Origin of the sequence: Leptolyngbya sp. Cla-17 (assembly GCF_016807185.1) — a bacterium.
In the GTDB taxonomy this organism is placed as follows: Bacteria; Cyanobacteriota; Cyanobacteriia; order Leptolyngbyales; family Leptolyngbyaceae; genus ULC077BIN1.
Genome location: NZ_JAEVYN010000002.1, coordinates 2,349,431 through 2,407,101, shown reverse-complemented (window position 1 = coordinate 2,407,101; position 57,671 = coordinate 2,349,431). Strand labels below are relative to the sequence as shown.

Here is a 57,671-nt window from a genome sequence, read left to right as displayed (position 1 = left end):
TACAAGTGCCGCAGGGATGTGGAAAAACTGTTGTAGAGACTGCAAAAGCCTGTGACTCAAGCGATTCAAGCTCATCTGTAAGCCCAAGGTTTTAAGGCGATGCCCCTGGTCAACATGATTGTGCTAGAAACCCCTCCTGAACCATGACATTCAATTAGCGTGATGAAACCCTTGGATCGATCCGAAAAGCAAGCAATAGAATACGAGCAACAGCAAATCTTGCAGCAGCTAGAAGATTGGCTGGAATTGCCAATGCTCGTGTTGAGTTTTGCTTGGCTCGGTCTATTTGTGGTGGAACTGACTTGGGGACTGACTCCTCTTTTAGATGCCCTTAGCCTCGTCATTTGGGGCGTGTTTGTTCTGGAATTTATGCTTAGACTAGCGCTTGCGCCCCGAAAGGCTGCTTATCTTAAAACAAACTGGATTACAGCCATTTCACTGCTTTTACCCGCCTTGCGCATGTTGCGGTTTGCGCGTGTGTTGCGGGTTTTACGAACTACGCGAGCCGTTCGCGGCTTACGGCTGTTGCGGGTGATGACGCGCACCAATCGCAGTATGCGATCGCTCGCAGGAAACTTTGCGCGGCGTGGCTTTGGCTATGTGGTGATGACAACAGCAATCATCACACTGGTGGGGGCGGCGGGGATGTATGCGTTTGAGCAAGATGCTCCAGGTTCGCCCGGATTTGATAGCTACAGCACTGCGCTTTGGTGGACAGCAATGCTGATGACCACAATGGGATCAGACTACTTTCCTAAAACGGCAGAAGGTCGCATTCTTTGCTTTCTGCTGGCGCTGTATGCGTTTGCTGTATTTGGCTATGTAACAGCGACGTTAGCCACATTTTTTATCGGACAAGATGCTGACGATGACGAAGCAGAAATTGTTGGCGCAAAATCGATCGATGCCCTGCGAACCGAGATTGCAGCCCTGCGAACCGAGATTCAGAGCCTAAGACAGGAGCATTAACAACCTTAGAGAGAAGTTAGTGTGCCTAATTTCCATTAGTGTACAAATGTTTTCTATGACGGTCAGGTAATGAGTGAAGAACTATCAACTCTCTTAAACAAGATGCAGGCAATGCTGAATGGCGTCATCTTTTTGTTGCCCAATATGGTGTTGGCATTGATTGTTTTTGCGATCTTTTTCTTCGTTGCTAGAGCAATTAAAAAAGTAGTGAGAAATTTAACGCGCGATCGCCGTCAAGCTCGCAACTTGGGACTGGTGCTGGGGCGGTTGGCACAAGGAATAACTATATTAGTAGGCTTGTTTATTGCGCTGTCAATCGTGATTCCATCGCTTAAAGCCAGTGATCTTGTGCAGCTACTTGGAATCAGTAGTGTAGCGATCGGCTTTGCGTTTCGAGATATTTTACAAAACTTTCTAGCGGGTATTTTAATTCTGTTAACTGAACCCTTTCAAATCGATGATCAAATCGTGTTTAAAGATTTTGAAGGGACTGTAGAAAATATTCAAACCCGGGCAACGACGATTAAAACCTATGATGGGCGGCGGATTGTCATCCCAAATTCTGAGCTGTTTACCAATTCTGTTACGGTCAATACTGCGTTTGACAAGCGCCGTCTAGAGTACGACATTGGCATTGGTTACGGTGATGACATCAACGAAGCAAGACAGTTTATTCTAGAGGCAATCCATGAAACAGATGGGATTTTGGAAACGCCTGCTCCGGATGCGATCGTGGTTGAATTAGCAGGCAGCACTGTGAATATTCGCGCTCGCTGGTGGGTGCAGCCCCCTCGTCGTGCCGATGTGCTAGACATGCAAGACCGGGTGTTGACTAACATTAAAAACAAGCTGACGGCAAATGGCATCGATTTACCCTTCCCGACACAGCAAATTCTCTTTCATGATCAGACTGAAGCAACGGATGGCGATCGCACTCGTCAACGCGAAGGTTGGCCCGCCGGAAAAAGCGAAGTTCCAAAGCCGCACAACATCAGCCATGCCCTTAGACAGCTCGCTGAGATTCAATCTCAACGCGATGGAGTGAGTAATGGATCTTCAACAAATCACAATTCAGCTCAGAATGATCGATGAAATACGCAAAGTTGAGCAAACTATGGGACTCCCTACATTCCAGTTTCTGGTTTGTGCCAACCCTCATGGTCATACTGGCGATCGGGCTGTCGTTTATCACCATTGCGATCGACCAGAGGCAAGAAACCGATATCATTGGAGACTTGGGCTGGGCTTATTCTCTCGGTCCTAACGGCTCACGCGCCATTCTTTCTGCAATTGCCGGTTCCATGGTGAGCGTTGCCACCACTGCTTTTTCCATCACAATTGTTGCCCTTCAGCTTGCGTCTTCGCAATTTGGTCCGCGGCTGCTGCGTAACTTTATGCAAGATACCGGCAACCAAATTGTACTCGGAACCTTCATCTCCACCTTTGTTTACAGCCTGATGGTGCTGCGAACTATCAATGGTGTTGACGAGAATGAGTTTGTGCCGCATATTGCAGTCACCTGCGGAATTGGGATGGCGATCGCCAGTATTGGCGTTTTAATCTACTTTATTCACCATTCTGCTACCTCCATTCAAGTTGATCATGTCATTTCTAAGGTGGGATGTGAGCTAGATGAAGTGATTGATCGGCTCTTTCCTAAACAGATGGGACGCGGCGCATCGGCGCATCGAGCAGAACCGCTCCCCTCAGATATTCCAGCCAATTTCGATCGCGAGGCAACTGCCATACAAGCGACTAGCAGTAACTATGTGCAAGCAATTGATACAGACCAGTTAATGCAAATTGCCACAGAGACTAATATCCTGCTTCAGCTTCAGCGTCGTCCTGGAGACTTTGTGATTCAAGGAAGTCCACTAGTACTTGCTTACCCCGCAGAATCGGGTAGCAAAAAGTTGGTTAAACAAATCAACGATGCCTTTGTCTTGGGTTCGCAGCGTACCGAGCAGCAAGATGTTGAGTTTTCGATTAACCAACTGGTTGAGATTGCAGTCCGTGCCCTCTCACCCGGCATTAACGACCCATTCACAGCCATTCGCTGTATTGATCAACTCAGCGCGGCGCTTTGTCACCTGGCACAAAAAGAGATTCCCTCTGCCTATCGTTACGATGACCAAGATCAGCTGCGTGTCATTGCAGCACCCGTGACGTTTGCAGATGTGACGGATGCTGCTTTTAATCAGATTCGGCAGTATGGGCAAACAAGCGTAGCAGTGACGATGCGGTTGCTAGAATCGGTCGCCGTCATTGCCCCTTTCACCCATACCAAAGCAGACCGAGCCGCACTGTTGCGTCATGCCAACATGATTGAGCACGGCAGCCAGGAAGGAATCCCCGAAGAGTTAGATCGCCAGGATGTCAAAGAGCGCCATCTAGCCGCCGTAAAAGCGATCGGGCAAGCTTGATACAAGGAGGAAAGATGCTGTCTATCAACTGGAAAGGGTACCGCTTTGCTGCCTGGATGGGGCAAACGCTACTTGGAATTGCTGTTCTTGCCACTGCTATTCAGGGCAAATGGCACGATGCGATCGCCCTGGCGCTTTTTCTAATCGTCTCTTTTGTGTTTGTGGTGAAAGATGACAAACTCCCAACCCTGTTTGATTTTTTGTTTGTCCTCGCCGCTTTACTCAATGCCGGAGGGTGGGTGTGGGGATGGTTTTACGCCCCTGGACCTTACGACGAGCTGGTTCATGGATTCACCATGTTTGCAATTACACTAGCTCTGAGCTTTTTTGTGTATGGACCCATGCTGCCGATTTTTCGTCAACACACACTCCTATATCTAGTGACGATCACCAGCTTTGGTATTGCGATCGGAGCGTTGTGGGAAATCGCTGAATGGTTAGCAGGTAAAATTTTGGCAACCGATGTGATTGGCAGCGTTGATGATACAGTCACTGACATGATTATGGACACATTAGGATCGGGATTGGCAGCCATTATCAGCCTTTGGGTATTGCGAAAGTGGATAGATTCTAAGCGTAAGGAATGAGTCAGTCAGAAATCATCTGAGCCATCATAAATAATGAGTTAATGGTCAGTCTGTGATTGATGTTGATCCTGTTTGGAGCAAGCAATGCAACACATATTTTCTATCTATTTGACCGCTGTGTTAGTCAACATATGAGTAGGTAGCTTGTTCAGACGTGGTTGTGATTTCGCAGGCTGTGCTGTAAGGAAATGAGCGATCGCTTCAATGTAAGGCACAGGTTTGACAAGGGCTGCATCATTTCAACCCATGATCGCTTATGAGTCTGCCAATTATTTTGTGCTCGGTGTTTGTAAGCAGCGAAACCTGAGTGAAAACAAGACAATTTACCTCTCAAGGTAGATGTCGGTGAACCCTGTTTTTGAGACTGTGAAAGTGAAATTTAGATGTAATTAGTTATACTAATGCCGCATGTTTTGCTGGTCGATAATGAAGCTCCACTCTGTGAAAGTCTTGCTTACTCACTGCGAAAAGAAGGCTACGAGGTCACTACAGCAACAGATGGACACAGCGCGATCAAGCAATTTCACAAGCAAGTACCAGATGTCATTCTGCTTGATCTAATGATGCCAGAAGTTGATGGCATGGAAGTTTGTTGGCGTATTCGAGCTTTTTCTAATGTCCCTATTCTGATGCTAACGGCTAAAGACGAAGACGCAGATAAAGTGCGGGGCTTAGAGGCAGGGGCAGATGATTATGTGACCAAACCCTTCAATACACGTGAATTGCTCGCACGGATAAAAGCTCTGCTGCGCCGCAATCCTGGGGAATCTGTTTGAAGCGATTAAGACATCATGCAAAGATCTGATGGCTCGGTTGGCTCAAGCCATGAAAACTGTTGCGCCAGGTTAGGATCACTTGCAACAGACGCGCCATTAACCCAGCCCTATTTGAACCGATGAAACTGTTTTCCCAAGATTCCTTCACGAGCAGATGGTTAGCGTCGCTTCGGTGGAATTCCATCTACATGAAGCTCTTGTCTACTTACCTCCTCCTGATCGTCTTAGGAACCTCGCTCATGTCGGGTTACATCCTATGGACGTTTTATGCCTTTTTCATGCAGTCTCGTCAGACAGATTTAGAAAACTGGTCAACGGCACTGAGCGAGAGCGTTACAGATGTCCTCGAAGCAAAAGATACGCAACGGGTGCAGATTATTGTGCGGCGCTATGGGGCACCCGCCAACATCACACTCCGCGTCTTTGATGCCCAAGGTTCGTTGCTAGCCACCTCTGACCCTCAAACAGATCGACAAATCACCAATTGGCTACCGATACCTGGTGTTTCAGAAGCACTAAACGGTCGTGCGACGCAAGGCGTTGCCAAAGGGGTTTTATCAACGAGCGATCGCATCTATATTGCCAAACCGATGACTCGCAATGGTCAGTTGTTGGGAATATTGCGTATCTCGATTACGTTAGAACAGTTTCAAAAACAGTTTTCCAGGGTGATCTGGACAATTTTAGCCGCTCTTGTTCTGACCATTGTTCTCTGTACCTTGGTCAGCGATCGCTTAGCCCGGAGTCTCTCCAAACCCATTGAGGTGATGCGAAACTTTGCGATTCGCGTGGGTGGTGGCCAGTTTGATGACAGACTTACGATTCGTCAAAGCAATGAACTGGACCAACTCGCGACGGAACTGAATCGCATGAGTGCACGGTTGAAATCACTCGATGAGGAACGCAGAGCTTTTCTCGCTAATGTTTCCCATGAACTGCGGACCCCTGTAAGTAATGTTCAGGTCACCATCGAGGCGCTGGAGCGGGGTGCTGTGGATGAGCTGGAGCTGCGCGATCGCTTTTTTCAAACCATCAACGAAGAGACGAAACGGCTTTCGGGTTTGATTCATGATTTGCTGGACTTGGGACGCTTAGAAGCGGGCGTCACACTATTAGAAATCCAAGCCATTGCCTTACACAGTGTCATTAGCCGTGCGATCAGAGCCATGGAAGTTCGCATGCAGGCTAAAAATGTGACTGTGCAAGTTGATGTTGATGATCTTCGAGTGATGGGCGATTCGGAACGCTTATTACAGGCGTTTCTAAATCTCTTAGACAATGCGATTAAGTACTCTACCCCCAATTCTTGTATCTTCATTGCTGCCTCTCGCCACAAGCAACAGGCTCTGATTTCAATTCGAGACCAGGGGAGTGGCATTCCTGAAACCGATTTACCTCGCATTTTTGAACAGTTTTTTACCACAAGCCACTCTAGTAAGCACAGTGGGGTTGGTCTGGGGCTGGCGATCGCCAGACGCATTATTGAAGCGCATGGAGGCAGCATTACAGCCAGTAGTAAAGCTGGTCAAGGGGCTGTTTTCACCCTTTCGCTACCTTTAGAATCATAATTGGCATGATTCCACGCGGTGAAGTGGGTGAGTGTTTGCAGGGATTGGTTCTGCTAGTGGCGCACTCAGTAAGTCCTTGTAAGCCGCTATTATGATCAGGGTGATCTTAAAACTTTTCTGGCACCGCCGTTTCTACGTCTTACATTTGTCAAGTCGGCACCGCAACAGCCCGTAGAATCGTCGATTAATTGAGTAAGTTTCGGATCACCTTTTTAGATACTTCTATCCCCAACTCAACTATGTTTGAAAAAATTTTAATCTGCACAGATTTCACAGATGGGTTGCATCGCCTCACCCATTTTGTCGATAGCCTAGCGGCTGGAGGGATGAAGCAGATTGTTTTTCTTCACGTTATCCCCTTACCAGAAGCAAGAACAGTTCCCAAGATTGATCCTAAGCAAATAGAGCAAGCTCAGGCCCGACTGTCAGCAGCATTGGTTACCAGCCCTGCTGAGGTAGACGTGAAAGTAGAGGTGAAATCGGGACGACCCGTTGAGACAATTCTCAAGGTGGCTCAGAGCTACCAATCCGAGTTGATAATCCTGGGTTCTCGGGCACACAGCTTCCTGACTGAAAAGCTAAGCGGCAGTGTGATGGCTGATCTGTCTCGCCAAACAAGTGTTCCGCTCCTCATCCTTCGTCCTCAGTTAATTGCTGCCTTTACTTCTGAGGAATTAACCCTTCGCTGTCAGCATCTATTGCGCTATTTGCTAATTCCTTACGATAACCGTGAAGCCGCTCATTTTCTGGTGCAACAGGTCAAGCAGTTAGCTCAAAAACAGTCCGGTCGTTTTCTAGAACGCTGTAGGCTTTACTGGGTGATAGAGAGTCTGCCCACTCAGCAAGAGCGCGAAACTCTATCTCAAGTCAAAGCCGATTTAGAAGCTACAAATTTACAGGTTGAAGCAGAGTTTCATCGAGGAACGGCGCTGACTGAGCTTTTAGAGTTGGCTCAAATGGATGAGATTAGCGCGATCGCGATCGCGTCCGGAACCCTCGGTAAATTTCAGGAGTGGTTTGTTTCTAGTGTTGCGGCAGATTTGCTGCGTCAAAGCTGGTGTCCAGTACTCTTTTTCCCAAGCCCCCGTTGAAGTCAAGGAAATGGCTTCCTGTCCGAAAACAGAAAGCCGATTCCTGTTCGCTAGCAGTTCAAGTGTTATCACTCTCCGCATCGCTTATTTATCTTCACCTTCTGCTGGTTGTTGCAAAAAAGGTGAAAGTTCCTGGTTAAGCTGCCCTGCCCGCACAAACTCAGCGTAGGTTTCTGCTTCAACTGCTTGAAGTTCAGATCGCACTTGGCTCATAACAAAGTTTTGCAGATTGGGATGTTCATCTAGAAGTTGATCCAGTTCTGTTTGGAGGGAGGTCAACTCCCCTTGTACTAACACTGTTTGATACCGATAAAACTCTGGGTCAATGCCGGGACGAGTTTCGATCTTTTCTAGATATTGCATCACTCGTTGGAGGGCAGTCTGACGAGCAAGTGCTTCTGAATAGCGTTGGCGTAGCGACTGGTCGCCCAACAGATTCAATATCTTCAAGAGCGGCTGAATGGTTAAGCCCTGCACCAATAGCGTGAACAAAACTACGCCAAACACAGTGGCAATGATTTCTTCTCGCTCTGGTAAAACCACGGGCATACTCAACGCCAGCGCGATCGAAACCGAACCCCGCAAGCCACCCCACCATAAGATTGTTTGGTCTGGCGTGGAAATGTCTGATTGAGCAACCCGATTGCTGACAAAGCTCAACCCATAGATGGCGATCGCCCGTGTCATAATCATTGCGCCAACTGTGATGGCGATCGTGCCCAAATTCTCACCCAAAATGGCAAACCTGATTTGATCACCAATCAGTAAGAACACGATCGAGTTAACAAAAAACGACAGAAACTCCCAAAATTCGCTGACAATGATCCGAGTCCGGGGATTCATGCCGATGCGAGACCCAAAGTTACCGAGAATGAGTCCTGTTGTGACGACCCCAATCACGCCCGATCCACCCAGATCTTCAGTAATCAGGTAGGTTCCGTAAGCCGAAACCAGCGTCAAAGACTGTTCAACCAGAGGTAAATCAAAGCGTTGAGTCAGGTAAGAAATGCCAAACCCGATCAAACAACCAACGCCAACGCCAATGCCGACTACCTGCAAAAACTGAAGCAAAATCGGCTGAACCGCCAGTTCACCCGTGCCCAGTGAAAACGCGACCAGAAAACCAAAGGCAACAACGGCTACACCATCGTTAAATAAACTTTCTCCCTCCATCAAAACAGATAGGCGCTTCCCCACTCCTAGTTCTCGAAACAAAGCCGTCACAGAAACAGGATCGGTGGCAGACAGGCTTGCCCCCACTAGAAGCGCTGTTGTGAGCGATAACCCTGCTAGTTGGTGTAGCCCAAACGTTACTCCAGCAATAGAGATCAGTACGCCTACGATCGCAAACAGGCAAATCGGCAGCAGATCGCGTTTTAATTTTGACCACTGCAAATTCCAGGCCGCTTCAAACAGCAGCGGCGGTAGAAAAATAGACAAAATCAACCCCGGTGAAAGGTTGACCAGGCGCACGTCTACCAACGCTAATCCTAGTCCGACAATCACCAGCAGCAGCGTATAAGGAATGTGGCGAAACCAGCTAAAAATTTGAGGCAAGGTTGCCACACTTAACGAAACCGAGAGCACCAGCAGAAACTGCTTGAGATTGGCTTCGATCGCGACTTCGCCCAATGAGGATTCAACTACCATAGGTTCAAAGATGAATTATAGCGGTTCTCTGTTGGATGAAGTACAGGAAGAATAATAGAAAGCAAGGGTTTGAGCCTTTAGTTTGTACCTCACAGGAGCCGAAAACGCTATATTTCATGAGAAATTGCGTTCACCCTTAGTCTATTTCTACATGACCCTAGTTCTAGATGACCCTTAGAATCGCAAGTAGGATGTTGAGGACAAATGAGAACTTAAAGCTGAGAAGGAAAAGAGTTTGCTAAACAACCTGCGTAAACGCTTCCAGCACTTTCGGCGTAAAGAGGCAGAACTAGTCCAGTTACAGCAGCTTCAGGCAGACTTGCTGACAGAAGCCACACTGGACTCGTCCTACCTAGCTTTAATCGTCGGTTCCTGTGCGATCGCGACCTTTGGCTTACTGGCAAACAGTGCTGCTGTGATTATTGGAGCCATGATTATTGCCCCGCTGATGCTGCCGATTCGAGGACTTGCCTTCGGTGCGTTGCAGGGAGATATCCCTCTGTTTCGCAAAGGCATGATTGCCATTACCGTTGGCACTTTATTAGCAGTTGCGATCGCGTTTAGCCTCGGAAAACTGGTTGGTATTCCCAGCTATGACAGCGAAGTGCTTGCCCGCTCAGCACCGACCCTGCTGGATTTGGGTATTGCCATTGTGGCAGGCGGCATCAGCGGCTATGCCAAAGTGCAGCCCAAGATTTCGGGGAGTTTGGCAGGAACCGCGATCGCGGTCGCCCTCATGCCGCCCATTTGTGTCATTGGCTTAGGGCTGTCGCAGGGGAACTGGTCGCTGAGTTGGGGGGCAACGCTGCTCTACCTGACGAACCTGTTGGGCATCACGCTGGCTTGCATGATCGCGTTTTTGTTCACTGGCTATGCCTCGCTACGACGCGCTCATCGGGCATTGCTCTGGACATTAGCATTAACCGCCATACTGGTTGTCCCGCTGGGCATTGGTTTTTTTCGTCTCGTGCGGCAGGCGCAGCTTGAAACGAGCTTGAAACAAGCACTGCTCAACCGCACCGTGACCTTTCAGCGCTTGGGGCTATTAAAGATTCAAACCAATTGGTCAATGAATCCACCGGAAGTGTACCTCAATGTGCGCGCTCAAGACCCGATTACACCCAGGCAAGTGTCTTTGCTGCAAGCCTTTGTCGAGCGCGAGATGCAGCAACCATTTACACTGGTTTTCGTCGTGGGTCAGGTGCAAGAAATCCGGGCAAATGATGCCTCACCTGTAAGGGAAAACAAGGAAAATTAGTCAGGCAAGCCAAACAAATGTTTACCCTAAAAAATCAATCATCCAGCTCAGGACAGAAGTATTCGGGAGCTAAGGTTGTGAACAAATCCTCGCCGACTGGCTCTGCTGTAGTTGGCTGGGGTTGCCCCGTTCTCAGCGCTGTACAAACCGCTTGGGCACGCTGCAAAACGGCTTGAGGGTTCTGTTGCGCCTGCAAGAGAGCTGCTTGCACGGCTGGTAATTTGGCAGATCGCTTACCTAAAAACGATCGGTACTCATCAAGAAATCTCTGATCGGTCGTTGAGAAATCGCTGACGGTCTCGCTTTTACCACTGCACAGATTCGTGAGATTCAGCACACGCCCATCATTCATTTTCATGTAACAAATAAAATCTTCGGGTTTAAGTGCCGTTAGAAAGTTAGTTTGAGAAAAAGCGGGCTGCGGATGATTTAGAGAACCGATCGCGGCAGATGCTAGTAGCAAGGTGAAGAGACCGGGTGATCGTCCAACGTGCCTAAGCTGCTTCCCAGCGAATGCAAACAGTTTCAACATTTCAAAGAACAGTAAAAGAACAGTAATCTAAATGACAGGCTTGCCGATAGTCTCTACATCGCTGAAACGTAGAAACATCGCCTTAGAAAAGGGCTACTCCAATCAGTTATTGGAGTAACCCTCAGAGCTTTAAAGATGCCTAGGGCAAAAACACCCAAGCATTCAAGCAATCTTAAGCACGTTTCCGAGACCAGGGTCCCCAAATTGCCAGGGTAATCCCAGGAGTCTGGATATTCACAAACATGGTCTTGCCATCAGGCGAGAAGCAGGAACCAGCAAACTCGCTGTCGTTAAGCACATTAGTTGCAAAGCGATACAGTTCACCTTGCTTGTTAACACCGACAACATATTCAGTTCCGCTACCGTCTTCGCAAAGGAAGAGATCGCCGAAGGGTGCCACGCAAATGTTGTCAGGAGCCGCGAGAACGCCATTGGCAAGCGCTTCTACCACCAAGGTTAAGGTTCCAGTGGTCGGGTCATTGGGGTTCGATTTGTATGCAAAAACCTGTCCGACTCTCGCATCGCCACCATTGCTACAGACAAAGTAGGCTAAGCCATTCCCATACCAAGCTCCCTCTCCACGAGAGAAGCGGGCTGCGCCTTTCGATCGCGCTTCTATCCGCACGGTATCTGCAACCGGATCAACGTCATCGATCTTCACCCAGGTGACAGACAATGGTACGTTTTTAAGACCCAGATAGCCGGTGCTGGTATTGGCGCTACCTGTAGCAGCTTCAACATTGGCAGCTCTGCTGTCCGTGATTTTGAGCGCTTCAAGCACACCGCCGCTCTGTAGATTGCCCTTCTGGTTAGGAGTGAAGCGATAGAAACAGCTATCACCTCGGTCTTCGGTTTGATAAACCCAGCCGGTATCTGGCTCAACTGCCACTGCTTCATGGTTAAAGCGACCCATTGCTTTTAGAGGCACGGGATTGGCAACTTGGATTGCAGCGCTGGCAGGAACTTCAAAGTTGTAACCATGACGAAGACCTGTCGGACCTACACTAAAGTTCTCTTCACAAGTCACCCAGGAACCCCAGGGAGTAGGACCACCAGCACAGTTGCGAATCGTACCGCCAAGCGAAGCGTATTGCGATCTCACTCTGCGATCGGGACCAATCACTAGTGTTGTTGTGCCACCTCCCAACTGGTCATACCTAACAGGCGTAACCGCTGGGTTAGATCCCAGAGCACCGACCTCATGGTTCCGTACCAGAATGGTCGTGTTATTAGCTCCTGGGAAGGCAGCCATACCATCGTGAAGGGCGGGGACTCTACCACCATCATTCATAGGCTGACCTGTGATTGAAATGGCAGTGTAGTTGAAACCAGGAGGTAGGTCTAACAGGGGCGTTGTCCCAAAGTCAATCCCTTGGTAGACGAACCCTTGCAGCTCAGCCGCATTTTCAGGAAGTTTGGGTGACAGTGGACCATAACCAATACCATTAGCAACCTGACCATTAGCAACTCTTGCATAGAAGGCTTCTAAAGGAGAAACCATCGTCACGCCAGCGGCAGATACACCAGCTAACGTCAAAAACTTACGTCGAGAAACACTCATGAAACTGTTTACGCATACGAAATAGCGCTTTCAGTATATTTGACTACAATCAAGAACACGCTAATACTAGTTTAAGCTTTGGTTATATGAGGGTTAGCAGAAGCGTTGAAAGATAGCTCAATATACAAAATATTGAGAGCGAAATATGAACATCTGTTTGCGCTGCAACACTCGGTCAACCCTACGACATCTATACCGAGAAGCTGAGCGCCTGTGATGCTGATATAAAATTTTTCTAAAATCCCTTCACAGTAATTTTCCAAACGTTGCATGGCACTAAAATGCAGCTTTGCACCTTTATGCCGAATAGTGAGTCACTCTATGGAAACACTGGATGCCCTACAGTCTGGACAATTGCAGGGGACCAAAAGACTGGATTTGGCGGCTGGACTGTCGCAATTTCCCTTAGAAATTTTAGAACTCGCCGATTCGTTGGAAATCTTGGACCTCACCAATAATCACCTCAAGTCCTTGCCGGATGAGTTTGGTTGCTTACAGAAACTTAGAATTGCGTTCTTCAGCAACAACCAGTTTGAAGAATTGCCAGCCGTCTTATCCCAATGCCCTAATCTTGCCATAGTTGGCTTTAAGGCAAACCAGATTACAACGTTCGCAGACCATTCGTTGCCATCCTCGATTCGCTGGCTCATCCTTACCGATAATCGAATTGAGCAAGTGCCTGCATCCCTGGGGCGTTTGAGTCAATTGCAAAAGCTGATGCTCGCTGGAAATCAGTTGCGATCGCTGCCAGAGGAAATGGCGGCGTGCCAGAACTTAGAGTTGATCCGTCTGTCGGCAAACCGACTGACAACGTTACCACTCTGGCTGTTCACGCTGCCGCGCCTGTCTTGGTTGGCATACGCTGGAAACCCTTTTTGCGACACCACTGCATCCTCGCCCTCATCACTAGTAGAGATTGATTGGACTACCCTGACGATCGAGAATGTACTAGGAGAAGGAGCTTCTGGCGTTATCTTCAAAGGGATTTGGGCTGCCGGACCGACCCAAATAGTAGATGTTGCAATCAAAGTGTTTAAAGGGACTGTCACCAGTGATGGACTGCCGATGGATGAGATGCGATCGTGCATGGCGGCTGGAACTCATCCGAATCTAGTTCAAATGCTGGGCAAAGTGAGTCATCATCCAGAACAGAAAGCCGGATTAGTGTTTGCCTTCGTTCCACCCACTTACAAAACCCTCGGTAACCCTCCCAGTTTGGATACCTGCACCAGAGACACTTACCTCCCCGGTACCACTTTTCCACTGCCAGTCATCGTTCAGATTACCAAAGGAATTGCTGCCGCCGCCGCTCACCTTCATGCCAAAGGCATCTTGCACGGTGACCTATATGCCCACAACGTTTTGATCAACTCCACGGGAGAAAGCTTGCTGGGAGATTTTGGAGCCGCCTCTTTCTACCCGTCAAGCGTTCCGTCCATTTCTCGATCGCTGGAATGGTTAGAAGTGAGAGCGTTTGGATGTTTTTTGGAGGATTTGTTAGACCGCTGTGCCCTGGACAACCTCAGTGCTCAAACAGAACTTCTAGATTGCTTGCGCTGTTTACAGCAAGAGTGTATGAATCCTAATCCATCAATGCGTCCCCCGTTTACCAAAATCTGCGATGTCCTAGCAACCATTTCCTGAGCGATTTGCTTAACCAGGTTTTCAACTGATTAATTTGGCAACCATTGATTTAACTCAGCAACGCCTTTAATTGCATTCCAGCACATATCGAGCGATCGCCTGATCTAAGGTTGGTAGCAAGATGCCGCGTTCACTCCCCAAAACGCTGTAAGCAGGGCGAGTCGCTTCCAATCCGAGAGCTGTAGTAGAACAGGATTGAATGAATGAGGCATCTAACCCAGCACGCTGAGCTGTTGAACGGGCTAACTCTGCCCAAGAGGTTGCGCCAGGATTGGTCAAATGCCACAAGCCACATTCGCCATCAATCAGCAAATCAAGACTGGTATTGACCAGATCTGGAACATAAGTAGGCGACACGATCACATCTTCGGCGGCCATAAAAGGCTGTCCTGCCGTGAGAGTGCGGAGAGCGATCGTCAGGAAGTTGTATTCATCCCAGGGACCAAAAAAGGCGCTGGTGCGAATGACTAAGGAACGGGGATGATACTGTAAAACCCATCGCTCCGCCTGCACTTTGCTATGACCATAGACGTTTAAGGGTGCAACCGAATCGCCTTCGAGGTAAGGCTGACGGCCATCGCCATTGAACACCAGATCGGAGGAAAAGGTGATCAGTCCAATGTGCCGTTGAGCGCAAGCATCAGCCAGAATTGCGGCTCCCTCTGCATTAATGCGATGGCAGAGGTGAGGTTCTCGTTCCGCGTCATCTACCCGCACATAGCCTGCTGCATTCACCACTGCCCAGGGTTTTAGCTCGTCCAACACCTCCCCCACCGCGACAGAATTGGTAATGTCCATATCCTGGCGGGAGAGAGCGTAATACGGAATCCCGCGCACTTCACAGATCCGAGCAAAGGCTTGCCCCAACGTGCCAGTGACTCCAGCGATCAGCAGGGGCGGAGTAGAAGACCCATTTGTGACAGCAACCTGTTTCATCTCTGGCGTAGAAACAAACGTCGTATCTGCCCATTTTCCCAGTTCCTTGATAAAGCTCACGGGGGGATAGTGGAGTCGTTGCGATCGCTGCCACCACCCTGGCAGATTCAAAAGCGGATGGTGATAGTCTCGCCCTTCGGCAATGGCTTGTATCATGGTGGCGATCGCGGTCGATCGCGGCAAGGGAGACCGGACATCAAACACCCCTGGCTCATAAAACCCGTCGGCGCGAGTGACTAGACTGTTCCAGTCATAGGTTCCCAAAAGCGACCAAACCGTCACCGCTCGAATGTCTATATCTTCCTGCCGTAGAGCTTGTGCGGTCTGCCAGATTTCCTTCAGCCAGCGCAACTGTTCCTCACGAGTACAACCCAAATGGGCTTCAGTGATGGCGATGGGTTTCTGGTAACGCTCCCAAACCTCCTTGAGCAGCGTGAAGTGATCGTAAATTCCTTCAGCACAGACCACTACTGCTTCTACATCGGCATACTGGTGTTTGCCATTGCTGCCATGGGTGTGGAGGGGATAGCGATCGAGCCGTTCATCCAGGAAGCGATCGCTACAGGCATAGCGATTAATTCCAATGATATCGGGTATGCAGGGATGGTCTTGAAACCACAGTAATTCGTCTGCTTGAATGCCCGTGTACAGCAGATAATGCCACAGAGGATGAGACGCATTGACGCGACCGCAGAGCAAATCTAAAGAAAGCCAGGCGCGATTGTTTTCAAACTCTGCTTGATAGGACAACAACGGGGTACTGAAGATTTTACCGGAGTCTTCCGTTTGCACCAGTTGAGCGTGAGGATTGATCTGCCGAATTGCCTGCATCGCCAGCACTGTCGCCCGACACTGGTTTATCAACGCCCGCATAAACATCAAGTCATCGCACGCATGGGGATACCAATGACCGTACAACCCGCTAAATCGGGCTGTGGTCAACGGTTCATTCACAGGGGTATATTGGTTAATCCAGGGATACCGTTGAGCAACTGCATGGGCATAGGTCGCTAACTTTTCTGGAAAGGCAGCATCAACTAAGCTCGTATCGCGCGGTCCACTGCCGTGATGCACTAAACCCACAATTGGGCGAACGCCAAGTTGATTCAAATAAGCTAATCGCTCATCTGCCCATGACCAATCTGCCTGTTCCAGCCCATCTGGAGCAACCCGTTCCCATAAAATCGGATATCGAATCGCTTGTATCCCTAATGCCGCAAACCGATCAAGGTCTTCAATGCGAGTTGCATGACCATTGAGTTCTAGCTGATCGAGATAGCGATCGCCAACTCGATTCACAGTACATTCGATTCCACCCCACACTTCTAAATGAGATGAAACCTGGCCTGAATTTCTCACGCTCCCACCTTGCTGAATTAAAAATTTTCAGGATATTGGCTGCAACTGGCAGTGTTTCAGGTTGATGAAAACTTACCATTTTTGCTCTCTGATTTCCCCGCAGAGGCTGAAACCGGGAGGTTTGAGGATTTGCTAGCAGAGGCAGTGAAAGCAGGATTAACCATAGAATCAGCGGCGATCGCTTTTTTCATTGGTAAACTCTCTTTTTCAGGATGCCAGCTTGAACGTTCGCCCAGTTGAGCATAGAGCGTTAATGCCTGCGCTACTACCTGATCCATGTTGTAGTACTTATAAGTGGCAAGCCGTCCCACAAAGTGAACACCGGGTGTAGCATCTGCTAGCGCCTTGTATTGCTTGTACAGTTCAGCATTTTCAGGGCGTGGCACGGGGTAGTAAGGATCGCCTTCCGCTTTCGGATACTCATAGACCAAGCTAGTCTTTGTATGGTCTTGCCCAGTTAAGTATTTAAATTCTGTAACGCGCGTATAGAGGTGCTCATTTGGATAATTGACCACGGCCTGCGGCTGATGCACTCGTTCGTTTAGGGTTTCGTGCTTGAACTCAAGTGATCGATAGGGCAATTTGCCATAGCGGTAGTCAAAGAAGCCATCAACCGGACCGGTGTAAATCATCTCCTTATAAGGAATGATGTCTTGAATCTCGCGGTAATCGGTGTTGAGCATGACTTTAATGTTGGGATGAGCCAACAACTTCTCAAACATGCGCGTGTAACCGTGGAGCGGCATTGCTTGATAAGTGTCTGTAAAATAGCGATCGTCTCGATTAGTGCGAGTTGGAACGCGAGCCGTCACAGATTTATCTAAGTCTGAAGGATCAATGCCCCACTGTTTGATAGTGTAGTTACGAAAGAACTTTTCATAGAGTTCGCGCCCGACTTTGCTGACTACGACATCTTCAGAGGTGCGGATCTGATCTTTGGGTTCAGCAACCGATGCAAAGAATTCAGTCAGTTCAAAGGCAGTTAGATTTAAACCATATAGCTTGTTAATCGTATCCAAATTGATCGGCATTGGCACCAATTGCCCATCCACACTGGCAAGCACACGATGCTCATAACGCCGCCACTCGGTAAAGCGAGACAAGTATTCAAACACATCCCGCGAGTTGGTGTGAAAGATATGCGGTCCATATTTATGCACCAAAATCCCTGCTTCGTTGTAGTGATCGTAGGCATTGCCACCAATGTGATTACGAGTATCTACAATTAAGATTTTTTTGTTGCTTTGGCTTGCCAAACGCTCTGCCAGAATGCTGCCAGCAAAACCAGCACCAACAATTAAATAGTCGAACATGAGCTACTCCAGGGGTAAATGATTTAACGTGCCGATTTCTCAACGTTGGCAGTAATGGGAACAGGTTGCTTAGCCAACGTTAAACGATTACCTACAGCAGCTTTCGGCTGAATGCTGTCCTGCGTCTTTTGCGGTTTGTTGGCGATCGCAGTTTCAATCAAATCGTTCATCGTTTGCCACGTCAGATCCCAAGAGATTTGCGATAGAAACGCATCCACCCGACTCAACCACTCTGAATTTGTTTGGTTTGGATCCAATGCTTGGGCGATCGCCGCTACAAATTCGGGGACGGTATCCGCAATGTGTACCAACTTCTCTTCCCCATAAGGACGCACCACATCTCGAATCGAGGTAGAAACAACAGGTTTGCCTGCTGCTAGATATTCGGGTGTTTTCGTAGGGCTAATAAAACGAGTTGATTCATTGCGGGCAAAGGGTAACAATGCCACATCCCAGCCCGCCAAATAGGTTGGCAATTCCTGATAGGATTTGCCGCCTAAATAATGAACATTAGGATGGCTTGGCAATGTTGCCGGATCAATTTTCACGACGGGTCCGATAATCACCAAATGCCAATCGGGTCTTGCTTGAGCAATGCCGTCCAGCAAGGCGAGATCCATACGTTCGTCAACCACGCCATAGAATCCTAAACGGGGATGGGGGATTTCCGCTTGATCAGCGGGTTCCTCGACCAAACTTCTTGCGTAGGCAAAGTGAGCAGCATCAATACTGCTGGGAAACGCATAAATACTGGAATGTTGATGCTGTTTGGCTTCATAAAGGCTGCGTCCGCCTGTAAATACTAAATCAGCCAATTTGAATAAATAGGCTTCTCGCGCCTGCAATTCCGGATGTGCGCCTTTGAAGGCAGACAGTTCATCCATACAATCATAGATAACGGCTGCCGCTTTTATATGATGCGTGAAGGGCACCGCCATGGGAGTGTAATACCAGAGAATAGGAGACTGAATCTGAGCCTCAACTAATAGCTGGTTAAGCAGCAGTTTTTGCAGCGCGATCGCCTGTTCTTCATCTAGGCTATTGGGAAGATGAGGCACCACAACCCAAACTCCACACTCACGTTGGTCGATGTCTAACCAGCAAGTTTCGTCCGGGCTGGCGATCGGTTCTTCAACAAAGAAAACTCTCCGAGTTTGAGCGCAGCGACTGAGCAAATGTTGCGGACGTTGATACACAAAATCCCAACGCAAATGAGAGAAACAAACGAGATCGGCTAATTCAGAAGTGACCCGTTCCAACGTAGTTTTAGACCAGCGCAAATCTAGCGCAGCACTGGCTTGTTCGAGTTGGGAGGAATCATTTAGCAACTTTGGATTACCCGTACTTCTTTCACTAGAAGAATTATCTGAAGCATGATTCATAAACATGTCATAACTCCATATGTGATTGATTTAACCAAATAATTAAATTTATCTAATAGCAGAAACTGATAGCGCGTTAACAAGCGCTATCAACAGAGAATAGCAGTCTAATTAAAATCGTCTATCTACCCGAAGAGCAGTTTTTATTCCATCGAAAGATGATTCTCATATTAATAGTTGAAGTAATGAATTAAACAATGAGTTGTATTCTTCTTTCTGCGTGAATGAATACTTAAATAATCTGTGGTGTCCATGTTGGACCCTGACAGCGAGGACCTTCCACCGTCCAAATGAGTAAGTCAATGCACATCCGTCGGGCTTGCATCTGGTTATCCCAAGCATGATAAACCACATAGTCTGCTTGACCGTTTGGACTGGTGGCGATCGAGTTGTGCCCCGGACCTAAAACATTGCCCAGCACCGATCGCAGCACCCGTGGACCTGCTTCGTTGCCGTCATCAGAGTAGGGTCCTAATACCCGATCAGCAACGCCATAATCAACGCCATAACTTTCGGTTTCCCAACGTCCACCGCTGTAGAAGCAGTAGTAGCGATTATCATGCTTGCGGACACAGGGACCTTCCAGCGTATGCCAGTCATAGACGCCACCATACATGGAGCGATCGGACAAAAAACGCTGCCAATCGTGTCGCGCTCGTAAAACCACTTTGGGTTCCCTGGCTAGGGTCGTCATCGTCAGCAGGCGATCGACGACTAGCGCTGTTCCGGCTCGAACCCCTTCTTCGGTATCCAGAAAATCTTGAGCATAGAAGAGATACCATTGCCCGTCATCATCTTGAAACGGACTAGGATCGATCGCAAATGAGCAGGTTTTTGGATCAACGAGAGGCTCACCCACATCCTGATACGGTCCTAACGGATCAGAACTGCTGGCAACTCGTAACTGATGGTTTTTATCTCCCTGCCCAACCGAGTAATAGAGATAAAAAATCCCCTCATAGTAGGCAACTTCTGGTGCCCAAAAATTATCTCCCAGGGCAGAATCAGGACGCTGCAAAGCGTTTCCAGCAGGCTGCCAATTAATTAAATTATCAGACTGAAGCAGGGGGAAAACGCGCTGTTGCTCACCCCCATTCACTTGCCCTGCGGCTTCTGCGGGTCCAGTACCAATCGCATAGTAAACACCTTGATGCTGCCAAACAAACGGATCGGCAAAGTACTCTGGATAAACCGGATTGGTATAGGTTAACGCTGTCATCAATACTTAAAATTCACGTAGGTTTCCGTTGCGTGCTTAGGCAATTGGTCTACAGTTTGACACCGGAGTAACTGCTGAAGGTGTGGCGGCAAATCATTGTAATAAGCTTGCGGCAGGGTTAAATCTACCTTATGGGTATAGAGCCAGTGCATGATGTAACCCAGGACGACCATGGGTCGGGGTTGGGGCGTGTGGTTAGGTGTGCCTCGATGTAATGCTAGGGGCGATCGAATCATGACATCACCGGGCTGCATGTAAAATTGTTCCATCGAAATCTCACCTGCCTGAATTTTGGCTAACCCCTCGTCTCGCGACATCACATGGGTTCCTCGTGCCATCTCGAACGGACCGTTTTCTGCGGTCACTTCCACCAATGGAAAGTTAACGGCTAACGCATACAGTGGGGTCACGATTTGATCGGAGAACAGGGGTCGAAAATCGCGATGAATCTCCTGATACTCAGATCCCTGCATGGGAATATCTGCGGCTAACTGAACTAGCTTGTATTCCTGGTAGAAGACGCGATCGAGCACGCCCAAAATCGTTGGGTTCGCAAACACTGCGGGATCGGCAAAGGGAGCAACCCAGGGCAATGTGACATAGCCGCGAGCAGTGCCTCTAGGAGCCACTCCGCCGGGTCGCTGTTGTCGCTCTTGAAATAAGGCATCAAAGGCAACGGCCCAGGCTTCTATCACCGTGCGATCGAACAAACCACGAATCACACAAATGCCGTCCCGGTTCAGATCTGCTGCCAACTGATCTAAATCGGTGGGACTAAAGCTTACAGTCTTGATACTTTGAATCATGGTGCTGCCCATTATTGCTCTGGAAGGTTGGGCTCATTCTGCCTCTCCAAAGAGCAAAATGTAGCCTTCTATACGACTTCTATTGTCCCCAGAGGTAGAGGTAGAATTGCGCTAGTTCCAGCAATTCTTCAAAAAACTCAATTTCTCTCGATCTCAAATTTATCGATTAGGTCGCGGAGGACTGGACTCCTCAAACTGACGAACTGAGGGAGAAATTTGTCGGTCAAGCTGCTAGAGGAGAGCGATCGTACTGTGCTAATAGGTCAGCCGGATCGTCGTAGATGGCGATCGCGCCCGACAATTGCTCGTCGCTGAAGCCGCCTGTGCGGAAGGCAATCACGCTAACCCCTGCTTTAGCTGCTGCCTCAACATCGTAGGGCGTATCTCCCAGCATCACCGTGCGATCAGCAGCGAGATCAGCTTTGTTGAGTGCCGCTTCCACAATATCGGGTTCCGGTTTCGATTCTTTGGCATCGTTGGATGTGGTGATCTGATGCAACAGATCATCAACCCGTGCTGCCTTGAGCAAAACGTCCATTTCCTGCTCGGTGGCAGAACTGGCAATAATCAAATTTAATCCTTCAGTTTGCATTTTTTGTACTAAGTCTCTCGCTCCTTTAGGAGGGGAAAGGTGTGAACCAAACTTAGTCAAAATCAACTCTTTGCGATGATCCGAGACTTGCTTGCCCGTGCCATCTTTGCCATTTAATTCCGGCACCAATCGCGGGATCACTTGATCGCCGCCCATCCCAATCAAAGGACGGATCTGCTCAAACTTGATGTCGTAATCGTAGGCGGTAAAGGCTTCCACCCAAGCCTGAGCATGGGCATCATTGCTCAATACCAACGTGCCGTCTACATCCAAAATTACTCCTGATAGCGCCATGTTGATTTCTCCACTATTGATGATTAACTAACCAAAATCTGTCCGTCATATCCAACGCGGTTGTACTGTTCGAGAGCAGTTTGGGCGATCGCGTTCTCCTCTCCCGCAGTCACTAACGCCACACACGCCCCCCCAAAACCAGCGCCGGTTAAGCGTGCGCCAAATACATCGGGGGTGTTTTGCAAAATATCGACTAGCGCATCTAAAGCGGGTACAGACACTTCGTAGTCATCCCGCAGGCTGGCGTGAGACGCATTCATCAACTCACCAAATTCTTGGGCTGAAATGCCTACTGCTGCTTGTAATACGCGGTTATTCTCAGTAATGACATGACGGGCGCGTCTACGAATTGGATCAGGTAATTGTTCTGCAAGTTGCGGATCACTCACATCGCGCAGTGCCTTTATGCCCAACTGCCGCGCTGCCGCTTCGCACTCTGCCCGTCGCTGATTGTAGCCGCTGCTAGCAAGCGATCGCGCCACGCCACTATCAATCACAACTATCCCTGCCCCGGCGGGAAACGGTAGAATTTGGCGATCGAGGGTGCGAGTATCCAGAAACAGCATATGTTCCGTATCGGCAAGGCTACACGCCATTTGATCGAGAATGCCACAGTTTACGCCAGCGTATTGAATCTCTGCCTGCTGTCCGAATTGAGCGATCTTTACATCCGTTAAATCGAGGTTAAGCAGCGATCGCAGTCCTCGCAAAGTCGCTACTTCGAGTGCCGCGCTACTGGATAGTCCAGAACCGATCGATACGGAAGAGGTGACAAATATATTAATGGGTGGAACGGTATATCCTGCTGCTTCCAAGACTCGAATACAACCATCGATATAGCTGGCAAAGCCCTGTGCAGTTGGTTCGGTTGGATTAACGTCAAGCAATTCTTCTAATTCAGCAGAATAAAAATGATGATGATCATTAGGACTGTACCCAATGGAAACGATCGTGTGTTGCGGAATAGCAGTGGGCAACACAAAGCCATCGTTGTAGTCGGTGTGTTCGCCCAACAAATTGACTCGTCCAGGCGCACTGGCTTCGACTTCAGGGGCAGCATTGAAAATCTGTTGAAAATCCATCATCGCTCCAAGGGAATCGGTCGCTGCCGTCCTGCAATTTCAATATGAGGAAACTGGGGATCAAAACTCAAATTTTCCAGGCTGTTATCCGAATTCAGCACAAAGGTATCTTCGATCTTTGCTCCTGGAATGCTGGGATTCCAAGCAAGTACCATGTTTGCCTCCAGGCGATCGCGGGTTTCCGGTGTTGCTACAATTTCTCGCGCTCCGTACCCTGCCGTGCCACCCTGATGATGCTCTCGAATGGCATTGGGAAAACCGTGTTGCTCATACGCGGTGGCTAAAGCGTCATACACCTGGCTCAGCGGCGTGTTGATCTGCGAGTGATTCAAGGCAACAGCTTCAATTTCAGCGATCGCTGAGTGCAGTGTTCTATCTTGCTCCGACAAATTCCCAAAGCACGCGAAGCGGGTCAGACTCACAATCAACCCAGATCCACGAGCGCAAAACACCAGCATTGCCTGTCGCCCAATCTCCTCGCCCGTGGGTAGCGGATGACGGTAGAGCGGTAGACGGCGATCGCCTGCGACTAAGGTCAATGCGGGATGCAGTCCCCTTGTCCATAGTGCCTCTGCGCCTGCTCCGGCAAGCTGATACTCCGTCCAGTTGGGTTGTGCTTGAGTCAGCACATCGGTCATGGCTTCGCTAGCAAGTCGTCCCACTTGGCGGTAGCGTTCTAGTTCGCTGGGCAGCAAAACTCGACGCTGATGAATGAGTGATTGTGGTAGCGGGAATTCATGGCGGGTCGGGCGATCGCTCAAAACCGTTCCGCCGCTAGTTGCATCCCGAACAAAGGATTCTCGTTTAGAACCGTCTGCCCACGGGTTAATCAAGAGTTGATAGGAATCTGAAGTAGTTTGATTGGGAAGCTGTTCGTCTATTAAACGCTGTGCCTCAATTTCATCAGTGAGTGTCCACGCATCGGCGGCTGTAATCAACACTTCAGCCACTCCGGTTTCTGCTGCCAGCAACACCGTGTTAGAACCACCCGCCGTTGCCCATGCAAACCAATCAGTGCCGCGTAAGCGAACCCCTGCGGCCTCAGTTTCCTCTAGAACCTGCCGAATAAATTTCAGCTTGATAGCAATCTCTTCTAAGCAATTCATTGCGTTAACTGACCTTTTTCCATCTTGCCTGCCTGAATCAAAAACAGTCCGATCGCCAGCAGTAAACCTACAGATCCGAGAAACCCCAGATCCCACAATAGTTGATGGGCACCAAGCTTGAGGTGATGAATACCCAAAATATGGTGATCGATGATTCCTTCAACCACATTAAACAAGCCTGCCCCCATCAGTAATGCGCCTGCAAATACCTGACCTGACCAGGAGTTTTCTGCTTGCCGCCCCGCCTGCCAAAGTAAAAAAATGCCAGTCAGGGTAAGCAACAAGTCAAACAGGTGAAACAGCCCATCGCCAACAGTGTTGAGTTCCATTCCAGCGATCGTGCGATCGGTTTCAATGCTAGAAAACATGTGATGCCACTGCAACAGTTGGTGAAACACAATGCCATCAAAGAAACCGCCCTGTCCTATGTCTAAAATCAGCCCAGCAATAATTAGGGGACGGTAGTTACTCATCTTTATCGGTTGCAAGTTCTGAAGGACGTTCTGTTGCCGCAGAATTAATCTCTGTTCCCTGGGCATTAAATGGATAGCCTTCGCCTTCTGCCAATAAGTCTTCTGGATTAGAGACTGGAGTCGTGGCAGCAGAATCAAGCTGCCCACTATCATGACTTTATTTAACTCCAGTACCTTTGTGGCTAGCATGACCGCTACTCATGTGGTTGCCTCCAATTTCTAGTGGTTCATTCATTACAGAACTCTTTTGATAATTCAACGTCATTCGTAGGGCTTATTCTGAGCAAACTATCTGCGAGTCGTAGCAACTAGACCAATAACGGTTCCAAGTCCATCCAAAATTAAAACGATCCGTTTTTCGATCGCCCCTTTAAACGGATAAAGCCTGTTCTAAATCAACGGTGACGGCCTGCAATTCTTTTGCCTTTTCTTCAGGTAACGCATCATTTGCAAACATTCCGGCTGCCAGTTCGGTGCCTGCCAAATATTTGATGCGGTCACTCGTGCGGTAGGGCGGGTAGAACTCAGCGTGGAGATGCCATTCGGGATGCGGTTCGCCGTTGACTGGAGCCTGAAACCACGCCATCAGATAGGGAAATGGACGCTTCCACAAGCCGTCATACTTCAGCGTTACGGTTTTGAGCGCTTTGGCAAGACTCGATCGCTGGTTTGGGGTCAAATCTAAAAAGGTCGCTACTGGTTGAATCGGTGCAATCCAGACTTCGTAGGGATAGCGAGCACAGACGGGAACAAAGGCGATCGCCCACTCATCCTGGTACAAAATTCGCTGCTTATCTTCAATCTCTTTTTGGATTAGATCCTGTAGCAAACCCCGTTGATGCTGTTGGTAATAGTCAAGCTGACAGGCTCCCATGCGTTCCGGCACAGGTGGGACAAAAGGATAGGCGTAGATTTGCCCGTGGGGATGATGCAGCGTTACACCGACCTCAACACCCTTATTCTCAAACGGCAAAATGTACTGGATTTGAGGATGTTGACTGATAGCGCGAGTGCGATCGCCCCAAACTTGAAACAGCAACTCTAAGTGATCAAGGGGAAGCGAACTCAAGGAAGCCTGCGGGTCTTGTGTAAACACGACCACCTCACAGGCTCCGTTGGCTGGCAAGGTATCGACAATCTCTTGGGGAGCTTCGGTTGCGGTGGGAATCAGCGACGCAAAGCGATTGTCAAACACGGCGATGTCATAGTTTCCCTCTGGTAATTCCGTTGGAAACTGAGGATCTTTGGTGGGAGCCAGCGGATTATATTCTGGAGGTGGCATAAAGGTCCGCCCCTGTCGGTGACTGGCATAAGCAACCCACTCACCCCGCAGCGGCTGCCAGCGTAGGTGAGGGTGTGCTTGTATCGGCTCATTACTGGGACTAGTCGCAGTAATTTCCGCCGCAATGGGGCGTCGGCTGTATAGGGTAAGCCTGCGACCGTCGGGTTTCAAGAGCGTCTGAGAATACATCTTCGGGTTGCGGCCACGCTACTTTCATTGATTCTGAAAGCATAGTCTTTTCATCCTCGACATTGCCCCTACCTAAAGTGGCAGATGCGATCGCTTCAATCGGAAACTTAGGGGTGCGATCAATATACAGTAGACCGTTTGCTTCTTGAAACGTATCGGTCAACTGGGTGTAACAGAAGCCACTGAACATTTCCACCTTGTTCACCGTTTGTAACAGTGCAGTGTATTCCAGTTGTAACTCTGAAACATTGTGCGATCGCGCGTAGCCCCAAGTATGCGCGTTTTCTTCTGGTTTGGTGTAGGCAATGCCGCCAAACTCCGTTAGCATGATCGGCTGTCCCTGATGAGGATAGCCATCCAGCGTCAGCACACGACCACCGGGACGCTGGCGATCAAACAAATCCGAGAGTTTTACTTCGGGTCCGTAACGCTTTGCCATGCGTTGGGGCTTCGTATCATAATCGTGAATTGCCAAAATATCGGTGGCAGTACTTTCCCAACCATCGTTGCCAATCACAGGACGGGTGGGATCAAGCGTTTTGGTCAGGTGATAAAGCGCCTGAACGCAGTGCTGGTGCGCTGGAGTGGCGGTCAAATCTGGCACTCCCCAAGATTCATTGAACGGCACCCAAACAACAACGCATGGATGACTAGCATCCCGCTTAATCACTTCTGTCCATTCTTTGATGATGCGATCCACAGTCTTTGGTGTAAAGCGGTAGGCACTCGGCATCTCTTCCCAAACCATTAGTCCTAAGACATCTGCCCAATAGAGAAAGCGGGGATCTTCAATTTTCTGGTGTTTGCGTACGCCATTGAAGCCCATTTGCTTCGCCAGTTCCACGTCACGCCGTAGGGCATCATCTGAGGGAGCCGTCATCAGCGTGTCTTCCCAGTAGCCCTGATCTAGAACCAGTCGCAGATAGTAGGGCTGACCGTTGAGCATAAAGCGATCGCGCTGAATACTGACCGTCCGCATCGCAGTGTAGGATCTCACCTCATCCACCAACTGTCCGTGACACCAGAGTTGAATCTCCGCATCAATCAAGGTGGGCTTTTCAGGACTCCACAGCAACTCGTTCCGATAATCGTCAATCCCTGGATCAGACAAGGCAATGCGACGATTAATTTCACCGTTTAGCACCGTGTAGGTGTCGTCAACCAGCAGTTGATTGCCCACCGTCAGCCGCACCTTCAACTGCATCTCGTCTTGATACTGGCCCGCAACACTCCCCTCAAAACCAATTTCCCAGCGCTCAAAGTGAGGAGTCCATTTGATGCGATCAATGTAGGATTGGGGCACTTGCTCTAGCCAAACCGTTTGCCAGATGCCGCTGGTACGGGGATACCAAATGCTATGCGGCTCTCGCTGCCAGTCTTGCTTGCCTCTGGGTTTCGCCAGATCGTGCGGGTCATCTTCTGCCCAGACGGTAATGGTCTGCTGCCCGTCTGGATTAAGAACAGTGGTGATGTCCATTGAAAAGGGAGTATGCCCGCCTTCGTGGTCGAGCATGAACTGCCCATTGACCCAAACGCGCGTCCGATAATCAACCGCTCCAAAATGCAGCAAGACGCGCTGATCCTTAGCGTCTATCTCAAACGATCGCTCATACCAGCAGTTTGGATGGAACCCTGTATCGTGAATACCACTCCGGATAGATTCGGGTGCGAAGGGAACTTCGATAGACTGACTCCAGCCCGAAACATCACTGGGTCGCGTATACTTTCCTTCATCGTCGTAGGTAAACTTCCAAATGCCATTTAAGGAAGTCCACTGAGAGCGTCGTAGCTGGGGGCGAGGGTACGCCAAATCCGATTGCGATCGATTTGAGGGTGTCAAATCGCATGGGTACTGGTCTTCAAGGCATTTGCCGAATAACTTCATGGGCACTTAAACCAAACTGCTTGTTTACAGGATGCCCTTTCACGCAACCTTACTAGCTCTATTTTCGCAGTTGTTTAAGCCTACCGACCAAATTTAATATTTGCATTTAAGGCGATCGCCCGTTTCAATGAAGTCCCTTGTGCAACCCCTCAAAAAGGAAGATGTGGGAATAGAGAGGGAAAAGTAGAAACGCTGACAAAAATCGCTGCCACTGGAAAGCACACCTTATGGGTGCCCTGCTGTATAGTTTTAACCCGCGATCGCCCTCATCAATAATCTGAATGCGATCGCATTTTCAACCCGCGCTCGCAGTTATCAATAACCTGGGGCGATGTCTTGTAAATTTATAAATTTCACTCATCTTGAGTACACCATATGTCACGAGTTTTAGGATATGAGTGCAACTTATTCATATCCTGATCAATGTTGTCCAAAAAGATGGCGAAGTTTTTGCGGCTATATTCACCTTCAAGTACGGAGTTTATGAGGAGGAAAGGCTTGCCGTCTTCAACTCCACGAACACATACTTTCATAAAAATTAAGATATTGTTTAGTTCATTTGCGTAGGAATATAGTGACATCGGATCACTAATTGATTTTTCTGGAAAACTATAAAAGATTCGAGCCATCACACCAGCACCGTAATTTAAAAGAATCAATGCAAATGGATCTTTTCTTTGATGGTTACAAAAAATAGAGAATTCACTATCTTCTACTACGGAATAGCCTGAGAATTCACAATGATTTTTGTAATGTTCAAGAATATGAGTAACTGATATTTCTTGTTGTCTCAATTCTTCCTCATGGCTAGTCATGACTATCTCCAACTATCAATACTGACTATCATAAAGGTGCCCAAATATTTACAATCAGACTCTCTTCCCCTATTTATTGTTTGAAGTCTAGTTTTCATTGAACTGAAAGCTTCTAGACAATTTGTAAAAATTGGTGAATTTCTAACTGTTGTTCACGATCGCCCTCCTCAATCGCCCTCAAAACTGCGTCATTGTTTGGATACCAAAAACTCTTTGACGACTTGTTTCACGTCGCGGAATTCGCCTTCCACTTCGTAGTTCATCCGCTGCATTTCGGCGGCGGTGACGAGTCCGCTGAGTTCTTCTAGGGCAGTTCGGAGTTTGGGATATTTCTGTAGGGTGGCTTCGCGCACAATCGGAACGGCTTCGTAGGGTGGAAAGTAGCGTTTGTCGTCTTGCAGCACCACCAAGCCTAGCCGCGCAATTTGTCCATCGGTGGAGTTGCCTGCCACGAGGTCTACTTGTTTTTGGATGAGTGCCCGATAGATTAGCCCCAGATCCATAATTTGCGGCGGTTTAGCAAACTGAAAGTTGTAGGTTTTGGATAAGCCTGCGAGACCATCCTGCCGCTCAGAAAATTCGTAGCCAAAGCCGCCGCGCCATTGCGGGGTGAACTGTGCCGCTTGGGACAGGGTTTGAATGTCGTCCCGTTTGGCATCGTCACCGCGAATGATGATGGCGAAGGTGTTTTCAAAGCCGAGACCAGGCATGACCGTCAGGTTGAACTTCTGGGCATAGCCATCTTTTAGCTGCTGAAACAGCGCTTTGGGTTCCGAGGGAATCGGCTGATTCTCAAATAGTTTGCTAACGGTGGCAGCGGTGCCGGTGTATTCCACATAGGCATCAATTTTGCCGTTGACGATCGCCTGATGACACACATAAGAACCACCCAGGCGAGGTTTGCGATCGATCTTTAGCCCTGCCTTATTTTCAATCTGCTGCGCCAACAGTTCACCCAACACATCTTGCTCGGTGAAATCTTTGGAGGCAACGATAATATCGCCACCGCCGCTATTGCTGAGGTTGGGCTGACAGGCTGCGATCGCCCACAGCAGCACGACCAACATCATCAAAAAAATAACAGGGTATCGCTTCACAAGGCTTTCTCAAAGAGGATTTGCAAGGGTGACAGATGGCGCGTCCTGGGTTTGCTGCTGCGCCAATTGAGCAGTGTACTGTTCGCCCCACTCCCGCATCAACAGCAAAATCGGTTCCAAGCTGCGACCAAACTCTGTTAATGAGTATTCCACTTTGGGCGGCACTTCGGCATAAACCTTGCGATTGACCACGCCATCTTGCTCTAACTCCCGCAGTTGCAGCGTCAGCATTCGTTGAGTGCAGCCTTCAATCTGGCGATGCAGTTCATTGAAGCGTTTGGTGCCTGCCAGTAGATGAAATAAAATCACTCCCTTCCAGCGTCCACCAATCACGTCTAGTGTGGCTTCCACGGCGCAACCATAGCGACTGTCAGAATATCGTTTAGCCATTGTTTTGGGGCAGCGTGGACTTTAACAGGATACTTTTTGTAAGTACGCTACAGATTGAATAGTATCTAACAAAAATGTACATACTTGGCAACTTCAAACCTAGCATCCAGAATCAACAGGTAACGTAATTTGAGGCAAATGTTGATGAAAGCTTACGAATTTCAGACTGGCCAACTGGGATTAAATGCATTGACGATGGTGGAGCGTCCCGACCCAACGCCAAACGCCAATCAGGTGTTAGTGAAAATGCACGCCGCTTCACTGAACTATCGCGATTTGCTAGTGGCGAAGGCAACCTATGGAGCGAAACAAACTGAGCCGATCGCGCCATTGTCTGATGGAGCGGGTGAGGTGGTTGCTGTCGGCGAGGGCGTGACGCGGGTGCAGGTGGGTGATCGCGTTGCCGGCATCTTCATGCAGCAGTTCATTGCAGGTGAGTTGACTGCGGAAAAAGCCCAGTCTGCTTTGGGTGGCGCGATCGAGGGGGTGCTGGCAGAATACAAGGTTTTTGATCAAGCAGGGGTGGTCAAAATTCCCAATCATCTGTCCTACGAAGAAGCCGCTACCTTGCCCTGTGCCGCCGTCACTGCCTGGAATGCCTTGGTCACCAAGGGACAACTGAAAGCGGGAGACACCGTGCTGTTGCTGGGGACGGGTGGCGTATCGATATTTGCGCTTCAGTTTGCCAAGCTCATGGGCGCACGGGTGATCATCACCAGCAGCAGCGATGAGAAACTGGCGCGCGCCAAGCAGTTAGGAGCCGATGACGGGATTAACTACGTCACCACACCGGATTGGGAAAAGCAGGTGTGGAAGCTGACTCAAGAACGAGGGGTTGATCATGTGGTGGAAGTAGGCGGCGCGGGCACGTTTGCCCAGTCGCTGCGATCGGTGCGCTATGGCGGCAAGATTGAGCTAATTGGCGTGTTGACGGGGTTGGCGGGAGATATTAGTACGGCATCGATCCTGCACAAACAGGTGCAAGTCCAGGGAATTTATGTTGGCTCACGGGATATTTTTGAGGATATGAATCGGGCGATCGCCCACGCGAAACTACACCCTGTGATCGATCGCCTATTTCCCTTTCATGCCGCAAAAGCTGCCTTTTTTTACCTTGTAAGAGGCTCCCACTTTGGTAAAGTCGTGATCCAAATCGCTCAGTAATGCAAATCAACGCCTGCGTTAAGCTGAATTGATTGCCTGGTCTTGAGATTTGCTTCTTTAATAGTCGGTGCGATCGCACCGCATACTTCATGTCCTTAGAAAACACTCCACCGACGGCATCACCATCTTTTCTAGCCGCACTCCAGCTTGATAATCGGCAAATTTGGATTCAAGCAGCAGGGCGATCGCTGTGCCAGGTTGCTTCCGGCTTAATTTACTTCTACATCCCCCTGGTGTTTGTCAATCAGGTGGGGCTATCGGCAACCTCTGTTGGGTTAAGCATGGGTCTTAGCTCCTTGGCTGGAATTGCCGGACATCTCTTGGGCGGGGCGCTAGCCGATTCTCCTCGATTTGGGCGTAAAACTACGCTATCTCTTTCCGCAGGTCTGGGAGTTTTAGTGTCTTTGGTGCTGGCAGTCACCCAAACCTTACCGATGCTGATTGCGGCAAGCTTGCTGTTGGGGCTAAGCGTAGGCTTTTACTGGACGGCAGCAGATGCGGCAGTGATGGATGTGACGCTGCCGGAATCCCGCCATCAGGCGTTTGCCATTATGAGCGTGGCGGAAAATGTGGGCGTGGGTATGGGCGTTTTAGGCGGAGGAGTGCTGCTGACGATCGCCCATCAGCGCCATGAGCTACTGTTTCTGGGCTGTGGGCTGATTTTTCTAGCGTTTCTGGTCATGGTGCAAACAGCGATCGCCGAAACCCGACTGACAACAACTGAACCGCACACTCCAACCCAAGGATTTTTGGTTGCGTTGCAGGATAAGACCTTGCTCACGTTTATTCTGGCAAACGTGCTGTTTACCACCTATGTGGCGCTGGTGACCAGCACAGTGCCGCTTTATTTTACTAATTTTATCCCGGCAATCGGATCGACTCCAACCGCATCCCTGGCAGATACAGCCAGCCTCTATACCTGGTGCTACATCGGCGTGGGGGCCGTGGCACAACTGCCGATCGCCCAGGCTTTCACGGCTGTCTCCCGCATTCGCGTGTTGATGATTGCCATGCTGCTTTCCAGCCTTGGGTTTTGCTTGCTGTGGCTCACGGGCACGTTTGCGATCTATCAATATTGGTCAGGCGTGGCGGTGCTCTGCGTCATGGCGATCGCCTCTGTCACTTATAAACCGTTTGCCGCTGCGATTGTTTCAGAACTCGCGCCAGAATCGCTGCGGGGTGCCTATGTGGCGGTGAGTTCTCAGTGTTGGGCGCTCGGCTATTTTGTCGGTCCATTGGTCGGCGGTTGGGCAATGGATCAGCCTGCCAACGTTGCCCACAATTTTTGGCTAGTCGTCGCCGCCAGCACCAGCGTGGGGCTACTCGTATTGCGCCTGTTTGAAACTCAAAGAATGAGTGCAGCAAGTGAAGTGCGAAGTGAGGAGTAGAAGAGAACTCTTGCGTGAATCAAGAAGAGAGCGAAAGTTCACAGTTGATGATCGCCGCAATCAGGTTGAAGCGCAACCCGAAACGCTTGCGTCGATTTCGATAGCGTTCAGCGAGAATCCGAAAAATCTTGAGCTTGCGATTCACATGCTCAGCGACTACTCGCAATCGGGCTAGAGTGCGGTTGTGCTGCCGCTCAGCTTTGCTCAATTTGCCTTTACGGGGCTTTTTGGTTGGAGTGCAACTACAGGGATGTAGCTTTGCCATACCCTGATAGCCTCTGTCCGCTAAACACAACTGCTCCGGCAGCATCGGCAGGCGATGGAGCTTGAACAAGCGAAAGTCATGGACTCGCCCTTTGCCAAAGGCTGTGCAGATAATCTGTCCAGTCGCTTGATTGACTACCACTTGAGCTTTTAGGGTATGCCGCTTTTTCTTGCCGCTGTAGTAGCCTCGCTGTTTTTTTGGGGACGCTCAATGGGGCTTTCAGTCACATCCACTGCCACTACACTCCAAGTACTGGCATTCTGGTAGAGTTGCTTTTTGCCGGGTAGCCGAAACTGGTCTGAATTGGTCAATAATCCTTCCACCTTTTGAATCAATCGACATACGGCTGACTCGCTCATCCCCCACGTGGTGGCGATATGAAACTGTGTCCGGTATTCTCGCCAGTATTCAAGTACGACCAACAATTGGTCTTCCACGCTTAATTTGCACTGTCCACCCCGTTTTCCCCTGCGGTCAAGATCGGGACGCAATATTGCTACCATCTGCTCAAACGTTTCAAGGTGAACCCCACATCGACGTTTGAAAGCTCCGGGTTTAAGTTGGCTAAGTTGCTCGTAGGTCATAATATCCTCCTCCTTGACCTAGTTCTAGCTGCTTACATACATTCACGCAAGAGGTCTAAGGTGATTGATCTATCAGAGTTACCGATTGGGCAGTAACCTTGGATGAAATGGTCAATGGGCTACAGAGCCTGATAGAAGGTCGGTGTAGAGTTAAAAGGCATTGGATTTTAGGAGTAACGCAGGTTGGAAGCTGTTGATATTGCGATCGTTGGAGCAGGCATTGCCGGATTGACCTGCGCTCAACAGTTACAGCAGGCAGGCTACCGGGTAGCGGTGCTAGAAAAATCTCGTGGAGTAGGTGGACGGTTGGCAACTCGTCGTCTACCTGATGCTCGTGCCGATCATGGCACCTGCTATCTCTCGCCCAAAGGAGAATTGTTTGGCGAGTTGATTACCCATTTGGTGGAAAAAGACGTAGTACAGGTCTGGACGGATACGATCCATACGCTGAATAGCGATCGCACTCTGCAAGCTATATCTGATCGCGTTCCTCGTTACGTGGCACCCGACGGCATGAGCGTGATCGCTAAATATTTAGCAACGGGACTTGATATTCGATTGAGTCAGCGAGTGATTGGATTGGAACTAACGGCTGACCAGACCTGGAGTTTAACTATGGAAAATGCTCAACCAGATGCCGCAGTACCCACATCCACCTTATTAGCGAGGGCAGTGCTGGTCGCCATTCCTGCGCCTCAAGCCGTCACTTTGTTGGCACCGCTAGAAGCAGCTATTGTTTCCAGTGAATTGATTCAACAACTGCGATCGGTGGAGTTCGATCCCTGTATTGCCGTGATGGCAGGTTATCCAGAGGATTGTTTAAAGGCGTGGCAGACCGAGTATGCCGATGTGAAGGCGATCGCGGTTCAACATCCAGATTTAGGCTGGATTGGGCTAGACAGCAGCAAGCGGCGCACTTCTTCCCAGCCAGTGTTTGTCGTACAAAGTACGGCTGCGTTTGCCAACCAGTTTTTAGAGGTTGCTGATCTATCTGCGGTTGGCCAAAAACTCCTGCAATCTGCTGCGGAATTGCTGGTTCCCTGGGTGGCAACGCCGGAATGGATGCAGGTGCATCGCTGGCGTTACTCTTTTACGGTCAGTCCTTTGAGCGATCGCTATTGGTCGGCTAAAACAACAGCGCCCTTGGTTTGTGCAGGCGACTGGTGTGGCGGGATACGGGTAGAAAGTGCCCTATCGTCTGGACAGGCAGCAGCAGAGTATCTCAACCAGCAGATGGGCGATCGCCCATCTGCCACCCCTCGATTTTGGCAAGCGATCTAGATGAGTGGCTAAGTGAATGAGTAGAGTGAGCGTAGGCTGCTATTTATCCGAACTCCGCACCCTCTCCTCCGCACTCCACCCTCCTCAAAAACTTGGCATATTCTAAGTTGGCATATTCTAAGGTAGAGGGGCTTGGAGGATAGCGATGTTTGCTAAAACCGACCACTTCAGGAGGAAGATATTGACGGCTTTGATGGTCAAAAATCGAATCGACGAAGCAAAAGCCGAGTTTGAATCCTTCTTATGACTGAGAACAGCAACTGTAGTTGTCGCTAAGCTGAAAGGGTTCTATCGTTTATCAGCACTGCATCATGGCGAAACAAAATAACCAGGCTAATTTCTTCCTCCGGTATCTGTCTACTGCTCCTGTTCTCGCGGTCGTTTCAACATCTGTTGCCTTTTCTACTTGGGCAGTGTTCAATTACTTTTTTCCAGACCTACTGTTTCACCCAATGCCGTAAGACGTAATACCTACGACGACAGGCTTCCCCAAACCTTGCCGCGTTTTGCTTCTCCTTGGGAGATGTTTCACGAGCAGTAACGATGATGGCTCATTTCTTTCTTGGCTTGTTCTGAACGCGCGATCGCGGCTGATTAAAATTGAGCTTGGCGCGGAGTTCACCTTTAATGCGGCTCAAAATCGAGTCTTCATCCAACGACGCGAGAATGCGGGTCACCACAGCCTTTGGTCCATCGACTCCCCAAGAAGCATCATTTGCAAGATAGGTTTTGGTGACTTGCCCGATCGCGTAGGTCGAAACTCCTGCCACACCGGCCTGAGTCACTGCCACCGAAGCATAGGCAGCTAGGGATAGCCCTCCAGTTGCCGGAGCCGATAGTCCTAGTAAGCCCTTGAGCGAACTCAGTCCCAGGTTGGCGACCAGTTCGCTAGCGCTAATGCCACCCATAGTGAGGGCGATTTTTTTCAGTAGGGCTAAGGCTCCCGGTTGCGTCATGGGAATGCCGTAGAGTTTGGAGAGCGTTAAGATCAGCGCTACGTCAATCACTGCACTACTGAGAATGTCTACCACTGTGATCGGGTTGAGGGCGATCGCGACTGCCTTTGTCATTGTCGCATTCCAAATAATTCGATTGGCGCTTTGCTCACGGATCGCCATTTTGCGCTCCACTAAGCGATCATTGACATCATCTGCAAACAGCAGCGAGTTCACAGCCACAAGGGACTTGCCTTCCCGATCTAAAATTTCTAGAATTTTTAGCTTCAGGTCATCAATTTGGGGAACTCCTGCACTGAGCTGAGCCGCAACCCGACCATCTGCTCGACGCACGGCTTTTGCCACCAACGGCGATGCCGCCGCCATCACAATCTCATCCGGCGAGAGCAGTTCTTTGACTCGCTCATCCCGAATTTTGCGATAAATCATTTGGCGATCGACATCAGGATATTGGTCAATTTTGTTGAAGACCAAGATGATCGGCTTGCTGGCAGTCCGCAAGGCTGACAACGCCTGATACTCTACTTTGGTCATGTCTCCCGCAATGATAAACAAGATGAGATCGGCTTGTTGAGCAACCTGCCGCGCTAGAGCTTCTCGCGCTTCTCCATCGACTTCATCAATACCCGGAGTGTCGATCAATTCAATCTGATTGCCAATCGCGTTTACCTTCACCCGCGTCAATGATTGCTCACTCCCGGCGATCGCTTCGTTTGTCACCGTCCAGTTAGCAGTTTGCCGAATCTGGGTTACGCCATGAATGGGCCCAGTTTCAAAGACGGTTTCACCCAGCAACGCATTTAAAAGGGATGATTTACCCCGTCCCACCATGCCAAAAGCCGCAATGTGAACGATCTGGCGATCAAGCTTATCTAGCATTGATTCCAGCCCATTGATTTCGGGTTCTAATCCCCGTCGCTCTTGAACCGTTAAATCTAACCCCTCTACTAAGTCTCGTAGAGCAGTTTGCGCTTGCCGATAGTTAAGCTCTCCTTGAATGGTGTCAAAGCTGTGAATAGCTTCATCCAACTCTTGTTTATTCAGGGATGGAGACTGGTTCAAGTCGGGGGAGTCAGGCATGGAGCAATTAGGAAGAGGTCGAAAGCACGGTTAATCGAACGTTCATTCCATCCTAGTAACTTACGTGCCGTTTTAGGGCAATGCTGCCTGATCAAGAACATCTGTCGTAGCAAATTATGTGCTTATAAAGAAAATAGATGCAAAGAAAGCAAGCGTGAACAGATAGATGTCGTATTCTAGGAGAGATTCACAATGCAAAGTCGAGTGGGCAGCAGCTAAACGATTTGGGAAACAATCGTCGCGATTCCCGTAGGGATCGTTTCACAAATCGCAAAATCAACGAGGTTTTTGATGGAACTTCAAGAAAAAATTAAGCGGCAACGAGTTCAGCATATTGTGACCAGCTATCACTTAGATGGAACTGTTGAGTCTTTTCAAGCAGCACTGGAAACTCTACTAGCTACTTATCCAACACCTTTGGTGGAATTAGCTCTAGTCGAAACGCTGGTGAGCCATTGGCTGCAAGTGCCGCTGTTGCGAGGTCAGGAGTTTTTGTCAGAGGTGGGCAGTTTATTAAAAGAGTGGGAACATTGCATTCTCCTCACCGAAAATGGTGAGGAGAATGCGATCAATTGCTCTGTGACCTCAGCCCAGTTTTATCAAATTACTGGCTTAGATCCTACGCCCATTTTTGGTATTACAGCAAAATCTTCAGTGCAGGTCAGCAAAACTGTTGGTTAATGAAGTTGGTTATCAAATCAGCTTATCTTAAGAGGTTGGTGATGATGTCTGAAGAGTTTTTGATGGGCGATTTTTTAGTGGGCGATCGCGTGCGCTTAATCAGTGCCCCACCTTATGTTAAAACTGCTGATCCAATACCGACATTGCGATCTGCTGAACTGATCACAGTTGGCGAAGAAGGCATCATTCTCGATCGTCGTCCTGGCAATTATTGGAGTGTGCGCTTTACAAAGGGTGCCTTTTTATTAGATAGCCAATATCTAGAACGGGTGTAGAATTCCGTAGAAACCGCGATCGTTGCAATTCCTATAGTTCTCCGAACAAAGGAATTGCGGGTTATTTTTAGTATGAACTTTAAATAGATTGCTGAAACTTTGTAAAGTTTCAGCAATCTATTTATGTAAATCTGCTGAAATTTGTTCTCAAAAAAACACAGTTAGGGCAGAATAGCTATGCCAGTAAGGGGTTATTAGCCATGCCAGACACCGCCGGAAACACTCTCGCCACAGCCACACCGCTAAAGCTCCTTTCCACTACTCAGAATTTCTCAGATCTTGTCACTCCCGCTGCCAATGATTTCTATCGATTTTCCCTAGAAAATCGGAGTAGTTTTAATCTGTCCCTCACTGGGCTGGACGCGGATGCGAACGTCGCCCTGCTAGATAGCGCAGGTAATCTGGTCAGCGTCAATGGCGTGGGGCAACTCTCAACGAACCAGGGTAGATTTGCCGAATCCATCAATACCACCCTGGATGCTGGCGTTTACTACATTCAGGTTGCGCCTGGAACTAATACTCCTACTGCTAACTACACCCTTAATGTTGCTGCCCAGACAGCTCCAGCAGATACCGATTTACTCTGGCGCAACTTCCCAACGGCTACCAGTAGCCTGTGGAGCCTAGACGACGGAGCTTTACTCAACATTCAACCGTCCGCACTGGGAGCAGAATTTATTCCACCTTGGATCATTCGAGCAACCGGTGATTTTAATCAAGATGGACAAACTGACTTGCTTTGGCGCGATGACAACGTTGGAGCAACTTACATACGGCTATTCAAAGACAATATTCAGGATGTTCAGGACGTATATTTTCTATTGCCGACCAAGTCATCGGAATGGCGAGTGGTGGGTGCGGGTGATTTTAATGATGATAGTCAAACCGACATTGTTTGGTGGAACAGCGTAACTTCCAGATTGGAAGTGTGGGCGATGCAAGGGGTGAGTTCGGTTGGAACAATCGCCATTCCACAACAGCAAGAGTTTGGCTGGACAGCGCGGGGAGTGGGCGATTTTAATCGGGATGGTTCATTAGACATCTTGTGGCAAAACGATTTAACGACTCAAGCAGAAGTTTGGTTTTTCAATCAAACTACGTTTCTGGCAGAAGCGTCATTGAGTGCTGGGTTGGCGGCACCGTGGCAGATTGCAGGGGTGGCAGACTTTAACAGAGATGGGAGTTCAGATATTCTCTGGCGTTACTACGGGGAGGGGGGCGAAAACCAGATCTGGTTTATGAATGGCACAACCTTTGTGTCATCGACAGATTTGCTTGCAGTGAATGATGTCACTTGGGTGCCGATTCCCTACAGCACCTATGGGGAACCTGTGCCGATTGATGTAGCTGGCAATACTCCAGCTACGGCGTTTAATTTGGGTAGTGGGTTGGGGCAATCGGCCACCTACCGCGATCGCGTCGGTGGACTTGACCCCAACGACTACTATCGCTTTGACATCACCAATGCCACTCAGGTTAGCCTCTCATTAACCAATCTCACTGGTAATGTCGATCTGCAACTGCTCGACGGTAGCGGCAATACTATTTTGGGTAGCTCCACTCTGAATGGACTCAGCCCTGAATCGCTGACTCAGCAATTGGCAGCTGGGACTTACTATGTGCGGGTTCTTCCAGCATTAAACCAAGCGGGTAGCTATACTCTGTCGATTAATACAGGCAGTGCCCCAGTGCCCAACACCGCCGGAAACACTCTCGCCACAGCCACACCGCTAAAGCTCCTTTCCACTACTCAGAATTTCTCCGATCTCGTCACTTTCGCTGCCAATGATTTCTACCGATTTTCCCTAGAAAATCGGAGTAGTTTTAATCTGTCCCTCACTGGGCTGGACGCGGATGCGAACGTCGCCCTGCTAGATAGCGCAGGTAACCTGGTCAGCGTCAACGGCATGGGGCAACTCTCAACGAACCAGGGTAGATTTGCCGAATCCATCAATACCACCCTCGATGCTGGCGTTTACTACATCCAAGTTGCTCCCGGCACCAACACCCCCACTGCTAACTACACCCTCAACGTATCAGCAGCGGACAACCTCCTTGATACCGATTTACTCTGGCGCAACTACCAAAGTCGTGCCGGTAGCCTATGGGAGCTAAATGAAAATGGGGTCTTACTAGATTTTCAACCGTCCGCACTGGGAGCAGAATTCATTCCACCTTGGATCATTCGAGCAACCGGTGATTTTAATCAAGATGGACAAACTGACTTGCTTTGGCGCGATGACAACGTTGGAGCAACTTACATACGGCTATTCAAAGACAATATTCAGGATGTTCAGGACGTATATTTTCTATTGCCGACCAAGTCATCGGAATGGCGAGTGGTGGGTGCGGGTGATTTTAATGATGATAGTCAAACCGACATTGTTTGGTGGAACAGCGTAACTTCCAGATTGGAAGTGTGGGCGATGCAAGGGGTGAGTTCGGTTGGAACAATCGCCATTCCACAACAGCAAGAGTTTGGCTGGACAGCGCGGGGAGTGGGCGATTTTAATCGGGATGGTTCATTAGACATCTTGTGGCAAAACGATTTAACGACTCAAGCAGAAGTTTGGTTTTTCAATCAAACTACGTTTCTGGCAGAAGCGTCATTGAGTGCTGGGTTGGCGGCACCGTGGCAGATTGCAGGGGTGGCAGACTTTAACAGAGATGGGAGTTCAGATATTCTCTGGCGTTACTACGGGGAGGGGGGCGAAAACCAGATCTGGTTTATGAATGGCACGACCTTTGTGTCATCGACAGATTTGCTTGCAGTGAATGATGTCACTTGGGTGCCGATTCCCTACAGCACCTATGGGGAACCTGTGCCGATTGATGTAGCTGGCAATACTCCAGCTACGGCGTTTAATTTGGGTAGTGGGTTGGGGCAATCGGCCACCTACCGCGATCGCGTCGGTGGACTTGACCCCAACGACTACTATCGCTTTGACATCACCAATGCCACTCAGGTTAGCCTCTCATTAACCAATCTCACTGGTAATGTCGATCTGCAACTGCTCGACGGTAGCGGCAATACTATTTTGGGTAGCTCTTCTCAGAGTGGACTTAGCCCTGAATCGATCATTCGTCCTTTGCCAACCGGAACTTATTACGCCCGTGTCTTTCCAGCATTGGGGCAAGCAGAAAGTCTCTACACCTTGTCTGTGAATATTACCAGTGCCCCAGTTTTAGTCAGTAATAACCTACTGACGGTAGACGAGGACGGCTCTGCAATTATTAAAGACTCTCTGCTGCTGGTGACAGACAGCGATACTCCAGAGAACCAACTGATTTACACAGTGGGCAACTCAACTACGAATGGCAACCTATTAATTAATGGAGTCACAGCGACCGCTGGAACCACTTTTACTCAGGCTAATTTGGATGACCCTAGTCAGATTAGTTACATTCACAACGGCAGCGAAACGACGAGCGATCGCTTTAGTTTCAGTGTTACTGATGGCACCGGCGGCAGCATTAGTAATCAAACCTTTAGCATTCAAGTGAATCCGGTCAATGATGCACCGATTCTAGTTTCAAATAGCGGCTTAACCCTTTCCGAAGGAGATAGCACCATTCTCAGTCCAGGGCTGTTGCTCATTTCAGACGTGGATAGCCCCGCAATCAGCTTGCAGTATTCCATCACCACTTTGCCGACTAATGGCACACTACTCCTGGCAGGAACGGCAACCAACACCTTTACCCAAAACGATATTTTTAATGGACTGGTTCGCTATCAGCATAGTGGCAGTGAATCTACCTTCGATCGCTTCACTTTCACCGTCACCGATGGCGCAATTCTCCTACCGGGTTCGAATACCTTTAGTATTTCTGTGCTTCCGGTCAATGATGCACCGACGGTTTCCATTAACACAGCCCTGACGCTAAGCGAAGGCACCAGTGCAGTAATTACGCCCAACTTCTTGTTAGCAACTGATGCTGATGGTCCAACTCCGGTTGCGTTTACCCTGGGCAGCATCCCCACTAATGGAGCTTTGAGGTTGGGCACTGCTACTTTGCTAGCAGGGCAAACCTTTACCCAGCTTGATATTGCCAGCGGTCAGTTGACCTACAGTCACAACGGCGGTGAAACTACCAGCGATCGCTTCCAATTTACGGTCACCGATGGGCTTGGCGCAACCTCGGCTGCAACCACCTTCAGCATTGCTGTATTGGCAGTTAACGATGCACCTACTTTAACCGTGCCCAGCACTCTATTGGTTGATCAAAGCACCAATACCCTAATTTCAGGTATTCGTCTAACGGATGCGGATCTAGGCGATAACGACATTACGGTTTCCCTGTCTGCTAGCAGTGGCCTATTGACGTTAGGACGCACTACAGGCGTGACTTTCCTTGCAGGTGGTGGCACCCAGGATTCGACCATTTCTTTCCGAGGTCGGCAAGATGTAGCAAATTTTGTGCTGGAATCCTTGATTTACCGAAGCACCGCTGCGTTTGAAGGAACCGATGTTGTGAGTGTTGCAGTCAGTGATGGCGGCAATTTTGGCTTGGGCGGCGTGAAGACAGACTCGAAGAATATTACTTTGACTGTGGCAGGGGTGAATGATGCTCCGGTGATCACTGCGCCTGCACTTCAAACCTTCAGCGAAGATGCGACTTCGCCCATTAGTGGCATCAGTATTGCCGATAGTGATGCGGGAGTAAATCCGCTGACAGTCAGTTTATCAGTCGCAAATGGCACCTTGACGTTAGGTTCCACTTCCGGGTTGACGGTTACTACGGGATCTGGAACACTCGACAAAAATCTGGCGTTTAGCGGATCTCAGGGTGCGATTAATGCGGCGTTGGCGGGACTGACCTATTTGAGCGATCGCAACTACAACGGTTCCGATCTGCTGACGATGAATGTCAGCGATAATGGCTTCTCTGGCAATGGCATTCCGCTGTCTGCCTCGAAACTAGTTACTCTCACCATTACCCCCGTCAATGATGCACCTGTGATTACGGTGCCATCCACAAGCCAGATCGTCAACGAAGGAACGGATTTACGGATTTCGGGCATCAGCATTAATGATGTCGATGTGAGTAATGGCAACTTGACTGTAGCGGTGTCTGCGGTCAGTGGGTTATTGTCGCTTCAGTCATTGAATGGGCTGACTTTCACGACGGGCGACGGCAACCAGGATAATACGCTGATTTTCCAGGGCTCCCAATCAGCGGTGAATGCAGCGTTGAGTGCCCTGACCTATCGCCCGAATGCAAACTTTGGCGGTGCCGACACTATTTCTGTGAGTGTGACGGATGGCGGCAATAGCGGTACAGGCATTCCCCTCAGCGATTCTAAATCTATTACAGTAACTGCGTTGGGGATTAATAATCCACCTGTGATTACCCTGCCAGCCGCGACTCCAGCAGTTAATTCCGGCGTAGATGTGACGATCGCTGGCTTTAGCATTGCTGATCCAGATGCGGGCGGCGGGATTCTCTCAGTAACAGTATTTGCTGAAAACGGTGTATTGTCGTTGCGATCGCTCTCTGGCTTGCAGTTTACCCAGGGAACGGGCATCCGAAACAATCGTATTACTTTTACAGGTTCCATTGCAGCAATTAACGATGCTTTAAGCCAGGTTACTTATCGTAGCTATGTTGGCTTTGCAAATGCATCCGACCGCATCACCCTCAGCGTTAACGATAATGGCAATACGGGCGTTGGCGCACCGCTATCTGACACCAAAACGCTACTAGTCGATGTGGGCAATGCAGTAAATCTGTTGCCTGTTGCCGCCGCCGATAGCTTTACCGTGGCCGAGCAGGGAACATTGCTGGGCACCAGCGTGCTTGCCAATGACAGTGATCCAGACTTTTCTCTGCCCTTGACGGCGCAATTGGTGAATCAGCCCACGAACGCCGTCTCTTTTACCCTCAATCCAGATGGCACCTTTGCCTATATACCCACCGCCAACTTTAATGGGTTTGATACGTTTAGCTATGTGGCGAGTGATGTCTTAGGCGGCACATCTAATCCAGCGATCGCGGTCATCAATGTCACTTCAGTGAATGATCTACCTGTAGCGATTGACGATAGCGTGACCACGCCAGAAGACCAGTTGGTTAGTGGAAATGTGTTAATCAATGATACCGATGTAGATAATCTGACCTCTTCGCTATCGGCGCAGTTGATTAGTAGTCCTGTGAATGCTGGCAGCTTTAGCTTGAATCCCAACGGCAGCTTTAGCTATACGCCGCTACCCAATTTCAATGGTGTCGATCGCTTTACCTATGTAGCGATCGATCCTTTGGGCGGTATCTCTAACACGGCGATAGTTTCCCTCACGATTACTGCTGCTAATGATGTTCCCGTTGCCACAAACGATGGCATTTACAGTACCGGTGCGGGCGGTACGCTGAGTGTTTCCCCAGCGAATGGCATTTTACAGAACGATACTGATGCCGAGGGTAGCGCTCTTACCGCAACGGTGGTCACCGGTCCCAACAACGGCACCCTGAGCCTGAGTGGAGATGGCTCGTTTGTTTATCGACCTACAGGTAGCTTTGCAGGAATAGATATCTTTACCTATCGTGCCAGCGACGGCAACTCAGCCTCCAGTGTGGCAACAGTAACGCTATCCGTGAATCCCAACAATGCCCCGATCGTCCAACCCGATCTATTCGTCGGCGCAGAAGATGGGCTACTGACTACGGGCAATGTGTTGACTAACGACACCGACATCGATGGCAACATTCCGCTAACCGCTACCCTGGTTGCGGCTCCCACAAACGCCCTTTCCTTTACCCTGAGAGCGGATGGCAGCTTTAGCTATCAACCCACTCCCAACTTCAGCGGCTCGGATACCTTCACCTATCGCGCGATCGATAGCTTGGGTGGAGCTTCTAGTGTAGCGATCGCTACCTTCAGCGTTACCCCAGTGAATGACGCTCCAGTGGCGGTGAATGATGCCTACAGCGTTAGCACCACAGCATCAATCCAAACTGCACCGGGCGTTTTAGCCAATGATACAGATACCGACGGCCCTAGTCTGACGGCAGTGCTAGTAGCGAACGTGCAAAACGGCACACTCAGCTTGAATCCCAACGGTGCCTTTACTTATCAGCCCAATACTGGGTTTTCGGGTAGCGATCGCTTTACTTATGTTGCGAATGATGGCAGCTTGAATTCTACCAACACGGCTACAGTGAATCTATTGGTGACCACAGTCGTGAATGCGCCTCCGGTTGCCAATCCTGATCTGTTCACTATCAGTGAAGACCTGCCCTTAAGCGTTGTTGGCACTGAGCGTGTTTCTATTAGTTCCAGTGGTAATCAAGGATTAGATGCTGATAATATCGTCAACGCTGACTACCAAACTGATATTTCGGGAGACGGGCGATATGTCGTCTTCTCGACCGATGCTTCAGGATTGGTTGCTGGAGACACGAATTCTAAGCTTGATATATTTTTACGCGATCGCCAAACTGGAACCACCACACTGATATCAACAACAACTGGAACCGCTTCACCCAGCGATGACTCTTACTCTCCAGTTATCTCAAATGATGGACGTTATGTTGTTTTCTATTCCAAAGCCCCTGACATCAACGCGCAGGGTTTGCCCTATTCTGGTCTTCCCAGCGTTTATGTTTACGATAACCAAACCGGTATCACAAGGCGCATTGCAGACAACACGCTTGAATTTTCGGGTAATAGCACGAATGCTGAGCGACCTGCAATTTCCTCAGATGGACGCTTCATTGCTTACGAAACGGGTACTGTTTTTGCCATAGGTGCAGGAAAGGTCTTCGTTTACGATCAGCAGACGGGTATTTCTACTGAAATTGGTTCTGGTAGACAACCCAGTATTTCTGATGATGGACGATATGTAGCGTTTCAAGAAGATTTTTCTAACCCGTCTGTCAAAATATTCCTATTTGATCGCCAGACAAATACGACTACCACAATTGCCACTCCGAATGGAATATTTGCGGTGCGCGATCTTTCTCCCGATGGACGCTACATGGTATTTACGTCTAGCGATGAACCTAGTTTAGTCCCCGGGGACACAAACGGTCAGTTCGACGTTTTTGTCTTTGACCGCCAAACAGGTCAAATATCTCTTATTTCTGTGGATTCTAATGGCAACCAGGGTGACGGTGGTTCATTTACACCTACCATTTCTGCGAACGGACGGTATGTCTTATTTCATTCTCTAGCGCGTAATTTAGTTGCTGGGGATACGAATAATGTAAGGGATGTTTTCGTTCACGATCGCTTAACGGGGCAAACGACCCGTGTCTCTTTGGATGGAAATGGTCAGCAGGGGAATGGTAGCTCTCTACAAGCACAAATCTCTGCGGATGGCAAATTCGTAGCTTTCACCTCAGACGCTACGAATTTAGTCAGTGGAGATACAAACCTGGGTCGAGATGTTTTCGTAGCGACTCTTAACACTTCAACTGCGGGTTTCTCTCTTGGTAACGTGTTGACCAATGACACCGATATAGACGGCAATATTCCGCTGACCGCAAGTTTGGTAGCGGCTCCTAGCAATGCCCTTTCCTTCACCCTGCGACCTGATGGTTCCTTCAGCTATCAGCCCACCCTCGATTTTAACGGCGTTGATACCTTCACTTATCGGGCGATCGATAGCTTAGGCGGAGTCTCCAGCATCGCAATCGGCACCATCAGCATCACCGCCGTGAATGATGCTCCAGTTGCGGTAAATGATGTGTATAGCGTCAACACCACGGCATCGCTCAGCCAGACGGCACCGGGCGTGTTAGCTAATGATACCGATAGCGACAGCCCAAGCTTAACGGCGGTGCTGGTATCGGGAGTGCAAAACGGTACGCTCAGCCTCAGTGCCAATGGCTCCTTTACCTATCAGCCCAATACTGGATTTTCGGGCAGCGATCGCTTTACTTACGTTGCGAACGATGGCAGCTTGAATTCTACCAACACGGCTACAGTGAATCTATTGGTGACCACAGTTGTGAATGCGCCTCCGGTTGCCAATCCTGATCTGTTCACTACCGCAGAAGATGCGCTTCTGACTACAGGCAATGTGTTGACTAACGACACCGATAGCGATGGCAACATTCCGCTAACCGCTACCCTGGTTGCGGCTCCCACAAACGCCCTTTCCTTTACCCTGAGAGCGGATGGCAGCTTTAGCTATCAGCCCACTCCCAACTTCAGCGGCTCGGATACCTTCACCTATCGCGCGATCGATAGCTTGGGTGGAGCTTCTAGTGTGGCGATCGCCACCTTCAGCGTTACCCCAGTGAATGACGCTCCAGTGGCGGTGAATGATGCCTACAGTGTCAGCACCACAGCATCAATCCAAACTGCACCGGGCGTTTTAGCCAATGATACAGATGCCGACGGCCCGAGTCTGACGGCAGTGCTAGTAGCGGACGTGCAAAACGGCACACTCAGCTTGAATCCCAACGGTGCCTTTACCTATCAGCCCAACACTGGGTTTTCGGGTAGCGATCGCTTTACTTACGTTGCGAATGATGGCAGCTTGAATTCTACCAATACGGCTACAGTGAATCTATTGGTGACCACAGTCGTGAATGCGCCTCCGGTTGCCAATGCTGATCTGTTCACCACGGCGGAAGATACGCTGCTGACCACGGGCAATGTGTTGACCAACGACACTGACACGGATGGCAACATTCCGCTAACTGCTACCCTGATTGCGGCTCCCACAAACGCTCTTTCCTTTACCCTGCGACCGAATGGTAGCTTTAGCTATCAGCCCACTCCTAATTTCAGCGGCTTGGATACCTTCACCTATCGCGCGATCGATAGTTTGGGTGGAGCTTCTAGCGTGGCGATCGCCACCTTCAGTGTCACGGGCGGCGGCACCAATGCTGCTCCTACTGTGGCTCTGCCGGGTAGCCAATTAACGCTCCGCAACACTGACTTGCTAATTCCATCGGGTTTAAGTATTGGTGATGTGGATGCAGGGACGAATCCGATTACCGCAACGTTAACCGCCACGAACGGGGCGCTGACCTTGGGCGGTATTTCAGGGTTGACCTTTACTACGGGTGATGGCACAGCAGATACAACAATGAGCTTCACCGGAGCGATCGCGGCAATCAATACGGCATTGACTAATCTCAAATTCACCCCCACTAATAATTTCGTCGGCGCGGCTCAAATCGGTTTAGCCGTAAATGACGGTGGATTTACAGGAGCAGGCGGCGCTCAAACAGGCAGCGGTACTGTTTCAATCAATGTGTCATCCGGGGCAGCACTGGTGGCAAACATCAGTCCTGGAGCAACTAGTTCTAGCCCGACCAACTTGGCAGCAGCAGGCAACCTACTTTACTTTGCTGCTGATGATGGCACCACAGGCATAGAACTGTGGCAGAGTGATGGCACCTCAACTGCAACCCGGTCTGTGACCGACATCAACCCTGGTGGATCTAGCTCCTCACCCAGTGGATTTACAGCGGTTGGCAACACTATCTACTTCACCGCCATCAACAGCAGCACAGGTAGAGAATTGTGGAAGACAGACTTAGCAGGCACCTCCGCCACTCTGGTCAACGACCTACGGTCGGGGGTAGCAACCTCTAACCCTACAAATCTAGTAAATTTCAATAACACACTTTTCTTTCAAGCAAATGACGGCTCTGGTAGCGCCATTTTCCAAATTGATAGCAGCGGCAACCCGGTGAAGTTGGTTTCGTCGCCCAGCTACAGCAGTCTAAGCACAATTCCAGGAAATTTGACTGTTGTAGGCGACACGCTGTACTTCACAGCCAATAATGCAAGGCAGCTTTGGAAAACAGATGGAACCAACGCAAACACAGTACTGGTAAAAGATATTGGGTCTAGTCCTAACGCCCCGATTCAACAGTTGACAGCAGTGGGAGATACCGTATTCTTTACGGCGATCGATAGCAGTGGCAGAGAATTATGGCGAAGCGATGGCACAGGGGCTAACACCGCACGAGTTGCGGATCTCAACTCTGGTAACGCCAGTTCCAATCCCAGTGATTTGGTGAATGTGGATGGAACACTCTACTTCTTTGCGCGAGATGTTGCAGGGTTTAGACTCTGGCAAAGCACCACCAACGGCACAATAAACTCAGGGATAAGTTTGCCTGCTGCAAACCTTGCTCCTTCTGGCTTAACTGCGATTGGCTCCAAATTGTTCTTTACCGTAGATGCTGGCACAGTGGGAAATCCCGATCTGCAACTATGGTCAAGTGATGGAGTCTCAACGGCAACATTGGTGAGAAGTATCAATGGCGCTGGGAATGATACGGTGGCATCGTTAACCAACTTTAATGGGTCGCTGTACTTCACGGCAAATGATGGCACAGGCAGCAAGGTTTATCGCAGCGATGGCACTTCTGCAGGAACGGTAGCAGTGAGTGGCAACTTCTTATCTACTCCAGCCGGACTAACGGTGGTGAATGACAAGCTGTTTTTTGCCGCTAGTGATGCAACCAACGGTACGGAGTTATGGGCAGTACTGTGATTATTTCTTGTTGAGATTACAAGTAATTCAAGCAAGATTCAGGCACGAGCCGAAGTTCGCCCGATAGAAAGCGATCGCGCGCAATCCATCGGGCGGTGATGTTCTCTGCTGAACCATCTGCAAATATCAACTCTTCCAGTCGATAAAATCTTGCATCAACAAAATCAGCGCTATAAAGCTGAACCAGTTCGTGATAGGAGTTGCCATTGTAGGTAAAGATATTTTCGATGCAAGCAAGGTATTGAATATTAGTCAACTCTGCCTGAATTTCTTCTTGAAACTCCCGCTGAAGCGCTTCTAGGCTAGTCTCACCAAACTCAATTCCGCCTCCCAGCGCTCGATGAAACACTTGTTGTCTGAATGGGTCGTAAGCTTCATACACAAATACGCGATCGCCCTGGAAAATTAACCCCAGCGCCACCGCCCGAATTGCTGAGTCAGCCATTCTTTATTGCCTAGCCCCTAATTGTATTGACTCTCAAACATCAGATCTGATCGGTGGCTATCACCCGTTGGCCAATCTTCGTTTTCGCCACCCACAATCACCTGCTCAATCGTGACAAAATCCTTACTAAATTGACGGAGTGAATTGATCAACACATCCAGAGCGATCGCATCACTGGTGCCTAAGTCAAACCAGCAGCGTGCCCAGCCGTTTTCATATTCCACATCGCCCATGTTGTGCATCAACGCCGATAGGCTCGTTTCGGCGACATCTTCGTCGTAATCCATGTAGCCAATTTCTAGGCCAACTTCTTGAACCTGCATATTTTCAGCGTTAAAGCCGCCCAGTTTGCCAATAAAAAACCAGGAATTTAATACTTCCTCAACATATTGTTTTTCCATCTCCGATGGAACGTTGCTGAACTCTAGCCAAATCCATACACTGAATGGATCAAATTCACGAAACTGTATCTGCATAGCGATCTCTCCCAAACGTTCCTATTTCCAGCATACGTAAGGAAGGCATGAAATGGACAACCGAAAGTAGGGGGTAAGGGGACAGGGAACAGGGAAAAGAAGGCAGAACCACCTCCAAATTCCCTGCTCCCGACACCTGCTTTTACTTCACTCCTGCCAATCGCTCTTTCGCCTTGCGCTGTGCCCGCTCCATTTCACGGGTTAAGCCAGGAGGTAACTGATCTTTTTTGCTCAAGGCTTTATCGAAATAGGTAAGGCTTTCTTGGTCTTTCCCTTGTTTCACCAAAATTTTGGCTTTCAGATATTGAACCTCTGGGTTGTTGGGCGTGAGGGCGATCGCCCGATCAACGGAAGTCAGCGCTTTGTCATATTGCTTCATTTCTAGGTAGCCCATTGACAAGCCGCGTTCTGCCAAATAGCGAGGATTTGCATATTTCTGCAACCGCTCTACCCCTTTCTCAGAGTTGCCAAACGGTAAATAAATTCCCGTGTACACATCCATAAATCCCCGCAGCATGTTTAATTCAGGATCATTGGGCGCGATCGCTTCTGCCGCATCCAAATACTTGAGTACTTGCTGCAATTCCTTCAAAACTTGAGGCGTGCCTTTAATCGTGCCATCTTTTGTGAAAGCATACACTCCATCAAAAAAGTGACTCACTGCTAAGTACATATTGCCGCGCAGAGGATCGGTGGGTAATAATTTTTCAGCAGCAGTGCGGGTTTGAGTGCTGGAGTTACGAAACTGATCTAATAAGGCAGCTTGTTTCTCTTTATTATCTCGACCTGCCAAAACATCGTTGTAAGCTAGGGTTGCTTTCATCGACAGTGCCAACGGCTCATTTGATTCAGTTTGATTCAACAAGTTAGCGGCAGCTTTGTAGTCTCCTTGCTTAAAAAACGCCTCAAATGCGGCTTCAGTTTTATCGCTAATCGCTCTAGGATTTGTAGTGCGGAAGGGATCTTTGGCAACGGCATAACCTGTAAACAGCCCGATCGCGAGCATGGTAGCACTCACAACCTGAGAGATGGTTTTGAGAGACAGTTTTGAATGGTGCTGGGGTGTGGTCAGGAGGTTAGTCATAATCAGTGCTTCATAATCGGTTTCCATCCTAGCTTTGGTGCCATTCTCTGGCAACGCAACTGGGGGTTGAGCATAATGGAGCAAGCATTCGCTATGCTAGCTTTGCTAGACGGTTCCACTTGCTAGACGGTGCCACTGCCGCTAGGTTCCTGTTCAGTCTAATTTTTGTTGCCCTGATGGATTGCCGTGAATGTTGAATCTTAGAAATCTTTCCTATCATCCGCCTGCGACCCCTGTGCCAATTTTAAAGCAAATTAATTTGCAGATTGCCCCACAGCAACTCTCGCTAATTGTGGGTCCGAGTGGCTCTGGCAAAAGTACCCTGTTGGAAATTTTATCGGGGCTGGCAGAAAAAACGCAGGGCACTATTCATTGGCGCGATCAAGAGCTTACGCCGTTGCATCTACAGCAGTTAAGTGGTCTAGTGTTTCAGTTTCCAGAGCGCCATTTTTGCGGCGGTACAGTTTTGGAAGAACTGCGGTTAGGTCACCCCGAAATCACTAGCGATCGCATCCAGCAAGCATTAGCCGAAGTGGGATTAGAGCAGTTATCTCTTAGCGCCAAACCCCATTCCCTCAGCGGCGGACAACAGCGGCGGCTAGCCTTGGCAGTGCAGTTAATTCGCCAGCCTCATTTACTATTGCTAGACGAGCCGACAGCCGGTTTGGATTGGTCTATGCGGCGGCAGTTGGTGAGCCTATTGGCAAAACTGAAAACCCAGTGGAGTTTGCTAGTCGTATCGCACGATGTTGGAGATCTGCTTGAAATTGCTGATCAATGCTGGACTTTGCAACAGGGCGAACTGGTTTCAGTCACACCGGAGAGCTTGAGCGAACAAGCTTCTAAACCCCAGTTAGTCTCCTAACCAGGATGTGTGCAACAAGACAGATCTTAAAACACAGAGACTTTCGGCATTGCTGAATGCAGAGATGGATTTTCCTCATTTCCAGCCATCAGTCATCCCTCTAATCATCAATGCCAGAATTTCTTACAATTTTTGAAACATTAGCGCCTGATCAGAAGTCTAAAATCAAGATGACGGATGGCTGATTATCCGTAGGGACAAATCTGGGCGCATTTCCCTCTGGATACACTAGAAAAACACTGCTTTATTTTGTTAGCGTGTCCTGGCGTGTGAACTAAATCGGTTTCACCTGAAAATTACAGTCTTCAACTTCTACTATTTTGCTTTGCTCTTTCCATTCAAGGATTTTAATGATGAAGTATTTACTGGCAACCTGTTCGCTGATGGCACTGTTAGGGATGGGGCATAGTTTGCCAGCCTTAGCTCAAAGCACGCCCTCTGCACCTGCTACTCCTAAGTCAGCGATCGCGGACAACGACTTGCAAAAATTTGTGAGTGCAGCAAAAAAACTAGAAGCCATTTCTATAGATAGAAACACTCAAGTAACCCAAGCGGTGCAAAAAGAAGGGTTGACGGTTGATCGGTTCAAAGAGATTTTTCTAGCCCAAAAAGATCCGAAAGCTACGACCAATCAAATCTCTAACGACGAAAAACAAAAGTTTGATCGCGCGATCGCCCAACTGAACACAATTCAGAAAGAGACCCAAACCAAAATGGGAAGCGCTGTACAAGCCGAAGGATTTGAGGTTCCTCGCTTTTTGCAGATTTTGGATTTAATTCAAAAAAATCCTGACTTGCAAAAGAAAGTCGAGCAAATGCTGAAATCTGCTGGCAGATAGGCTGAGGTTTTTATCAAAGAATAACTGCACAATTTGCACTAGCTAATAGCTATTGGCTAATAGCTATTAGCTACAGGATATTAGTTCATGGATTCATCTACCGATTCAATTAGGTTTCATTCACTTTCTAGATGGGTGAGAAGTGCGATAGTGGGGTTTGGTGGCGCGATCGCCCTGGGAATCTTCAGTCCGGGTCATGCTGCTGAGCGTATTTTTGTTTCTTACAACATTTTAGAGCGGTCAATTTCTGTTAAATCTCTGGAAGATTATGCAAAGACCGGAGAGGTAGATGAGGATCTCGCCGTCTACGCTCAGTATGCCGAGCCTAACGTGCTGCAAAATCTTCGCAGTGCCCTGGTTGCCAAAGCTAATTTGAGTTCGGTAACGGTTGCCCAGTTTCTCTACTCACCTCAAGGTGATGCGGCATTAAAACGGCTAGGGCAGGTGATTCAGCCAGAGTCCCGCTTGTCAGGAGCTAAAGCCATTCGGGCGGCATTGATTTTGGCAGCAGCGGACCCAGAGGGTTTAACGTTGCTCAATTTTTTGCAGAAGTTTCCAACACGCGGCATTCGGATTGATGTAGAGCGCAGCTTGCAGGTCGTGGGCGAACTGAACCGCTTGATTAGTCAATCCCAAAATACGACCGACGCGATTACTCGGCAAGCTCTAGCAGAAGGCAGTTCTGATCCACCGATCGACGTAGAGCGATCGCGCGATTTACGCCAGCCCGGTGCCTTCAAATTTGAGAAACAAACTATCACGCTGAATGATCCTAATCGGACTGCGGTTATTTCGTTGCCTGGTGTAATCCGTGAACCAATCCCTGCGGGAAGCGACCCCAGTGCGCGACCAGAATCTAATTTATTAAAAGGGCGAACGTATCCAGTTGATCTTTATCTACCCACGTTGGGTAGGGCAACGCCATCAAATTCTGTGCCTGTTGTGGTTATTTCTCATGGTTTAGGTTCCGATCGCAGCAGCTTTGTTTACCTTGCCCAGCATCTTGCTTCTCATGGATTTGCGGTGCTGGTGCCAGAGCATCTGGGCAGCAGTCGTAGGCAGATAGAATCTCTACTGGCTGGGATTGCGAGTGAAGTTGCCGAACCGACGGAGTTTGTTGATCGCCCGTTGGATATCACCTATTTGTTGACCTATTTGGAACAGCAAGCACGAATTAATCCGGCATACCAAGCCCTTAACCTGAAGCAGGTTGGAGTAATGGGGCAATCTTTTGGGGGCTACACGGCATTTGCGTTAGCGGGTGCTCCGATTAACTTCAAGCAACTCAATCTTTCCTGCCGCGATTTGGAGAATACTTTCAATCCTTCTTTGCTATTGCAATGTCGGGCGCAACAGCTTGAGGTTCGCACCCCGTTGCAAACAGATTTTCGCGATCCTCGGATTGCTGCCGCGATCGCCCTCAACCCAATCACCAGCGCCGCCCTAGGTCAAGACAGCATCAGCAAAATTACGATTCCTACCCTGATTCTTACAGGTAGCGCCGATACCGTTGCTCCGGCTTTGTTTGAACAAGTCCAACCTTTTACGTGGTTGACAACAAACGATAAATATTTGGTTCAGCTAATTTCTGGTACTCACTTTTCGGTGATTGGCGAAGATGAAATTGCCAGTGGCATTGAAGCAGTTGCCTTTCCACCTGAAGTGATTGGTCCCAATCCAGAAACTGCGCGGCGATATACTAGGGCTCTCTCCCTCGCCTTTTTCCAGACCTACATTGCTAACCAGCCTGCCTATCGTTCCTACCTCACCGCTTCCTATGCGCGATCGATTATGGAAGCGCCCATTCCAATTGATTTAATCCGTTCTTTACCAGTCGATGGCCTCAATCCGAATTAACAGACTGAAATCCACTAGCTCTACAAAAAATTCCTTCTGGGTCAAGGAATGACTCAAAAGGAACTTAAGTACCGTAGGAGAAGCTTTTAATGAAACCTTTGCAACTCGCTAGCCTTTACGGCAAGACTGCTTAAAGCGTTTAGAACTGTTGTGGCAACTCGTTCTATGCTTCAGGCAAAAGGCTGCTGGAATAAGCATCTAAATCGCTGTAGGCAGGTACCCGTGTTGCGAAATCAATTTTGGTACCAGTAACCGCTTCAGATAACTGCTCGAATGACTCTGAGCGCCAGTTGCGCTCGTGGATGGGCTTGGATTGCTCTCCTCGAAAATAAGCCATGGTTCCGAGAACTGCGACTGCGACCCAGCCTGCTACAAACAATGCAATTAGGATGATCATCTTGACTCCTTGTAAATTTTTGTTTCAATCTGTAAATAAATGTAACAGAATTGTTAACAAAGAGCAAGTTGATCGGTCGCAGTAGAAACCGAGTAGACAATAGAAGGTTTGAGTTTTATTTACGTAGCGTTTCGTAGAAAATGTTTTAGGCTCTGCTGACCTATTGTCTCTTTACTGAATCGGAACCGGAATCATTTTTTGCCACGTTGCAATCTGGGTTTGGGCTTCCAAGTGAGCAGGGGTGCCCGATGGAATACGCTGAGCGATCGCGATCGCAGCGGCGGGGTTGCTCGTCGCCTGCTGTTGGGCGAGTTGCAATAGTTGCAGACTCCACTCATTGACAGCGGTGGCAGCTTCCGAGCGCAGCGCAGCGGGGCGGTTAATCTGATTCGCAAGTTGGATGGCGTTTGCAAGGCTTGCAGGGAGTCCAACGCTTGCGATCTGGCGAGCCTCTTGCAGGGTGCGTTGAGCTTGTGCCAAATCGCTTTGTGCCTGCGCCTGGTCAACTTCGGCTTGAATTTGTTTACGCCAAGGAGCCGCAGCCGTTTGTGCTTCGTTGTAGAGCGATCGCCCGGATCGAATTTGTTCAATGATCTTAATGGCGGTTCTCAGATTTCCAGCATCAGCATAAGCACGAGCTTGATCGAGATAAGGCTGGTCTTGAATCTGCTGAATTTGACTCGTCCACTGCTGAATTCTGCCCTGGGCTTCTTTGTAAAGAGCACGCCCCGATGTGATTTGGGTTGCTTGGTTAATCGCCGCTTGTAGGGAGGCAACATCGGCGGGAAGTGCAAGCTGTTCTGCTTGATCGAGAACGGGGCGATCTTGCGCGACTTGAATTTCAGACTGCCAGGATTGAATTTGGGTCTGAGCTTCTCGATAGCGGGGATTGGATGGGGAAATCAAAGAAGCGGCGGCGATCGCTGCCTCCAAATTTCCTCCTCTTGCCTGTACGAGTAGACGGGCACGCTCAAGTTGAGCCAAGCCTGTAATGCTGTACTGCCAGCGAGTAATCCACTGCTGGGCTTTTTTGTAAAGTGGACGCTTGGGCTGAATGCGTTGCGCCTGACTAATTGCAGCTTCTAAATTGACGACTGTATCGAGCCACGCCTGAGACTGGGCATTCGCCAAAATTGTGAAATCTTTTATTTCTTCTTCCAGCTTGGCGTTCTTAGGAATTTTGTTGACGATCGCGATCGCCTCTTGCAAATTTTTTCGCTCTAATGTTTCTTCTGCCAGGGCTAGCATTTTGCGCCCAAACCCTTTAATTTTTGCTTGAGCCAGCGGATAGATATCGCTTTCGGGACGGATTTGCTCTGCTAGCTTCACCGCTTCTAGCAAGTTTGCTAAGCCGCCATCATCCGCCAAGCGTTCTGCTTCATAAAGCTTGTTGCCATCGATCCGAGCCGTGTTAATCCGATTCGTCAACTCGTCATATTTCGTTGTCTGCCAATAGCGATTATCCAGATTCAATAACTCGATCGCCGATTGAAATGCTTGTCGCCACTGCCGCTTTTTCATCGCCGCTTCAGCAGTTTGGTAGGCTTTTTCTGCCGCCGCCCAAATCGTTTGCCAGCGCTTTATCTGTTCCTCAACCAGTTGATGAGCCGTCACGCGGGCAGGAATCTTTCGGGCGGCATCAATGGCTTCTTTCAGCTTTCCGGCTTGAAACGATTCTTCTGCCAGTTTCAACACCTCTTGTGACCATAATTCCACCAGCCGATTTGCTTCTTCGCGCATGGCGTGATCGGCTGGCAATCCATCCACCAAGGTGATCGCTTCCAGCAAATCCTTCGCCGTTTGCTTACTAGCAGCAATTCGGGCGCATTCAAACCGCATTGAGGCGGAGGCAAGAGGCCAAAACACTGCTGGACAATTGGGTAATCCTGGCAGTTGAAAAATATACGCTAACGCCAATGCCGCCGACCCACCGCAGGCAATGAAGCTGAAAATGAGCAACGTTTTCCAATTCAGCAGTCGTCGCCGCCAGCGATCGCTAAACTGCCGTAATTGGCTACCTTGAGAGCGCCTGACCAAAGGAACAGCGTCTTTGTTTGAAGAAGCGGTTTGAGCCGGATCTTTACGGTTTGGAGATAAAGGCGATCGCTGCCGCCTTGGGGAAGTCTCTCCGGTTTTAACCGAGTGTACCGGAACTGGCATGACTGGAGTGGAGCGATCGCCCGCCGACTTAGACGGAACGGCTCCCGTGCCGTGAGGGGTTAGAGGCGGGATGCTTTGCCCAGCAGAACGCGGCTCTCCTTGCCACTCCTCCTTGGGTCGGGAAGTTTGCCGCGCG

At 49.2% G+C, this 57,671-nt stretch carries 43 protein-coding genes (1 of these 43 cut by a window edge); 19 read left to right on the top strand and 24 right to left on the bottom strand.

The features are described from left to right. Positions 1-171: 171 nt before the first annotated feature. The 7 genes from JOY44_RS21885 to JOY44_RS21855 all read left to right on the top strand — a co-directional run bounded on the left by JOY44_RS21885 (position 172) and on the right by JOY44_RS21855 (position 7,414). Positions 172-969 (top strand): ion transporter, encoded by a 798-nt coding sequence (locus JOY44_RS21885; protein ID WP_197985655.1) that lies wholly within the window; start codon positions 172-174, stop codon positions 967-969. 69 nt (positions 970-1,038) lie between these two features. Further along, positions 1,039-2,061, top strand: coding sequence for a mechanosensitive ion channel family protein (locus JOY44_RS21880; protein ID WP_171575600.1), 1,023 nt, complete (start codon positions 1,039-1,041; stop codon positions 2,059-2,061). Then, positions 2,058-3,392: a DUF2254 domain-containing protein gene (locus tag JOY44_RS21875; RefSeq protein ID WP_171575599.1), complete on the top strand. Its 1,335-nt coding sequence runs from the start codon at positions 2,058-2,060 to the stop codon at positions 3,390-3,392. The genes JOY44_RS21880 and JOY44_RS21875 overlap by 4 nt, the downstream gene beginning before the upstream one ends. Positions 3,393-3,406: 14 nt before the next feature. After that, complete coding sequence (locus JOY44_RS21870) at positions 3,407-3,979, top strand: hypothetical protein (protein ID WP_171575598.1); 573 nt, start codon at positions 3,407-3,409, stop codon at positions 3,977-3,979. Positions 3,980-4,380: 401 nt separating this feature from the next. Then, positions 4,381-4,755, top strand: coding sequence for a response regulator transcription factor (locus JOY44_RS21865; RefSeq protein WP_171575597.1), 375 nt, complete (start codon positions 4,381-4,383; stop codon positions 4,753-4,755). Positions 4,756-4,994: 239 nt separating this feature from the next. After that, on the top strand, positions 4,995-6,323 hold the full coding sequence (locus JOY44_RS21860) for a sensor histidine kinase (RefSeq protein WP_171576189.1): 1,329 nt from the start codon (positions 4,995-4,997) through the stop codon (positions 6,321-6,323). 239 nt (positions 6,324-6,562) lie between these two features. Beyond that, the gene (locus tag JOY44_RS21855) at positions 6,563-7,414 is read left to right on the top strand and encodes a universal stress protein (RefSeq protein ID WP_171575596.1); all 852 of its coding nucleotides are present in this window, start codon (positions 6,563-6,565) and stop codon (positions 7,412-7,414) included. A gap of 84 nt (positions 7,415-7,498) precedes the next feature. Here the strand turns inward: JOY44_RS21855 and JOY44_RS21850 are convergent, their stop codons facing one another. Beyond that, a complete protein-coding gene (locus tag JOY44_RS21850) occupies positions 7,499-9,064 on the bottom strand; it encodes a Na+/H+ antiporter (protein WP_171575595.1) in 1,566 nt (521 codons plus the stop codon). A 235-nt stretch (positions 9,065-9,299) separates the two neighbouring features. Here JOY44_RS21850 and JOY44_RS21845 point away from each other — a divergent pair, with 235 nt between their 5' ends. After that, the gene (locus tag JOY44_RS21845; RefSeq protein ID WP_171575594.1) at positions 9,300-10,322 is read left to right on the top strand and encodes a DUF389 domain-containing protein; all 1,023 of its coding nucleotides are present in this window, start codon (positions 9,300-9,302) and stop codon (positions 10,320-10,322) included. A 34-nt stretch (positions 10,323-10,356) separates the two neighbouring features. On the opposite strand, the gene JOY44_RS21840 is transcribed toward JOY44_RS21845, so the two are convergent. Then, a complete protein-coding gene (locus JOY44_RS21840; RefSeq protein WP_171575593.1) occupies positions 10,357-10,785 on the bottom strand; it encodes a hypothetical protein in 429 nt (142 codons plus the stop codon). Positions 10,786-11,026: 241 nt separating this feature from the next. Further along, positions 11,027-12,415 carry an alkaline phosphatase PhoX gene (locus JOY44_RS21835; protein ID WP_171575592.1) on the bottom strand — a complete coding sequence of 463 codons (1,389 nt, stop codon included), beginning with the start codon at positions 12,413-12,415 and terminating at the stop codon, positions 11,027-11,029. Between the two features lie 321 nt (positions 12,416-12,736). Here JOY44_RS21835 and JOY44_RS21830 point away from each other — a divergent pair, with 321 nt between their 5' ends. Continuing rightward, the gene (locus tag JOY44_RS21830; protein ID WP_171575591.1) at positions 12,737-14,059 is read left to right on the top strand and encodes a leucine-rich repeat-containing protein kinase family protein; all 1,323 of its coding nucleotides are present in this window, start codon (positions 12,737-12,739) and stop codon (positions 14,057-14,059) included. Positions 14,060-14,125: 66 nt separating this feature from the next. Here JOY44_RS21830 and JOY44_RS21825 read toward each other — a convergent pair whose 3' ends face one another. The 14 genes from JOY44_RS21825 to JOY44_RS21760 all read right to left on the bottom strand — a co-directional run bounded on the left by JOY44_RS21825 (position 14,126) and on the right by JOY44_RS21760 (position 30,279). After that, positions 14,126-16,354, bottom strand: coding sequence for a family 1 glycosylhydrolase (locus JOY44_RS21825; RefSeq protein ID WP_171575590.1), 2,229 nt, complete (start codon positions 16,352-16,354; stop codon positions 14,126-14,128). Positions 16,355-16,410: 56 nt separating this feature from the next. Beyond that, positions 16,411-17,667, bottom strand: coding sequence for a UDP-galactopyranose mutase (gene glf / locus JOY44_RS21820; RefSeq protein WP_171575589.1), 1,257 nt, complete (start codon positions 17,665-17,667; stop codon positions 16,411-16,413). Positions 17,668-17,690: 23 nt separating this feature from the next. Next, complete coding sequence (locus JOY44_RS21815) at positions 17,691-19,049, bottom strand: glycosyltransferase family 1 protein (protein ID WP_171576188.1); 1,359 nt, start codon at positions 19,047-19,049, stop codon at positions 17,691-17,693. A gap of 232 nt (positions 19,050-19,281) precedes the next feature. Then, positions 19,282-20,268: a glycoside hydrolase family 43 protein gene (locus JOY44_RS21810; RefSeq protein ID WP_171575588.1), complete on the bottom strand. Its 987-nt coding sequence runs from the start codon at positions 20,266-20,268 to the stop codon at positions 19,282-19,284. Further along, entirely contained in the window at positions 20,268-21,074 is an 807-nt protein-coding gene (locus JOY44_RS21805; protein ID WP_171575587.1) for a phytanoyl-CoA dioxygenase family protein, read from the bottom strand. Before JOY44_RS21805 ends, JOY44_RS21810 begins: the two co-directional genes overlap by 1 nt. A gap of 223 nt (positions 21,075-21,297) precedes the next feature. Beyond that, positions 21,298-21,960, bottom strand: coding sequence for an HAD family hydrolase (locus JOY44_RS21800; protein WP_171575586.1), 663 nt, complete (start codon positions 21,958-21,960; stop codon positions 21,298-21,300). A gap of 23 nt (positions 21,961-21,983) precedes the next feature. After that, positions 21,984-23,045, bottom strand: a complete 1,062-nt coding sequence (gene galK / locus JOY44_RS21795) for a galactokinase (protein ID WP_197985652.1) — start codon at positions 23,043-23,045, stop codon at positions 21,984-21,986. Beyond that, the gene (locus tag JOY44_RS21790) at positions 23,042-24,148 is read right to left on the bottom strand and encodes a M24 family metallopeptidase (RefSeq protein WP_171575585.1); all 1,107 of its coding nucleotides are present in this window, start codon (positions 24,146-24,148) and stop codon (positions 23,042-23,044) included. The genes galK and JOY44_RS21790 overlap by 4 nt, the downstream gene beginning before the upstream one ends. Continuing rightward, entirely contained in the window at positions 24,145-24,621 is a 477-nt protein-coding gene (locus tag JOY44_RS21785) for a DUF2243 domain-containing protein (RefSeq protein WP_171575584.1), read from the bottom strand. The genes JOY44_RS21790 and JOY44_RS21785 overlap by 4 nt, the downstream gene beginning before the upstream one ends. A 370-nt stretch (positions 24,622-24,991) precedes the next feature. Continuing rightward, positions 24,992-26,092, bottom strand: a complete 1,101-nt coding sequence (gene galT / locus JOY44_RS21780; protein ID WP_171575583.1) for a galactose-1-phosphate uridylyltransferase — start codon at positions 26,090-26,092, stop codon at positions 24,992-24,994. Beyond that, positions 26,004-27,932, bottom strand: coding sequence for a glycoside hydrolase family 2 protein (locus JOY44_RS21775; RefSeq protein WP_197985651.1), 1,929 nt, complete (start codon positions 27,930-27,932; stop codon positions 26,004-26,006). The genes galT and JOY44_RS21775 overlap by 89 nt, the downstream gene beginning before the upstream one ends. Positions 27,933-28,330: 398 nt before the next feature. Continuing rightward, a complete protein-coding gene (locus JOY44_RS21770; protein ID WP_171575581.1) occupies positions 28,331-28,792 on the bottom strand; it encodes a hypothetical protein in 462 nt (153 codons plus the stop codon). A 188-nt stretch (positions 28,793-28,980) separates the two neighbouring features. After that, on the bottom strand, positions 28,981-29,889 hold the full coding sequence (locus tag JOY44_RS21765) for a glycine betaine ABC transporter substrate-binding protein (protein WP_171575580.1): 909 nt from the start codon (positions 29,887-29,889) through the stop codon (positions 28,981-28,983). Positions 29,890-29,898: 9 nt separating this feature from the next. Continuing rightward, entirely contained in the window at positions 29,899-30,279 is a 381-nt protein-coding gene (locus tag JOY44_RS21760; protein WP_171575579.1) for a winged helix-turn-helix transcriptional regulator, read from the bottom strand. A gap of 144 nt (positions 30,280-30,423) precedes the next feature. On the opposite strand from JOY44_RS21760, the gene JOY44_RS21755 reads away from it, so the two are divergent. Both JOY44_RS21755 and JOY44_RS21750 read left to right on the top strand, forming a co-directional pair. Then, positions 30,424-31,443, top strand: coding sequence for a zinc-dependent alcohol dehydrogenase family protein (locus tag JOY44_RS21755; protein WP_171575578.1), 1,020 nt, complete (start codon positions 30,424-30,426; stop codon positions 31,441-31,443). 32 nt (positions 31,444-31,475) lie between these two features. After that, a complete protein-coding gene (locus JOY44_RS21750; RefSeq protein ID WP_197985650.1) occupies positions 31,476-32,831 on the top strand; it encodes an MFS transporter in 1,356 nt (451 codons plus the stop codon). Between the two features lie 19 nt (positions 32,832-32,850). Here the strand turns inward: JOY44_RS21750 and JOY44_RS21745 are convergent. Continuing rightward, positions 32,851-33,680 (bottom strand): IS5 family transposase gene (locus JOY44_RS21745; RefSeq protein WP_415881121.1). Its coding sequence is split into 2 segments (ribosomal slippage): positions 32,851-33,290 and positions 33,290-33,680, totalling 831 coding nucleotides; the frame shifts between segments, so codons are not numbered across the junction. A 183-nt stretch (positions 33,681-33,863) separates the two neighbouring features. Between JOY44_RS21745 and JOY44_RS21740 the strand changes: the two genes are divergently transcribed. Continuing rightward, positions 33,864-34,961: an NAD(P)/FAD-dependent oxidoreductase gene (locus tag JOY44_RS21740; protein WP_171575577.1), complete on the top strand. Its 1,098-nt coding sequence runs from the start codon at positions 33,864-33,866 to the stop codon at positions 34,959-34,961. Between the two features lie 311 nt (positions 34,962-35,272). Next, a complete protein-coding gene (locus JOY44_RS21735; RefSeq protein ID WP_171575576.1) occupies positions 35,273-35,422 on the top strand; it encodes a PsaJ protein in 150 nt (49 codons plus the stop codon). Positions 35,423-35,512: 90 nt separating this feature from the next. Here JOY44_RS21735 and JOY44_RS21730 read toward each other — a convergent pair whose 3' ends face one another. Next, entirely contained in the window at positions 35,513-36,997 is a 1,485-nt protein-coding gene (locus JOY44_RS21730; RefSeq protein ID WP_171575575.1) for a GTP-binding protein, read from the bottom strand. A 291-nt stretch (positions 36,998-37,288) separates the two neighbouring features. Here JOY44_RS21730 and JOY44_RS21725 point away from each other — a divergent pair, with 291 nt between their 5' ends. From JOY44_RS21725 to JOY44_RS21715, 3 genes are all read left to right on the top strand, one after another. Beyond that, complete coding sequence (locus tag JOY44_RS21725; protein ID WP_171575574.1) at positions 37,289-37,678, top strand: hypothetical protein; 390 nt, start codon at positions 37,289-37,291, stop codon at positions 37,676-37,678. Positions 37,679-37,719: 41 nt separating this feature from the next. Then, positions 37,720-37,953 carry a regulatory protein SipA gene (sipA, locus tag JOY44_RS21720; RefSeq protein WP_197985648.1) on the top strand — a complete coding sequence of 78 codons (234 nt, stop codon included), beginning with the start codon at positions 37,720-37,722 and terminating at the stop codon, positions 37,951-37,953. A 200-nt stretch (positions 37,954-38,153) separates the two neighbouring features. Then, positions 38,154-49,412 carry a tandem-95 repeat protein gene (locus JOY44_RS21715; RefSeq protein WP_171575573.1) on the top strand — a complete coding sequence of 3,753 codons (11,259 nt, stop codon included), beginning with the start codon at positions 38,154-38,156 and terminating at the stop codon, positions 49,410-49,412. Between the two features lie 16 nt (positions 49,413-49,428). On the opposite strand, the gene JOY44_RS21710 is transcribed toward JOY44_RS21715, so the two are convergent. The 3 genes from JOY44_RS21710 to JOY44_RS21700 all read right to left on the bottom strand — a co-directional run bounded on the left by JOY44_RS21710 (position 49,429) and on the right by JOY44_RS21700 (position 51,417). After that, positions 49,429-49,857, bottom strand: coding sequence for an NUDIX hydrolase (locus JOY44_RS21710; protein ID WP_171575572.1), 429 nt, complete (start codon positions 49,855-49,857; stop codon positions 49,429-49,431). Positions 49,858-49,874: 17 nt separating this feature from the next. Next, positions 49,875-50,333: a DUF3531 family protein gene (locus tag JOY44_RS21705; protein WP_171575571.1), complete on the bottom strand. Its 459-nt coding sequence runs from the start codon at positions 50,331-50,333 to the stop codon at positions 49,875-49,877. Between the two features lie 142 nt (positions 50,334-50,475). Then, entirely contained in the window at positions 50,476-51,417 is a 942-nt protein-coding gene (locus JOY44_RS21700) for a Sll0314/Alr1548 family TPR repeat-containing protein (RefSeq protein ID WP_171576184.1), read from the bottom strand. Positions 51,418-51,607: 190 nt separating this feature from the next. Between JOY44_RS21700 and JOY44_RS21695 the strand changes: the two genes are divergently transcribed. The 3 genes from JOY44_RS21695 (at position 51,608) to JOY44_RS21685 (ending at position 54,978) form a co-directional block, all read left to right on the top strand. Continuing rightward, positions 51,608-52,282: an ABC transporter ATP-binding protein gene (locus JOY44_RS21695; protein ID WP_171575570.1), complete on the top strand. Its 675-nt coding sequence runs from the start codon at positions 51,608-51,610 to the stop codon at positions 52,280-52,282. Positions 52,283-52,632: 350 nt separating this feature from the next. After that, a complete protein-coding gene (locus JOY44_RS21690; RefSeq protein ID WP_171575569.1) occupies positions 52,633-53,121 on the top strand; it encodes a DUF4168 domain-containing protein in 489 nt (162 codons plus the stop codon). Between the two features lie 135 nt (positions 53,122-53,256). Next, a complete protein-coding gene (locus JOY44_RS21685) occupies positions 53,257-54,978 on the top strand; it encodes an alpha/beta hydrolase (RefSeq protein ID WP_197985646.1) in 1,722 nt (573 codons plus the stop codon). A gap of 163 nt (positions 54,979-55,141) precedes the next feature. Here JOY44_RS21685 and JOY44_RS21680 read toward each other — a convergent pair whose 3' ends face one another. Both JOY44_RS21680 and JOY44_RS21675 read right to left on the bottom strand, forming a co-directional pair. Next, positions 55,142-55,375, bottom strand: coding sequence for a photosystem II protein, Psb35-related (locus tag JOY44_RS21680; protein WP_171575567.1), 234 nt, complete (start codon positions 55,373-55,375; stop codon positions 55,142-55,144). A gap of 171 nt (positions 55,376-55,546) precedes the next feature. Further along, positions 55,547-57,671: the 3' portion of a chromosome segregation ATPase gene (locus JOY44_RS21675; RefSeq protein ID WP_171575566.1), read on the bottom strand. 29 nt of this gene lie beyond the right edge of the window; only the last 2,125 of its 2,154 coding nucleotides appear in the window; its start codon lies beyond the right edge, outside the window; its stop codon occupies positions 55,547-55,549.

Coding starts and splice junctions, on each gene's coding strand:
- JOY44_RS21880 (WP_171575600.1), top strand. CDS start 1,039: ATGAGTGAAGAACTATCAACTCTCTTAAACAAGATGCAGGCAATGCTG.
- JOY44_RS21875 (WP_171575599.1), top strand. CDS start 2,058: ATGAAATACGCAAAGTTGAGCAAACTATGGGACTCCCTACATTCCAGT.
- JOY44_RS21870 (WP_171575598.1), top strand. CDS start 3,407: ATGCTGTCTATCAACTGGAAAGGGTACCGCTTTGCTGCCTGGATGGGG.
- JOY44_RS21865 (WP_171575597.1), top strand. CDS start 4,381: ATGCCGCATGTTTTGCTGGTCGATAATGAAGCTCCACTCTGTGAAAGT.
- JOY44_RS21860 (WP_171576189.1), top strand. CDS start 4,995: ATGTCGGGTTACATCCTATGGACGTTTTATGCCTTTTTCATGCAGTCT.
- JOY44_RS21855 (WP_171575596.1), top strand. CDS start 6,563: ATGTTTGAAAAAATTTTAATCTGCACAGATTTCACAGATGGGTTGCAT.
- JOY44_RS21850 (WP_171575595.1), bottom strand. CDS start 9,064: ATGGTAGTTGAATCCTCATTGGGCGAAGTCGCGATCGAAGCCAATCTC.
- JOY44_RS21835 (WP_171575592.1), bottom strand. CDS start 12,415: ATGAGTGTTTCTCGACGTAAGTTTTTGACGTTAGCTGGTGTATCTGCC.
- JOY44_RS21830 (WP_171575591.1), top strand. CDS start 12,737: ATGGAAACACTGGATGCCCTACAGTCTGGACAATTGCAGGGGACCAAA.
- glf (WP_171575589.1), bottom strand. CDS start 17,667: ATGTTCGACTATTTAATTGTTGGTGCTGGTTTTGCTGGCAGCATTCTG.
- JOY44_RS21815 (WP_171576188.1), bottom strand. CDS start 19,049: ATGAATCATGCTTCAGATAATTCTTCTAGTGAAAGAAGTACGGGTAAT.
- JOY44_RS21810 (WP_171575588.1), bottom strand. CDS start 20,268: ATGACAGCGTTAACCTATACCAATCCGGTTTATCCAGAGTACTTTGCC.
- JOY44_RS21805 (WP_171575587.1), bottom strand. CDS start 21,074: ATGATTCAAAGTATCAAGACTGTAAGCTTTAGTCCCACCGATTTAGAT.
- JOY44_RS21800 (WP_171575586.1), bottom strand. CDS start 21,960: ATGGCGCTATCAGGAGTAATTTTGGATGTAGACGGCACGTTGGTATTG.
- galK (WP_197985652.1), bottom strand. CDS start 23,045: ATGATGGATTTTCAACAGATTTTCAATGCTGCCCCTGAAGTCGAAGCC.
- JOY44_RS21790 (WP_171575585.1), bottom strand. CDS start 24,148: ATGAATTGCTTAGAAGAGATTGCTATCAAGCTGAAATTTATTCGGCAG.
- JOY44_RS21785 (WP_171575584.1), bottom strand. CDS start 24,621: ATGAGTAACTACCGTCCCCTAATTATTGCTGGGCTGATTTTAGACATA.
- galT (WP_171575583.1), bottom strand. CDS start 26,092: ATGTATTCTCAGACGCTCTTGAAACCCGACGGTCGCAGGCTTACCCTA.
- JOY44_RS21770 (WP_171575581.1), bottom strand. CDS start 28,792: ATGACTAGCCATGAGGAAGAATTGAGACAACAAGAAATATCAGTTACT.
- JOY44_RS21760 (WP_171575579.1), bottom strand. CDS start 30,279: ATGGCTAAACGATATTCTGACAGTCGCTATGGTTGCGCCGTGGAAGCC.
- JOY44_RS21755 (WP_171575578.1), top strand. CDS start 30,424: ATGAAAGCTTACGAATTTCAGACTGGCCAACTGGGATTAAATGCATTG.
- JOY44_RS21735 (WP_171575576.1), top strand. CDS start 35,273: ATGGCGAAACAAAATAACCAGGCTAATTTCTTCCTCCGGTATCTGTCT.
- JOY44_RS21730 (WP_171575575.1), bottom strand. CDS start 36,997: ATGCCTGACTCCCCCGACTTGAACCAGTCTCCATCCCTGAATAAACAA.
- JOY44_RS21725 (WP_171575574.1), top strand. CDS start 37,289: ATGGAACTTCAAGAAAAAATTAAGCGGCAACGAGTTCAGCATATTGTG.
- sipA (WP_197985648.1), top strand. CDS start 37,720: ATGATGTCTGAAGAGTTTTTGATGGGCGATTTTTTAGTGGGCGATCGC.
- JOY44_RS21715 (WP_171575573.1), top strand. CDS start 38,154: ATGCCAGACACCGCCGGAAACACTCTCGCCACAGCCACACCGCTAAAG.
- JOY44_RS21710 (WP_171575572.1), bottom strand. CDS start 49,857: ATGGCTGACTCAGCAATTCGGGCGGTGGCGCTGGGGTTAATTTTCCAG.
- JOY44_RS21705 (WP_171575571.1), bottom strand. CDS start 50,333: ATGCAGATACAGTTTCGTGAATTTGATCCATTCAGTGTATGGATTTGG.
- JOY44_RS21700 (WP_171576184.1), bottom strand. CDS start 51,417: ATGACTAACCTCCTGACCACACCCCAGCACCATTCAAAACTGTCTCTC.
- JOY44_RS21695 (WP_171575570.1), top strand. CDS start 51,608: ATGTTGAATCTTAGAAATCTTTCCTATCATCCGCCTGCGACCCCTGTG.
- JOY44_RS21690 (WP_171575569.1), top strand. CDS start 52,633: ATGATGAAGTATTTACTGGCAACCTGTTCGCTGATGGCACTGTTAGGG.
- JOY44_RS21680 (WP_171575567.1), bottom strand. CDS start 55,375: ATGATCATCCTAATTGCATTGTTTGTAGCAGGCTGGGTCGCAGTCGCA.